Origin of the sequence: Levilactobacillus huananensis, assembly GCF_003946145.1 — a bacterium.
GTDB classification, from domain to species: Bacteria; Bacillota; Bacilli; order Lactobacillales; family Lactobacillaceae; genus Levilactobacillus; species Levilactobacillus huananensis.
The window spans coordinates 57,672-115,342 of sequence record NZ_RHOC01000006.1 but is presented as its reverse complement, the minus strand read 5'-3'; the positions used below and the strand labels follow the sequence as shown (position 1 = coordinate 115,342).

The window sequence follows — 57,671 nt, the reverse complement described above, 5'->3', positions numbered from 1 at the left end:
TAAGATGTTGGAAGATCATCCCGACACCAAGGTGAAGTACGTGACCAGTGAAGCCTTCACCAATGACTTCATTAACTCGATTCGGACACGAACTCAGGAACAATTTCGTCAGGAGTACCGTGATGTTGACCTCTTAATGGTTGATGATATCCAGTTCTTCGCCAATAAGGATTCGACCCAGGAAGAATTCTTCCATACTTTCAATTCCTTATATGACGACGGCCATCAGATCGTGTTGACTTCCGATCGCTTACCAAATGAGATCCCGAAGCTCCAAGATCGGCTGGTTTCTCGCTTCGCCTGGGGGTTGTCCGTGGACATCACGCCACCGGACCTGGAAACGCGGATCGCCATTCTCCGTAATAAGGTTGATGCCGACCAAATCGATGCTCCGGACGATACGCTCAGCTACATCGCCGGTCAAATCGACTCTAATGTGCGAGAACTAGAAGGCGCTTTGTCTCGCGTTCAGGCCTACCACAACCTAACGCATAAGCCAATCACAACTGATCTGGCAGCCGAGGCGTTGAAGAGTCTCAACCTGGCAAATGCCAACGATGCCATTACCATTCCGGTCATCCAAGACCGTGTGGCCAGTTACTTCCACATTTCAATGAAAGATTTAAAGGGGAAGAAACGTAAGAAGTCCATCGTGACGCCGCGCCAAATTGCCATGTACCTCTCGCGTGAGCTAACGGATGCCTCGTTACCTCGCATTGGGAACGAATTTGGTGGTAAGGACCATACCACGGTCATTCATGCCTACGACAAGATCGGCGACGCCCTAAAAACGGATCCCGAACTTCAAAAGGATATTGATGATCTAAAAGAAGAATTACGGCGCTAGTCATCGGCCGTCTCCAAGGACCTCTGAGTGGGGGTGTTCGAGGCGGTTTTTTGGCCCCAACTGCGGTATTATGGAAATGAACGCCACAGCGTGTGTGGATAAGAAAATAAAAGTCGACGAGTTTTCCACAAGTTATCCACAGGTGGAAAAGCACAGTCACACCATAGTTTCTCAAAGTTATCCACATTACCCACTGCGCTACTACTTCTTCTATCTTTTTTCTTTTAATTAAGTAAATTACGCACCAAGTAAAGGAGTGTCATCACTAATGAAATTTACGATTAACCGGGCAGCCTTCATTAAGGAACTGAACAACGTCTCCCGTGCCATCTCTTCTAAAACCACGATTCCCATTTTGACGGGACTCAAGATCGTCGCCAGTGACGCCGGCTTGCTTTTAACGGGGTCCAATGCCGATATCTCAATTGAAACGTTGATCAGAGCCGATGATCCGGATATTGGGTTAACGATTGACGAACCTGGTGCCATTGTGTTGACGGCACGGTTCTTCAGTGAAATCGTCAAGCGATTGCCAGAACAAACGATGACCCTTACCGTTAAGGATGGTTTCCAAACTGAAATCACCTCTGGATCTGCAGCCTTCAATATTAATGGACAGGATGCGAATAACTATCCGCATTTGCCAGAAATTGACGCCGCCGATTCTGTCGTGCTCTCAGGGGCCGTTTTTAAGGAACTCATTGGTCAAACGGTTATCGCCGTTTCTAATCAAGAAAGTCGACCAATCCTAACTGGGGTACATTTTGTCTTGGCTAATAACCAATTCCTAGCGGTCGCCACGGATAGTCACCGGTTGTCTCAACGGCAGATCGAATTACCAGATCCCACCGAAGCTGCCTTTGATGTCATCATCCCTGGGAAGAGTCTGACCGAATTGTCCCGGATGATTGGTGACGATGACAGTACCGTCAAGATGCAGTTCTCCGAAAACCAGGTTCTCTTCTTATTAGGTGACACCTCGTTCTACTCACGGTTGCTGGAAGGGAATTACCCTGATACATCGCGGTTAATCCCTAAGGAAGCTTCGACGACCGTTGAATTCGAAGCGCCAGAATTATTGGCCGCCGTCGAACGGGCCTCTCTGTTGTCCCATGAATCACGCAACAACGTGGTTAAGTTGACCTTGACTCCCGCCGAGAATCACGTGACAATCTTCAGTAATTCTCCCGATGTCGGAAATGTTGAAGAAGCCTTGGATCCTAAGGAATTGACGGGTGAAGACCTCGAGATTTCCTTTAACCCTGATTACATGAAGGATGCCCTCAGATCATTTGGTCAAACGACGATCAGAGTGGCCTTTACCTCCGCATTGCGGCCGTTTACCTTGGTGCCAACCGAGGATACTAGCAACTTCATTCAATTGATTACGCCGGTACGGACGTTCTAAAGTTAATCACCACAAAGTGTTGTCCCTGGGGGGCAACACTTTTTTATGTCTGATCGTGGATTTCGGCAATGGTCCAGTTATGAAAACGGGGGAAAGTAGGCGTCGATTTGGGGCGTTTAGAAGAGAATGCGCGCGCAAATAAGGGGACTCGGAAAAGAGAATCCGATTTAAGGTCGTCGAAACCACTAAAAAACAAATAATTCGCTAAAAGACCGTTATTTTTGAATCTGAGCAAATTTACCGTCTTTTTACCAAAAACATCAAAAACGTCCCAAATAGCCTCAGAACGCAAAAATAAAGGGGATCACCTGTACTTTTCCCTAAAAAGCGGTATAATAGAAGAGAAGAATATTAAGGGGTGAAATTGTGAAAAAAGACGTTTTCATTGAGACGCCCTACATTACTTTGGGCCAGTTACTCAAAGAAGAATCCGTCATCAGCACTGGTGGCCAAGCCAAGTGGTATTTACGAGAAAACACGGTAAATATCAACGATGAACCGGACAATCGGCGGGGTCGTAAGCTGTATCCTGGCGATACAGTGGCAGTACCTGAGGCAGGATTATTTTTTATACGCTCAAAGCAGGGTGAATAATGTATTTGCAAGAGTTGCAGCTGCAGCATTTTCGGAATTATCCCGAGGCCGATATTCGGCTGGGGCGGGGGATTAACGTCCTCCTCGGCGAAAATGCCCAGGGCAAGACCAATCTATTAGAGGCCATCTACGTGCTTGCGTTAACCCGCAGTCACCGGACAGCCAACGATCATGACTTGGTCAACTGGCAGGCCAAAACGGCCAAGGTCAGTGGTCGGGTTGTGAAGTCGGCGGGAACGGTGCCACTGGAGTTGACGTTCTCACGCCAGGGCAAACGTGCTAAAGTCAATCACCTTGAGCAGGCTCGGCTATCGCAATATGTGGGCCAGCTCAATGTGATTTTGTTTGCCCCGGAAGATCTCGCGATTGTCAAAGGCGCCCCGAGTATTCGGCGGCGGTTTATGGACATGGAGTTTGGCCAGATGAATCCGCGCTATTTGTATAATTTAAGCCAATATCGGACGCTGTTGAAGCAGCGAAATCGCTATCTGAAGGACCTGCAACACAAACAGAAGCGGGATCTGCTGTTCTTATCGGTGCTTTCCGATCAATTGGCGGCATATGGTGCGGAAATCATCGCCCAGCGGCTGCGGATGTTACATAAGCTGGAGCACTGGGCGCAGGTCATTCACGCCGAGATCTCCCAGCAACGCGAGACGCTGACGTTTCACTATGCCACCCAGGTACCCGATGAGGCATTAACTGATGTTAAGAGCATCCAGGTGGCCTTGAGTGCGTTATATGAGAAACAACGGGACAAGGAGCTTTACCAGGGGACAACGCTGGTGGGGCCCCATCGTGACGACTTGCATTTTCAGGTCAACGATAAGAATGTCCAGACGTTCGGGTCTCAGGGGCAACAACGGACAACGGCACTGAGTGTGAAGTTGGCCGAGATTGACCTTATGAAGGAGGAGACCGGGGAGTATCCGGTTTTGCTCTTAGATGATGTCCTTTCAGAATTGGATGACGCGCGGCAGACCCATCTGCTGACGGCCATTCAGGATAAGGTACAGACGTTTATCACCACCACCAGCCTAAGTGGGATTACCCGCCAGCTGATTAAGGACCCGACCATTTTTCACGTGGCCGATGGGACCGTGGTGGCCGATGGATCGCCCACTAGTGACGATTCGGCAACAAAGGAGGATTAAGCAGTGGCTGAAAAAGAACACGAAACCAAGGCGGAACGGGCAAGAGAATATGATGCCAGCCAAATCCAAGTTCTTGAGGGCTTGGAAGCGGTACGTAAACGCCCCGGAATGTATATTGGATCAACAAGTGCCCAAGGTCTTCATCACCTCGTGTGGGAAATCGTGGACAACGGGATTGACGAAGCCTTGGCTGGCTTTGCCGACGAAATTCACGTCACGGTGAACAAGGACAATAGTGTGACCGTGACCGATAACGGTCGTGGGATTCCTGTCGATATCCAAAAGAAGACGGGCAAGCCGGCTTTAGAAACGGTCTTTACGATCCTGCACGCCGGGGGTAAATTCGGCGGTGGCGGGTACAAGGTTTCCGGTGGTCTTCATGGGGTGGGGGCTTCCGTTGTAAACGCGTTGTCCACCGAATTGGATGCCCAGGTTATCCGTGACGGCAAGCGCTACTCGATCACCTTTGATCGAGGTCACGTGGTGAAGCCAATGACGGTTGTTGAAGAAGGATTGCCCAAGGAAAAACACGGCACCATTGTGCACTTCCTGCCGGATCCAGATATCTTCAGAGAAACGACTACCTTTGACATCAAGACGCTGACCACGCGGATTCGCGAGCTGGCCTTCTTGAACAAGGGTCTCCGGATTACAATCCGTGATGACCGGCCAGAAACACCAACTGAGGATGATTTCCACTATGAAGGTGGGATCCGTCACTATGTTGACTATTTGAATGAAAATAAAACGACGCTTTTTGAACCGCCAATCTACGTTGAAGGCGCCGAAAACGGAATTACGGTGGAAGTTGCCCTGCAGTACACGGATGACTACCATAACAACCTGTTGACGTTTACCAACAACATTCACACCTACGAAGGTGGGACTCATGAAGAAGGATTCAAACGGGCCTTAACGCGGGTTGTAAACGACTATGCGCGGACCAACAAGCTGATGAAGGACAATGAACCGAACTTAACCGGGGATGACGTCCGTGAAGGCTTGACAGCCGTGGTTTCTGTGAAGCATCCGGACCCACAATTTGAAGGTCAAACGAAGACCAAATTGGGGAACTCCGATGCCCGGACGGCCGTGGATCACACGTTTGCCGACCACTTTATGCGGTTCTTAATGGAACATCCTGATATCGCCCGTAAAGTGGTGGATAAGGGGACATTAGCCTCCAAGGCGCGGGTTGCCGCTAAGCGGGCCCGTGAAGTGACCCGGAAGAAGAGTGGGCTGGAAATCAGCAACCTTCCTGGGAAACTGGCCGATAACACGTCCAAGGATCCTTCGATTTCCGAATTGTTTATTGTCGAAGGGGATTCCGCCGGTGGGTCTGCTAAGCAGGGCCGTTCGCGGTTGACACAGGCAATCTTACCCATTCGAGGGAAGATTCTGAACGTGGAAAAGGCCTCGATGGACCGGATTCTGGCGAACGAAGAAATTCGTTCTCTGTTTACAGCCATGGGGACTGGATTTGGTGACGACTTTGACGTTGCTAAGGCCAATTATCACAAATTAATTATTATGACCGATGCCGATGTCGATGGGGCCCACATTCGGACTTTGTTATTGACACTGGTTTACCGTTACATGCGACCACTATTGGATGCCGGTTACGTTTACATTGCTTGCCCACCGCTCTATCGGGTGCGTCAAGGGAAGATGCAACGTTACTTGGATTCCGATGACGAATTAAAGGAATTATTAGGCCAATTACCACCCGCACCAAAGCCACAGATTCAACGGTACAAAGGGCTGGGTGAAATGGATGCCGAACAACTCTGGGAAACGACCATGAACCCCGAAAACCGGCGGCTCTTGCGGGTCGATGCCCAAGATGCCATCAATGCTGACCAAGTGTTTAGCATGTTGATGGGTGACAAGGTGGCACCTCGACGTGAATTTATCGAGGATAACGCGACCTTCGCCGAGTTGGATGTTTAGTGAAGAACGGAGGGTAAAGATTTGGCTGATCAAGACTATATAGGTCGGGTTACCGACGTTGACCTTTCACAAACCATGCGAACATCCTTCTTGGATTACGCAATGAGTGTGATTGTCCAACGGGCCTTACCTGACGTGCGGGACGGGTTAAAGCCCGTTCACCGTCGGATTCTGTACGATATGCATGAATTGGGCATTACGCCCGACAAGCCATTCCGGAAATCTGCCCGGATGGTTGGGGACGTCTTGGGGAAGTACCATCCCCATGGTGACTCCGCCGTGTACGAATCCATGGTACGAATGGCGCAGGACTTCTCATACCGCTACATGTTAGTAGATGGTCATGGGAACTTTGGGTCTGTCGATGGTGACGGAGCCGCCGCCATGCGGTATACCGAAGCGCGATTGAGTAAGATCGCGATGGAAATGCTGCGCGACATTAATAAAGATACGATTGATTTTCAAGATAATTACGATGGTTCCGAAAGAGAGCCCGTGGTGCTCCCATCACGTTTCCCTAACCTATTGGTTAACGGGGCGTCTGGGATTGCCGTGGGGATGGCCACGAACATTCCGCCGCATAACCTGACGGAAGTGATCAGTGCCCTGCACATCTTGATGAAGAACCCTGATGCCAGCTTGGCTGAGTTGATGGAGGCCTTACCAGGTCCCGACTTCCCAACCGGTGGGATCGTGATGGGGAAGGCTGCCATTCGCCGGGCTTATGAGACCGGGAAGGGCACCATTACCCTGCGTGCCAAGGTGGACATCGAAGAAGAAAAGAACGGTAAGCAACGGATTGTGGCCACGGAAATTCCATACATGGTCAACAAGGCTAAGCTGATCGAACGCATCGCCGAATTGGCCCGCGATAAGCGGATTGAAGGAATCACCGACGTTAACGATGAGACCGACCGAACCGGGATGCGGATCGTCATTGATGTTCGGCGTGACGCCAGTGCCGAGGTTATTTTAAATAATCTCTATAAGATGACGTTGATGCAGACCTCATTTGGGATCAACATGCTGGCCATCGTGAAGGGTGCCCCTAAGGTCCTAGGCTTAAAGGCCATTCTACAGTACTACCTGGACTTCCAGCTCGAAGTTATTCAACGGCGGACAGCCTTTGAATTGCGGAAGGCCGAAGCCAGAGCCCACATCCTGGAAGGGTTGCGGATCGCTCTGGACCACATCGATGCTATCATTACCATTATTCGGCAGTCTCAGACCGCCGAAGTGGCGAAGAATGAGTTGATGACCCGTTACAGTCTTTCCAACAAGCAATCGCAAGCCATTTTGGACATGCGGTTGGTTCGGTTGACCGGACTGGAACGTGAAAAGGTCGAAAAGGAATACAATGACGTCATGGCCAACATTAAGGACTACAAGGAAATCTTGGCGTCCCGTGAACGCCAACAGAGCATCATTTATGATGAACTGTTGGAGATTCAAAACAAGTTTGGGGACGATCGTCGAACTGAATTAATGGTCGGTGAAGTTCTGAGCTTGGAAGATGAAGACCTGATTGCTGAAGAAGATGTCATCATTTCACTCACACATAATGGGTATATCAAACGTTTACCAACGTCTGAATTCAAGGCTCAAAATCGTGGGGGTAAAGGGGTTCAAGGTATGGGTGTGCACGATGATGATTTCATCGAGCACCTCGTGGCGACCTCGACGCATGACATGCTGTTGTTCTTCACCAATGCCGGGAAAGTTTACCGGATGAAGGGGTATGAGATTCCTGAGTATGGTCGAACGGCCAAGGGAATTCCTGTTATTAACCTGTTGGGGATTAACAACAACGAGCACGTTCAGGCCGTGATTAACGTTTCGAATGCCGGGAAGAATGAAGAACGCGATCTGTTTTTCACTACCGTACAAGGGACGGTTAAGCGCACGCCAGTCGACGAGTTTGCCAATATTCGGAGTAACGGTCTGAAGGCCATTAACCTGAAGGAAAATGACGAATTAATCGACGTGTCGATCATTGATGACACGGCCAACATGATTATCGGGACCCATTTGGGCTACGCCGTTAGTTTTGCGGCCAAGGACGTCCGGTCGATGGGCCGTTCGGCTACCGGGGTTCGGGGAATTCGTCTCCGAGACCAGGATTATGTCATCGGTGCCAGTGTCTTGAAGCCAGATAGTCGCGTGTTTGTCATTTCCGAAAAGGGTTATGGGAAGCAAACGGCCGCCGAAGAATACCCAATTAAGGGTCGAGGCGGTAAGGGAATCAAGACCGTTAACGTCACCGCCAAGAACGGACCGTTAGCGGGATTGACCACCGTTGATGGTGATGAGGATATCATGCTGATCACTGACAAAGGGGTTATGATTCGCTTTAGCGCCGCGGATGTCTCCGAGACCGGTCGAGCAACCTTAGGGGTTCACCTGATTCGCTTAGGCGATGATGCCGAAGTTGCGACGATGGCCAAGGTGGCTAAGGAAGATGATGAAGCTGAGGATGCCTCTGCCGGAGATTCCGACAAGCCAGCCGATGAATCAACGACACCAGATTCCACAGAACCAACGACGCATTCTAAAGATTAACGAAGACAAGAGGCTCACTGCCAGATTGACAGTGAGCCTCTTTTTTGACCTTATTTTTTGAGTCGTTCTCGTAGCTGACGCTGTTTCTCAGCATCGATGCCGGCAAAGTTGAATCGAAAGGATCGCTTGTTGGTTCCGTAGATGGGACCGGGTTTGACCAGAATCTTTTGGGCTAGGAGTTGGTTAAAAATATCGGGATCGTCTTGCGTAACCCACAGATAGAAACCGCCCTTAGGTACGGTGAATCGCCAGTCGGGGCGGTATTTTCGGAAGATGGCGGTGACCTGATCGCGGCGCTGGGATAGCTGATCGGTCAATTTGGCAATCTCAGGCTCGAATGAGGGATTGTTGAGGGCCAAATTGGCCATAACCTGGGCCAACATGCTTGGTATGATGTCGAGTTTCTTTTGGACCTGCAGGAGGCGTTGACCGATGGCTTGTGGCGCCACGATCCAGCCGATCCGAGTACTTGAACCTAGAAGTTTAGAGAGTGAGCTCAGATAGATGACGTTTTCGGGAGCCAGAGACTTAAAAGTTGGGACCTCGTCTTGCTTGGCGACGAGCCAGCCAAAGACGTCGTCCTCGACAATGGGGATTTGGTAGCTCTGGCATAGTTTTAAGATGCGCTGTCGTTGTTCCAAGGTCAGAATGCTACCAGTCGGGTTCTGAAAGGTCGGATTAAGAATCAGCAACTTGATCCGGTGCTTTAAGATGGCGTCTTCGAGGGCCTGGAGATCCAGGCAATTTGAGGTTAAGGGGACGGGATAGGTATGAATTCCCGTGGCCTGAAAGATAGCACTCGAGTTGAAGTAGGATGGGCGGGCGAAGGCCACGGCATCCCCGACCTGCAGGAGACTTCTGAGCACCAATAGGAGTGATTGTTGGGCTCCACCAGCGATGATCAGGGTCTGATTGGCCAGGTGAAATTGTTTCTTATCGGTGTGAATTTGGCCAATGGTATGGATTAGTGGCTGATAACCCGCGTCCTGTTCCTGCTTTTGGGCTAGGAGAAAGCCATGCCAGTCCAATTGTAGCGCCCCCAGTTCGGGGATGAGACCTATGGGCAGTTCATTGGCAGCCCCGTCGATCAGGGTCCCGTGGTCCAACGCTCTGGCCTGCAAGAGGCGTTGTTGGTAAGCCTGATCACCGCGAGATTCCGTGTTCTCCAAGAAGAAATTCCAATTCACCTTGTCGGCCTGACTGGCAATTTGGGGGAGTGTGGAAACATAGGTCCCACTCCCGGTCTTTTTGATAAGGAGACCATTGGCCGTTAACTCCAGAAAAGCTCGGGTGACCGTGGACCGGTCGACCTTTAAGAGTTGAGCCAGCTCTCGTTCGGCTGGGAGCCGTTGTCCTGGCAGGAGCTTATCGTCTTCAATGAGGCGCTTGATGAGCTGCGTAATGGCGCGGTACTTGGGTTTAATGGGCGGTAGATCCGCATACCAGTTAATCATGGCAAATCCCTCCAGTTAGTTTCCTTCAGTATAATAATTGGCTGGATTAAAAACAAGCCAATTGGCTGTTGCGATCCCATCGTGAAGGGGCAATACTAGAGAGTGTTGGAGGGAGCGCTCATGGAAAATGTTTTAACCATTGCTGGTTCGGATAGCTTGGCAGGCGGCGGTATCGAAGCCGATCTCAAGACATTCGAAGAGCTAAATGTGTTTGGGCTTAGCGCGCTGACGAGCGTGGCCAGCATCACCCCCGCGGGAGTGAATCTAAGCCAAATTCCACCGACCGTCATTGGGCAGCAGTTGACGTCCATTTTGAGTCAACTGCCAGTCCGCTTTGCCAAAACGGGACTCTTGGGTAGTCAGGCGGCATTAATGATGGTCTGCGACAAGTTACAAGCCACTAAGATCAAGTTGGTGGTCGATCCCGTCCTGGTCTTCAAGGAGGGCGAGACACAGCTACAGACGACTTACATAGACGCAATGACCCATAACTTATTGCCTCTTGGTTACGTGACAACGCCAAACTTGGATGAAGCGCGCCAGCTGAGTGGCCTCGCTACTATCACGACTAAAGATCAGATGCGTGAAGCCGCGTTGTGGATTCAGGCCTTTGGTTGTCCTAATGTCGTGATTAAGGGCGGTAGCCGCCTCGCTGGTGACGTGGCTCTGGATTATCTTCGCGCCGGGGATAAGGATTACTGGTTCACGGGACCGAAGATTGACCGCCAGACTACGGACGGTGCCGGTTGTACCTTCTCGGCGGCCATTACCGCTGAGTTGGCAAACGGGCAGTCATTACCCGCTGCGGTCGCCGCGGCCAAGACATTCGTTCGGTTAGGCATTACCCACGGCGTAGCGATCAGTGAAACGCTCGGGAGCGTGTGGCAAGGGGCAAGCCGACAGGAGGAAACAAAATGAAAAAGGCAAAGGATCCAATTAAACAGATGACGTTAACTGCGGTGCTGACGGCGATGACGGTAGCCATGTCGCTACTGGTTATCATCCCCGTTCCAGCAACGAAGGGATTTGTGACGCTTTGTGAAGTGGGTATTTATGCGACGGCAATTCTCTTTGGGAATCCTATGGGGGCTGTCGTTGGGGGGACAAGTGGTTTTCTGATTGACCTGTTGTCCGGTCATCCTGAATGGTGCCTGTTCTCACTCGTCATTCACGGGGCACAAGGGGCCGCTGTTGGCTTCCTCACCCCTAAACACAAAACGCTCAAAACAACTATTTTTCCTTTATTAGTTGGAAGCGTTATTATGATAGTTGGGTACTACTTTGCGACCGCCTTACTTTTTGGTTGGGCAGCCGGATTGGCCTCGATCTTTGGTAACATCGTTCAAGTCGGGTTTGGGATGGTCGTAACACTTTCCATCGTGGAAAGTCTTGTGAAATTCAAGCCTAATTTAGTTTAAGGAGTGACATTTGATGGCAGTAGATACAAGTAAAATTGAAGCTGACCTGAACGTCATTGTTTCTGACGTTTTGGATGCAGCTCACTTACGTAAAGGTGATTTGTTTGTTCTGGGATGCTCAACCAGTGAAGTTGTTGGTGGGCACATTGGTAAGGACTCCAATCCCGCAGTAGGAATGGCGATTATCAAGACCTTAGTCGACAAGTTACGCCCACTGGGCATTCACTTGGCGGTACAAGGGTGTGAACACATCAACCGGAGCTTGGTGGTCGAACGCGAAGTTGCGGAAAAGAATCACTTTGAGATTGTCACGGTTGTGCCAGCTTTACATGCTGGTGGGGCTGCCTCAATCGCTGCCTTCAAGCAGTTTAAGGATCCCGTTGAAGTTGAACATGTTGTGGCCCAAGCCGGCCTCGACATTGGAGACACGGCCATTGGCCAACATGTCAAGTTCGTTCAGGTTCCGGTACGGCCTTCATTGAAGGAATTGGGTGGTGCTCACGTGACGGCCTTACGTTCTCGTCCTAAGTACGTTGGTGGCCCTCGGGCAAATTACGATCCAATCAAATAATTAAGTTAGAAGAACGGCGCAAGTCGTTCTTTTTTTGTGAGCTTGGCAGAAAGAACCGTTTAGAGGGCCATAACGGCCGTAGGTTAACGGTTAACGGCGCTTTCGATTAAACCGGGAGGTCGATGGGCTCACGGCGCTGAGAGTGGTCGTGAGCCCAGATTCTGACGTAACGACCTTTCTTTTAAAAAAGTTTTGGGGATTTAAAAATAACGGGCAGTAAAATCCGGAATTAACCCTGTAACGTAACCAACACCCATCGGTCGGCCCCGATTTGCTTAACATTTCTGTTTATGCTATACTACTAGCTTGTGAGTATCTGGCTTACGCTAGTGTCTCTCCTTGCTTCCGCATTGTAGCGGGGGCCTGAAGTCCATAAGGAGGTGTAATGATTCATGGAAACTACTAAATACGAAATTACCTACATCATTCGTCCAGATCTTGACGATGGCGCAAAGACCGCTTTGGTTGAACGCTTTGACAAGGTTATCACGGACAACGGTGCAGAAGTGATCGGTTCAAAAGACTGGTCCAAGCGTCGTTTTGCTTACGAAATCGGTGGCTTTAACGAAGGTATTTACCACATTATCACGGTAAACGCTTCTGATGACGAAGCTTTAAACGAATTCGACCGTTTAGCTAAGATCAATGACGGTATCTTACGTCACATGATCGTTAAGCGCGAAGATTAATTTAACTACAGACTTATAAATTTGAGAGGAGTTATTCAGCAATGATCAACCGAGTAGTACTTACTGGCCGACTGACACGGGATGTTGAGTTACGTTATACCCAAGGCGGTGCTGCTGTTGCCACATTTACTTTGGCCGTTGATCGGCGGTTCACCAACCAGCAAGGTGAGCGGGAAGCTGATTTCGTTAGTTGTGTCATTTGGCGCAAATCCGCGGAAAATTTTGCGAACTATATGCACAAGGGGTCTCTTTGTGGCATTGAAGGCCGCATCCAAACCCGGAACTACGAAAACCAGCAGGGTCAACGAGTTTACGTGACTGAAGTTGTCGTCGAGAACTTTTCGTTCTTGGAACCACGTTCGAGCAATCGTAACGCGAACGCCAACGGTGGAAATGAAAACTACGGTGCACCCGTGAATAATGCTCCTCAGAATCAGAATCAAAATGCCAATCCATTTACGAGTGGGAACCCAACGTCGAGTGCCCCAACTCAAAATCAGAATCCAAGACCGACAACGCCAAATCAGAACGCCGGCAGCAATGCTAGCGACCCATTTGCGAATACCGGGGATTCAATTGACATTTCCGATGATGATTTACCGTTCTAAACACTAAAAAACGAGGAGGGAATTTCTCATGGCAGGACAACGTCGTGGCGGCCGTCGCCGTCGTAAGGTTGACTTTATTGCAGCCAACCACATCGAATACATTGATTACAAAGATACTGACTTATTACGTCGGTTTATCTCCGAACGGGGTAAGATCTTACCTCGCCGGGTTACTGGCACTAGTGCCAAGAACCAACGGAAGTTAACTATCGCTATCAAGCGTTCACGGATCATGGGCTTAATGCCATTTATCGGTGAAGAATAGTTTTTAAAAGCCATCCCTGCGGGGATGGCTTTTTTTAGCTTAAAAATGGGCTAGCGTATTCACTGGAAGATTGCGACAGGAAAGGGTGGGTGGTTATGCAATCGCGTTTGATCCCTAGTCTTTCGTTTACCAGTGCCAAGGAAGCCCCTCGCATATTATCAAGAGGTCTTCGGTGCACAAGATGTCTATCGCTTCAGTCCCAGTGCCGAACAGGCCAGCCAGGGTTACCGGACGACGCTGACTTGGAAGCGATGGCGATTCATGTCGGGTTCAGTGTTCTGGAAACCAGTTTGCAATGCGCTGATGCCTTTCGTGGGACACCAATACCTAGCAACCAGGTTGATCTCATCTTGGATGTCAATGCGGCTGATGCTACTAGCGCGGCAGCTGCCAATGCCTTCTATCAATGCGTGGTGGCTTCCCAAACAGTTATCATGGAGATACCCTTTGAACGGCAGTTTTGGGGTGGCAAAATGGGACATTTCACCGATCGCTATGGGATTTCCTGGATACTTCACGTGATGTCTTGGCGTCAGATTAAGGACCCCACAGCACAATAAATTAGATTGAAAAAGGCGCTGAACACGGGGGATCAGCACCCTTTGTAGACTCACTGTGCGTAGTGTTGAATGAGAGTAACCAGAGTTGCTGTGGCATTGGACAAGCCCACTCGGTCATTGTAGTAGCTGGTAAAACGGTCATCGCTCAGGTAGAGTTCGGCCAGGCCACGATGGGTAGCCGGTGAGTAATTGTTCCACGTGAAACATAACCAAGTTTTGTGGTCATCGAAGACTTGGCGAGCCAAGTCACTGGTCATGTCACCAGACTGGGCCACGGTCTTGAGATTGGTGAGCAGCCGTTGCTCACAGGTTTGCATCGCCTGGTAGTCAATCTCGCTGAGTGCGGCAAATCGACGTTGACTGGCAGCCACCGATGCTGTGCCGTAGCGCTCACGAGCTTCCTGACCAAACTCACGATCATTTGTGGTGAGCTGTTGTTGCTTAAAGGCACTGAATTTTTCTGAATCCGTCATTTGCGGACCTCCATTTCTGGCCGCTAGGGTGCGGTCCAGGGTAGTCAGCAGCGTTGTGAGGTGGTCCCGTTCATCCAGCAAGCGTTGGCGTTGTTGGGCAAGGGCCGCCGTTTGCCGGGCTGACGACTGGTCCAGAAGTTCCTGAATGGCGGTGAGACTGAAGCCAAACAATTGAAAATAACGGATCATTTGTAACCGGTCGACGGCCCTGGCGTCGTATTCGCGGTAACCATTTTGAGGATTGCGTTTCGCTGGTAACAGACCAATCTGATCGTAATACCGTAGGGTGCGTGGACTGACCTTAGCCAGGCGCGCCAGTTCTTGAATGCTGGTCGTCATGGGCTCCCCCTCCTTTCGTGCTTACAACCTACTATAAGGGTTACCGTCGCGTCAAGGTCAAGTCAAAATAGAAAATAGAATAAATCGGATTCATCCCCGCCACGTTAAGGTTTCATCCGGTTAGCCGGGTCTTTGTGATTGTCACCGAATGTGATAAAATAAGGGTATTATTTGTAACTTTTAAGCCCGCTAATTTTCAGAAGCTGTTTTAGTGGGTGAACACAAATTTTTCCAGATGAATCAGATGAGGAGCAAAATGAATAAATTATTTTCGCGATCCAACATCCCCGAATTCTTACAGAATCGGCGCTTGCGCGGTATCGCTATTATGACCGCTGCTCTGGCCATCCTCGGTATTGTCTTATCCTTCCTTTTGAATTGGATCTTTGGGATTGTCATTCTAGTTCTAGTAGGGATTGCCACGCTGGTTGTGTTCAATACCATGGCGGAGATTGGTGACGACACCACGCAATATATTTCCGACCTGGCATTTCGCATTCAGCAAGGAGAGCAAGAGGCCTTACTACGCATGCCACCGGGTGTGATGATTCTGGGGGACAATGACCAAGTGGAATGGGTCAATCCCTACCTGCAGAATTACTTTGGGGACACCGATGTTTTGAGTCGGCCCATTAAAGAGGTCGACCCTGAGCTGGCAAATCTGATTAGCACGGCCGAACCGCAGACGATGACCACGATTAAGTGGCAGGACCAGCGGTTTACGATGTATGTGCAACCGGATTTTCATGCCGTCTACCTGTATGACATCACGCATTATCAGTTGATTCAAGAACAGTACGACAACGAAAAGATCGCTATCGGCCAAATCTTCTTGGACAACTACGATGAGATTACCCAGTCGATGACTGACCAGGATATTTCCAATCTACGAAACTACGTGACCAATGAGCTGTCGGCCTGGGTTCAGCAGTTTGATATGTATCTCAAGCAACTGGATGATGACCATTACTTCATTCTGGCCTACGCTAAGTCGCTGGCCGCGATTGAAGCCGATAAATTCAAGATTCTTGATACGATCCGCGAGACGACGTCTAAGCAAAACTTCCCCTTGACCTTGAGTATGGGGATTGCTTACGGCGATCCGAACCTGAACAAACTGGCCGACCAGGCTCAAAGTAATCTGGACCTGGCACTGGGTCGGGGTGGAGACCAAGTCGTGGTCAAAGCTGCTGACCAGGCTGCCCGCTACTATGGGGGAAAGACCAACCCGATGGAGAAACGAACGCGGGTCCGCGCACGGATGATCTCACAAGCCCTGCAAGAGCTGATGAACGAGTCCGACCAGATCTTTGTTCAGGGACATTCGCAACCTGACATGGACTCCTTGGGAGCTTGTCTAGGGATTCGACGGATTGCCAAGATGAACAACAAGACCTGTTGGATTGTCTTGGATAAGGAAACGGTCCACTCCGATGTTCAGCGGTTGCTGGACAACCTGAAGGCTTATCCGGCCATCGATGCCGCCATCATTTCGCCGGAAGAGGCCTTGGAGAAGGCCACCGACCAGAGTATGTTACTGATGGTGGATCATTCGAAGCCATCGATTTCCATTTCATCAGCGCTCTATGACCGGTTGGAAAACCGTGTGATGATCATTGACCATCACCGGCGAGGCGAAGAGTTCCCTGAAAACCCATTGTTGGTCTACATCGAACCATACGCGAGCTCCACTTGCGAACTGATTACCGAAATGTTTGAATATCAGTCGCAAGAGGGTGAGCCGATTAACAAGCTGGAAGCTACGGCTATGCTGGCGGGGATCTTCGTGGATACCAAGCACTTCTCGTTACGGACCGGGACGCGAACCTTTGACGCCGCCAGTTACCTCCGTTCTGCGGGGGCCGATGCCGTCGAGATGCAGCGTTACATGAAGGAAAATGTTGATAGTTATCTGAAACGCAACCACCTAATTGAGATGGTGGAGTTTGTGAATGAAGACATGGCCCTGATTGCTGGTGAAGAGGATCAGACCTACGATCCCGTCACCGCTGCTCAGGCCGCCGATGACCTCCTGAATATGTCCGGCGTGGATGCCTCGTATGTCATCACACGCAGAGATGATGGCCGTGTCGGAATTTCCGCCCGGTCGTTGGGCGAGATTAACGTCCAGCTCACCATGGAAGCCATGGGCGGAGGGGGTCACCTGTCTAACGCGGCGACCCAGATTAGCGACAAGTCTGTCACTGAGGTTAAACAACAGCTGATTGAATTGCTCAACCACAGTGGCGAACCGGAACCGGCCACCACATAGTTAATTGATTCTGGTGGCGTTTCGGCGTAGGATTAAAGTTAGCATATTAAATGAGGAGTGAGCGACGTGAGAGTTATTTTTACCAAAGATGTCCGGGGTAAGGGTAAGCGCGGAGAGATTAAGAACGTTCCCGATGGCTACGCCCAAAACTTCCTGATTAAGCGGGGATTGGCCAAAGAGGCTAATCAAGCTGCCATGAGTCAACTCAAAGCCGAAAAAAATGCGGAAGACCGACGCGAAGCAGAGAATTTAGCTGAAGCCAAGGAACTTCAAAAGCATTTGGAAGACGACAAGACAGTGGTTGAAATCGTCGCTAAGGCTGGGGAAGATGGCCGGCTATTTGGCTCGATTCCTAGCAAGCAAATTACGCAAGCTCTTCAAAAGCAATTTGGTTTGAAGCTTGACAAGCGTAAGGTGGAACTGCCAGAACCCATTCGGGTTTTGGGTTACACGAACGTTCCCGTGAAGTTACACAGCCAAGTGACCGCAAAAATTCGGGTTCACGTGGCGCAAAAGTAGGACAATAACAATGAGAGGTCGCCGAGTACGGTGGCCTTTTTATTTACCTGTCAGTGACGTGGGAAACTCGGGTTACTTTTCCCCTTGGCTTGTCATACTATGGTAAAATAGAAACCTGATGTTGAACCGTCGTCCAATAAAGAGGTAAATAACCAAGCATGGATAATAACGTATTAACAGACCATACACCACCACAGAACCTCGATGCCGAAAAGGCGGTCCTCGGGGCCATCTTTTTGAGTACCGACGCGTTGGTGGATGCGTTAGAATTTTTAGAGCCGGAAGACTTTTATCGTCGCGAACACCAGCTTATTTTTCAGGCGATGATCGATCTTAACGACCGGGATGAAGCCATTGATGTGGTGACGATCACGGATCGACTGACAGCTAAGAATCAGTTGGATGACGTGGGTGGCATTACCTATATCGCCGAGTTAGCGGGAGCCGTACCGACCGCTGCTAACGCCACGTACTATGCCAAAATTGTCCAGGAGAAGTCCCTGTTACGTAAGCTGATTCAGACGGCAACGAACATCGCCACGCAGGGGTATCAACAAGACGGTGATGTCACCGACCTCCTCGATAATGCCGAACGCGATATCATGAACGTGGCGGAGACGCGGAATCAATCGGGATTCAAGCCAATCCGCGACGTGTTGAACAACTCCTTTGAAGAAATTAACAAACTCTCCGAACAAGGAGACGTGATTACCGGGCTGTCGACGGGTTATGCCGAGTTAGACAAGATGACCACGGGGCTTCACGACGATGAATTGATGATTCTCGCCGCTCGGCCTGCCGTGGGGAAGACCGCCTTTGCTCTGAATATCGCCCAGAACGTGGGGACCAAGACCGACAAGACCGTGGCTATTTTCAGTTTGGAAATGAGTGCGGAGTCTTTGGTTAACCGGATGTTGTGTGCGGAAGGGTCGATTGACGCCAATCACTTGCGGACGGGGCAACTCTCCGAGGATGAATGGCAAAACCTGATCGTTGCCATGGGAAGTCTGGCGAAGGCCAGCATCTATATCGATGATACTGCCGGGAATAAGATTACCGAAATCCGGGCCAAATGTCGTCGGCTCGCTAAGGAAAAGGGCAATCTTGGGCTCATCGTGATTGATTACCTGCAACTGATTGAAGGGACCAACCACGAAAGTCGGCAACAAGAAGTTTCCGATATTTCACGACAATTAAAGAAGCTTGCCAAGGAACTCCACGTCCCAGTCATTGCGTTGTCTCAACTCTCTCGGGGAGTGGAACAGCGGCAAGATAAGCGGCCAGTGTTGTCCGATATTCGTGAGTCCGGGTCAATTGAACAAGATGCCGATATCGTGTCGTTCCTATACCGTGACGATTATTACGAACGTGACGGGGATGAAGATGATAATAATGACAGCGACCCCCGTGACGAGGGTGACCAGGACGTGGGAGAAGTCGAAGTCATTATTGAAAAGAACCGTTCGGGTCCACGAGGAACAGTCAAATTGCTCTTCGTAAAGTCATATAATAAGTTTTCATCGGTGGCTTATGTGCCGGATGGCCACTAAATCAAGTTGAATTGAACTCATTTAGCCCCGTAATCATGAAGATTACGGGGCTAATTAGCAATTAAATAGTGTTTATGCGCAAAATTCATAGTGGCGTGCCAAAAAGTTCACATTTTCATCATATTTTCCGATTAGTATGGTCAGTATAGAAGTTAACCGAGTGGTTGCTTCTACCAAAGATTAACAATCTTTTTTCATGTACTCCTCCTCCCCTGGAATAATGAAAAAATAGTTAACGTCATTCTTATAAATGACGTTACCCCTACTCCGATGATCATCGCTTTCCCCGAGCGGTGGTCTTTTTTTATGATTATTTTGGTTCACGGGGTCGTTCAATCGGTCTGCCGAATAATGTTTCATGTGAAACATTATTCGGCATCGATGAAAATGGTGAAGGACGAGCAGAGACAGGATTTCCGGTCAGCTTGACTGATGTGAGAAAAGTCATGCTCATAGTGAGGGATCACGGTTGCTTCTAATTTGGAAGTTGTGAGGAGAACCCCACTTTTTAGAGCATTAGCCAACTCATAGAAGTTACCAGGGCATAAAAATAAGGTCGATGGATGAATCGGGACGCCCCCCTCATGGGATTGGAGCGGTGTTAACGAAATTTGGTGGGGTGTCTTATTAGTTTAAAGGGGGGACTGGTGGAGGCCCCCCCTCTAGTGCTAGAATAAGGCTTAACATGTTTCTGGAAAGGAGAGGCTGTATAGTATATGCAAAAAGAAATTCGGTTGCGTTGGTTAGTCGTGGGCGCTTTGTTCAGCAGTATTGGCATGAGTTTTATTTGGCCGCTGACGACCATTTACCTGCATAACCGACTGGGCGCATCATTGACAAAGGTTGGGGTGATCCTATTATTTTATTCCCTAGCAAACGTTGTTGGGAGTGTCCTTGGGGGCCGACTGTTCGACCGTCGAAACCCTTATTATTTAACAATTGGTGGGATTTTGCTCTCACTGGTTACGCTGGGGGGACTTATCATTAATCATGGTTGGCCGGCCTTCCCGATTGCACTGCTCTTCTTAGGATTAGCATCGGGTTGGACGTTAACCATGGTGAACTCCCTCGGAACGACGATTCATAGCCGCGATGGACGCTACATCTTCAACATGTTGTATTTCGCACAGAACTTAGGGGTGGTCTTGGGGACAGCCCTGGTGGGGTACGTGTACAGCACCAGTGTCACGCTATTATTTGCAATTGCCTTTGCACTTTTCGTTCTATTTCTCATCGTGGTGGTTCGACACTACAAAGCGCCTGCCGTGACGCAACCCAAGGTGGTCTCAGCCAAAGAAAAGGTTCAGATCAAGATTCCGCGGCCTAACCAGCGAATTATGCTGACATTCTTTTTCTCGTTAATGGTTATTTGGATTATGTATACGCAATGGGAGTCTAACCTGTCCGTTTATATGACGGGAATGGGGATTCCAATGAAGAGTTATAGTCTGTTATGGACCTTAAATGGGGGACTGATTGTGGTCCTACAGGTCTTTATTAATTGGCTTGGGAACTACTTCAGTAACCTGTATCTGCAGGTCTACGCCGGCATCTTCTTCCTGGCAATCTCGTTTGTGACGTTGATCTTTGCCAAGGACTATATGCACTTCACGATTGCCATGATTATTCTGACGATGGGTGAAGCGACGGCATTTCCAGCAATTCCAGCGATCGTTAATAATCTCACCCCCGCTGCGGTTAAAGGGAAGTACCAAGGGATGTCCAATGCCTGGACGTCTGTTGGGAAAGCCATTGGGCCGCTGATGGGTGGGATCATCATTGATCAGACGTCTTATACGTTACTGTTCATTATTGCGGCGGTAACGATTATGGTGATTCTGGGATTGAATATTTTCGTGGTGACGGTCAACCGTCGGCGCGTGAAAACTTTTAAATGAGTTTTCACCTGAATGGTGTATAATACCTGATAGTAGGAGTATTAGACACTAGGGAAATCAGGGGAAGGCTTATGAACAGAAGAATACGGGGAATTAGCGGCCTGCTGATTGGTTTAATTGTGGGGCTCATTATTTTTGGGCACCCATCGGAAAATCGGTCAACCATTACGGATTCTGTCGTTCAGCCCACTTCGGGGCAAACGGTGGTGCAGGTTACCAATAAGACAACGGGTCATGGTCACGTTGAGATTAAGACGCAGACCACGACTAGCCAGGCGGGGAAGACGGTTAGTCGTCAGACAACCACGTCACCGCAGGGACAGCAACAGACTCGGGGAAAGTAACGTCTGTGTATAAAAAAATAATTTAGCGACGACGCTATGCAAATAGGGCCGACGATGAGAAGAGCTAGCCATACTGCCGTATGGGCTAGCTCTTTTTTGGTTGTCATGGTCAAAAATATACATAAAAATGAATGTTTATAAAGCTATTGACAAAGAAAATGAATGATGATAAATTTAATCACAATACTTGAGACCAGGCAAAGAAGAGTAACGTCGAGGGCGGGTCTAGCGAATTCGGGAAGATGGAAGCCGAATCGACCCCTCGACGTGAAGCGCATCGGAGCGTCGTTATCATGAAATGAGTAGTGATGACTGGGTCGTGCCCATTATCGCACGTCGCGTTGGCTGAAGGCCGCGCATTGAGAGATAAAACAAGGTGGTACCGCGAGTCGTTCGCCCTTGTTGGTTGTGATTAACCAGCAGGGACGGGCGACTTTTTTGATCGGGCCGGATAAGTGAGGGACTTTAAAATGAAAAAAATATTGGGATTGAGTTTTGGTTTGTTAGCAGTGGCTGCTTTGGCCGGGTGTGGGACGACGCAGGCAGAGAGCAGTACCAACCGGACGTTAAAGGTCACTATGGTGGGGAACCCGGCGACGGCGAACCCTGCTATTTCCGGAGACAGTAATAGTTCAAGTCTGATTGCACAGACGGAAGAAGGGCTGTATACCTTGGATAAGAACGGCAAGGTAGCTCCGGGTGTGGCAGAAGAGGTGGTTAAGCCAACCCATAACGGGACGGTATATACCTTCAAGATTAAGCAGAATGCTAAGTGGCAGAACGGTGATCCCGTGACGGCCCAAGACTTTGTTACCTCCTTTCAATGGCAGGTGAATCCCCAATCCAAGTCCCAGGTCGCCAACAAGCTGAAGTTCCTGAAGAACTATGAGGCTGTTCAATCTGGTAAAGCCAAACCGACGACACTAGGTGTGAAGGCTCTCAATCAGAAGACCTTGCAGCTGACCCTGTCAAAGCCACAGCCTTGGCTGGGAGACATCCTAGCGACGTCAGAATATCCCATGAAAACGAGCCTTTTTAAGCAATACGGTAGTCAGTACGGGACTTCCGCCGATAAGACCTTGTCCGATGGGGCCTATAAGCTGGTTAATTGGAGTGGAACCACGGACAGTTGGTCCTACGAAAAGAACGATCAGTATTGGAATGCCAAAAACGTCAAGATTAGCCAGGTAGATGTTCAGGTCGTCAAGGATCCCGGGACGTCATCGAGTCTTTTCAAATCGGGCGCGGTTCAGGAAACCACGCTTTCGGGACAGTACATTAAGCAAAATGCGAATGACCCAGAAATGAAGACCACGTTGAATAGCTCGATGCGGTTCTTGGAATTTAACGATAAGAAGAAAATCACTCATAATACGAAGCTACGTCAGGCTTTCTCCCATGTTGTGAACAGACAAGCTCTCACGAAGAACGTGCTTCAAGACGGGTCCTCGGCCGCTAAGAACCTGATTCCTTATGGGGACGGGAATGACCCCAAAACCGGCAAGGACTTCTCAGAAGATGTTGGGAACCTGTTGCAGTACAACCCGTCTAAAGCCACGAGCCTGTGGAAACAGGCTAAGCAGGAACTAGGGATTAAGACAGCCAATCTGGAGCTGCTGACGGCCGATACGGACGAGCAGAAGCACACGGCCCAGTACTTACAACAACAGGCCCAGAAATACATGCCAGGGCTTCATATCACGATTAAATCGATGCCACTGGCCCAACAGATTGCCAAAGGGTCAGCTGGAAACTTTGATATCGACCTAGATGGTTGGAATACAGATTGGCGGGACCCTTCCGACTTTCTCCAAATGGCGGATGGCAAGAGTTCGGTCAACTTCACCAAGTGGGATAACACCCATTACAGCCAGCTGATGGCTGAGATTGATAGCACGGCGACGTACAGCATCCAACAGCGATGGAACTTGATGAAACAGGCCGATACGTACGTCACCCAGCAGGCTGGCTTGGTGCCTTTGTATCAGCAAGCTAAGGCGCACTTGGTTTCTAACAAGGTTGGCGGGTTGAAGTATACGATGATGAGTGATGCGCAGTATAAGTATGCTTACTGGAAGTAGCGTGTTAAGCAAGACTCTGACAATGGTCATAACCATTAAGCATCGGTTTCCCGCAAATTAAGCCCCGTATGGCCCCCGATAACGGGCTACGATGACTAAGTCGTCCAGCGGGGCCAGATTCATGCCGAGCGGTCAATTTGAAGCACCACAAAGCCGCGGGAATTTTCCCGCGGCTTTGTTTGATCAAAATTAAATAAGGAGTAAAAGGTTAAACTCAAAACTAATTTTTGAAAATACCTGAATTTGCCTGAAAACTTTGTTACGATAAGATTAGACTAATCAGGGGAAACTAGAACGGCCTGCGATCATGGGGAGTGATTGGTGTTTTGATCACGCAAGTGGGCAGCTTTAGACAGGTTAGGTCTGAGGAGGAGATGGCGTGAGTTTTAGAAGGATCTTACGGGATCAGATTAAACAATCGCTAGATTTGGTGGAAATCTTCATTTTTTTATTAATCCCTGTGTTCTTTATTAAGGCACTTGTGGATTTTTTGATGCAAGGACAAGTCTTTTGGCTCAATGATGCCTTGGTTTTCCTGAGAAGTGCAAGCGGCTTTGTCTTACTCCTCTTTGCGATCGAAGTGGGAGTTGCGATTCGCCGTTATTGGTCACGCTAAACAAAAAAGCTCACGACAATCGTCGTGAGCTTTTTTGTTTCTGATGCCTATTTACCCGTTAGAACTGAGAAACGTGACTCCGCAAGAAAGCCGGCCACGAGTTGCTCAGCAATACTGGTAGCCGCATGCGTAGTGAGGCTGGGCCGAACGGTTCGGACCAACGTTGCCACATCGGCGTTAGATGTGGGTTGCCGCTTTAAGGAACGTTGAATGAGCGCTGTTTCAATCTTTTTGATTTCGCCAGGCTTGAACTCATAGTCGAGAAAAACCAGGGCACTTGATTGAAGTTCAAGCTTTTCGCAGATGGCATCCAGCACCTCAAGCGTGAGGGCTTCCTTGGAAAAAACTGAGGACATAGGCGATCCTTCTTTCATATGTAAGAGTGGTTGCGAGTCAAGGGTAACAGACACCCAGCAAAAACGCCAGTGATGGCGGCTCCCCCTGGAACTAAAAGATGAGGCGTGGGGGATGCGCCAATGCAAGCCAAGCAAGAATGAATAAACATAAGGTAATCGGATAAATATTCTTTTAGGGCACAAAAAAATCAGCAACCACGAAGCCATTCCTTCGTGAAAGCTGATTAGTAATTATGGGCAGCCAGGGGATCGAACCCTGGACCCACGGATTAAGAGTCCGTTGCTCTGCCAGCTGAGCTAGCTGCCCATGTGATAAGTTGTTGCTGTTGTATGTCTTCCATATCAACGAGAACTATCATATCATGAGGATTGGGGGTGCGCAACCCCTTTTTCAAAAAAAGTTGATTTTTATTCAAAAAATTGGTTATTTAAGAAAGCAAATCCCCGGTATTTCAAGGATTAGACGAACTTGAAAAAATAAAAGTTTTTTTACGAACTTTTGATTAAAAGGGGGATTTGGCCTTGGTGAATGTGCAACTACGCCAAAAAATAAATGAAAAAAGTTGAATAATAGACATAATTAGCTCAATTGTTCATGACTACAATGTATTTCCCAGGAAATGGTAAGTTAAAAGCACCTTAAATCCTTTACGGCCAAGGCCTGAAAGATAGGTCATGATGTGTTATAATTTAGGCAACGTTGCTTTACCGGTCCTGGATCTTTCTCAGGCCGCGCAACGGCTTTTAATTTTTTACCGAGCTTACCCACTAGGGGGGCTCACTTCTAACTTGACTTTAAACGAGAAAAAAATGTAACCCTAACTGTAGTGGCCCCGTTGACGATGGTTTTTTGACATCCAATGGCTGGCCTGCCGATAATCCTGTAATTATCGGATCGGACTGTATTTCCCTTAAGGAGGAAATTTTTAATTATGCCTAAAAAAATTCTAGTTGTCGATGATGAAAAGCCTATCACGGATATTATGAAGTTTAATTTGGAAAAGGAAGGGTACGAAGTCGAAGTTGCTTACGACGGCGAAGCCGCTATCCAGCAAGTTGAAGACGCTGCGCCAGACCTGATTATCCTTGACTTAATGTTGCCCAAGGTTGATGGCTTAGACGTTGCCCGTGAGATTCGGAAAAAGCATGACATGCCTATCATCATGGTAACGGCCAAGGATTCAGAATTAGACAAGGTTCTCGGTCTGGAACTAGGGGCTGATGACTACGTGACAAAGCCCTTCTCTAATCGAGAATTGGTCGCACGGGTCAAGGCCAACTTACGGCGCCAGAATACGGCCGCCCATGCCCAACCAGAAGAACCAGAAAACCAAGATATTGAAATTGGTGATTTAACGATTCATCCCGAAGCCTACTCAGTTTCCAAGCGGGGCGCCAACATTGAGTTGACCCACCGTGAGTTTGAATTACTTCACTACCTGGCCCAACACATTGGTCAAGTGATGACGCGGGAACACTTGCTCCAAACGGTTTGGGGCTACGATTACTTTGGAGACGTGCGGACTGTCGATGTGACTGTGCGTCGTTTACGAGAAAAGATTGAAGATAGTCCAAGTCACCCAACCTGGCTGGTTACGCGGCGTGGTGTGGGTTACTATTTGCGCAACCCTGAAGATCAGGCCTAAGCGAGCGGTTTACCGCTAAATCTCGCATTGGAGGAGTATGTCACTTCGTGAATAGCAAAATTAAATTTTTCCAGTCGATTCACTTTAAAATCGCGCTGGTTTTCGCGCTCCTCCTGTTGTTAACGCTGGAGATCGTGGGGGCCGTGTTCGTCCGACAATTGGAACGTCAGAACTTGAATACCTTTAAGTCACAACAAGTGGTTCAGACTTACATCGTGAATCGCTTGTCTGACGAGCTGTCGACGACGAATACCACGTCCGCAGATAAGAAAATTAAATCGACTCTCTCAGAGATTAACAACACCAACAATGCTCAGATTAGAGTCATTGACAACAAGGGAACCATCCGCGGGACCAACGAAGTCGACAACCAAGGGGTTGTTGGCCAGAAAACCACTGACAATAACATTAAGAATGCTATCTACAATAACCGCGATGTGGTTCGGACAACCTATAATTCTCAGAATAATAGCCGGTACTACACCACCATTACGCGAATAATTCGAACGCAGGGTAATAACAGCGAATTAGTCGGGGTTATTTCGATGCGGTCGAGTTTGGATTCCGTTTATCAGAATATTAATCAAATCACGCTAATTTACGTGTCCGCAGCCTTCGTGGCCATTATTTTGGGGCTGGTGATGGCCATTATTATTTCCCGGGCTATCACGAGACCAATTGATGAGATGAAGAAACAGACCTTACGGATCGCCCGGGGAGACTATTCTGGGCACGTTCGAGTCTATGGGAGTGATGAACTGGGGCAGTTGGCCAGTGCTGTTAATAACCTCTCTGTCCGGGTTGAAGAAGCCCAAGAGTCCACGGAATCTGAACGTCGGCGACTAGACTCCGTCATGGCCCACATGACGGATGGGGTTATCGCCACCGACCGCCGTGGGAATGTCACGATTATTAATGAAACGGCCACGAGCTTCTTGGATACCGACTCTGACGGTGCCGTTGGCAAATCAATTCTGGACTTACTGGATATCCGCGACAACTATACGTTGCGCGAATTGCTAGAGAACCCAGATGATTTAGTTTTGGACTTTTCTACTAAGGAACATGACCTAATTCTACAAGCTTACTTCTCCTTGATTCAGCGAGAATCCGGCTTCATCTCCGGTTTGGTCTGTGTGCTTCACGATGTCACGGAACAGCAGAAGATTGATCAGGATCGTAAGGAATTCGTTTCGAACGTCTCTCATGAGCTGCGGACACCGTTAACCAGTGTGCGGGCCTACATTGAGTCGCTTTCCGAAGGGGCCTGGAAAGATCCTGAGGTGGCGCCACACTTCTTAAAGGTGACGCAGGAAGAAACGGACCGAATGATCCGCATGATTAACGACCTGTTAACCTTGTCACGGATGGATTCCGGGACGCAGAAGGTTGATATGGAAATGGTTAACTTGAACGAGCTTTTCAACTACGTGTTGGATCGCTTCGATATGATGTTGAAACAAGATGATCGACCAGAAAAGACTTACACCATCAAACGGGACTTCACTAAGCGAGATCTGTGGGTTGAAATTGATACCGACCGCTTCACGCAAGTGTTGGATAATTTGATGAATAATGCGATTAAGTACTCGCCAGACGGTGGGGTCATCACTTGCCGGCTGTTAGAGACCCATAACAACGTGATTTTGAGCGTTGCTGACCAAGGTTTGGGGATTCCGCGTGCGGATATTCCACGAATCTTTGATCGGTTCTACCGGGTTGATAAGGCCCGTTCACGGGCACAGGGTGGGACTGGGCTAGGCCTGGCCATCTCCCGTGAAGTTGTCCAGTTATTGGGCGGCCGAATCTGGGTTGATAGTCGCGAGGGCAGAGGGTCAACGTTCTACATTTCCCTGCCTTACAAGCCATACGAGGAGGATGATCTCTGGGATGAAGATAACTAAAGCTCTCCTACCATTGGGATTGACCGTCGCGGTGGCTGTCAGTGTGGTCCTGTCCGCGATGATTTGGACCAATCCGGCGCAGTATGAGCACAGTCGCCAGCGTGGCTCCAATACGCCGGCGACGGACCTGAACACGCGACCACAGAAGGATGTTTACCTCCCCACGCAGGTCATTTATAGCGATGGTACGGGAAAACAAGAACTATTAAACAACCGAAAAGTTAATTTGACGACTGAGATTCGTGAATCCTTGGAAAAATGGAACTTCAGTCGACTGAGTCGGGTTCACGTGGCGTCCAAGGCGGATTACATGACTTACCTGACGCGTAAGAACAGTTTGCTATTGTCGTACGCGAGCCCGATCAATGGTCGCCTCTTCAATACGGTCTTTAACGGTAAACTGACACGGACCACGACGCAATTTTCACGGATCATGGTGCCACTAGGCAATAGCGACCACATCTATCTGCTAGACGACCGGAAACAGAACGTCTATCAGGTCAAGGTGAAGTCGTCACAGGTCACGGCCATCAAGAAGATTCTGAAGGAAAATCTCTTTCGGATTGACGTTAAGATGCAGTGGCTCGGAGATTCCGCCTCGGCCTATGTTACCGACAGTGTTACGGTGCCGTCTTACAGCTACCTGGTCAACCAGCAGTCCACGGACTACTTCACGACTCGCCTGTTAAATAAGGGAGAGTCGACCAACGTTTCGGCCAAGAAGAATAAGGAAAGCACCATTTATAGCGATGGCGCCTCGCGGCAACTTACCGTGTACAATAAGAGTGGAACCGCGTTGTTTGAGGACTACAGTGCCTTACAGGCTTCGCTGAGCTTCAACCAGGCGTTAAAGTCTGGTTATGATGCGGTGAAGACCATTGGGATTCCAATGGAAAACCTGCGTTATTACGGCTACAATGCCAGCAAGTCTACGGTGACCTATCGGAGTTTCGTCGAAGGTTTCCCAATCTTCAATCAAAGTAACTACGGTGCGGCACGGATTCAAATGCTGTCACAAGGTGTGCGGCGGTATAACTTCGCGATCTATAGTCTTCAGGTGCCAGTGCCAACCGATAAGAAGTCGGTGACCTTGCCTGGGACACAGAATATCATTGATCAGTTGGTTGCGGCCGGCTATCATAAATCTAAAATTAGCAGTTTACAGATTGGTTATCAGTGGCTCGCGTCCTCCTCGTCAGACAAGGTCGTGAACCTGACACCAACCTGGTATGTGCACTACGACGGGAGTTGGAAGACTGCCACGCAGATGCTGAAACCATAAACAAGAGGTAAGGGGGCCAGTCCGGTATGGATTTTCGACGCATTGAGTGGCTATTTCTAGTCGCGTTCATCGCCCTTGATATTTTCCTATTTGCCGCGTTTCAGCGCGACACCACGGGCCAGACCGAGACGGCCTCCAGCCGTTCGGTAGATAGCGACACCACGATCGTAAAGGAAATGCGGGCCGACGATATTAAGTTCTCGACACCCTCTAAGAAGAGTGGCGAGGGCTATTACATCTCCACCAGTAACAATGATAGTGTGAAGAGTGGGTTGACCAGCCTGACCGACCAAACGGTGCGTTATCAGTCGGATGGGACCTTTGTTTCGACCTTCAAGGCGGCCATTAACGGCGTGGATACCAAGCATCCAAACCGAGTACTGGATGAGGTGGTTAATAACGCCTCACTGATTCTAAATGGGGATCAGTACAAGTACAACGTGCAGTTATCCAGTCATAACACGGTCGTTTATACGCAGCGGGTCACGGATGGGCAGATCTATTCCAAGTTTGGGGAGATTCGCTTCAGTCTGACCAACACTGGCTCGGTTACCGGCTACTCACAAGGGTATCTGCCGGGAGTCAAGACCTTACGGGAAAAGACGGATACGATTTCCGAACGAAAGGCCCTCATTTGGTTGTATCAATATAATCAGATCGCCAATAATAGTAAGGTTGTGTGGACGAAGCTGGCCTACACGCGGTACTTCAATTTGAAGAACAGCAGTGTGTACATTCCAACCTGGATCATCGCGTACAAGGCTGACAGTGGTAATAACGCCGGAGTCCTCCAGCTTAAACGGGTGAATGCCTTTACCGGTGCTATCCTGAATTCGGATAGTAGTGTGAAGTCCGTCAGTGGAACCGGGAGCGCCACAACCAGTGAATAAAGATTTCTAAGGGCGACTGCGGTCGTCCTTTTTTAATGAGGACGACTGTGGGCGAGAATTGGCCGCTGGCGGGCTGCTTACCGTGGAACTGGTAAATACGCATAAATGGCTGAAGCGGGGCTACCTGGCGCTGTAACAGCGTCGTAAGCCTACTTTAGCCGAGAAGTGCGGGATCCCTCATGAATGAAGCTTGAATATAAGATGATTGATACGCGGTTAGTTACAACGATACGGAAATGCGGTATTATTACGGTATTGAATTTAAGGAGAGGGCAGATGGAATTGCGGACAGATGCAACAGATGAGTTGCGAATTAGTGTTTTATCCAGTGGTAGTACAGGAAATGTGTGCTACGTGGAAAGCCCTAACCAGCGGATCTTAATCGACGCGGGCCTTAGCGGCAAGAAAATTGAAAAATTGATGGGCAATATTGGCCGGGACTTAAATGACGTCAATTCGTTATTGGTTACCCATGAGCATTCGGATCACCGGCAAGCGGTCGGCATTTTAGCACGACGGTACCAACAGCTCAATGTCTATGCCAACGAGGGAACTTGGGACGCGATGAGTTCGAAGATTGGCAAGGTTGATTTGGCTCAGAAGCACCTCTTTGCGCCAGACACCGTTCAGACCTTTGGTGACATCGACGTGGAGAGCTTTTCGGTCTCCCATGATGCCGCGGAACCCCAATTCTACGCCATTCATTACCACGGCAAGACCTTTGTTATCTTGACAGATACCGGCTATGTCTCCGAACATGTAGAAGGCGTGATCAAAGACGCCGATGCTTATTTGTTGGAATGTAACCATGATGTCGAAATGTTGCGGATGGGCGAGTATTCTTGGCCATTAAAGCAGCGGATCCTCGGTGATAAGGGGCACTTGTCCAATGAGGAAGGGGCCGATACCTTGATGGATGTGCTTGGCAATCGGACCAAGAAGATTTATCTGGGGCACCGAAGCCTTCACAACAACATGCAGTCACTGTGCCATCTGACCGTGGCCTCGATGATGGAGAACCGTGACTTCGGTGTTGGCCATGATTTTCAGTTAATTGATACCAATCCAGAAGAGGCAACTCCCTTGGTTGCGCTGTAGAAAACTTTAGGATTTCACCATCTATTTATCAAAAAAAATTCACAGGATCCGGGTAATATAGAACTTACTAAACTAGCGGCCGGTGACCCGGCCGACGAATGAGGAGGGTTCGCGCTTTTTGCGCAATATGATGGATAATAATAATCAAAATAATCAATCTAATGATAATAATCAAACAACACCAACACCTCAGACTCGTAAACGAGGCGGCTTAACCCTGACAAAGGTGGCCGTAACGGCACTGGTTGCTGGACTATTAGGTGGGGGTGCTGCCTACGGCGGTATTACTTATTTTAATAATAGTGGCATTAATGATACGGCTGTACCAAGTGGAAGTAATTCAACTGGCAATACGAAGACGTCTAATGTGACGGTCAATGTTAACAGTCAATCCACTAAGGCCTTCAATAAGGTAAAGGGCGCCATGGTTTCCGTGGTCAACTTGCAGAAACAAAGCAGTAGTAACAGCACGTTGGGCCAATTATTCGGTCAGGATTCTTCATCATCTTCGAATTCGAGTTCCTCCAAAGCGGCCTTAGAGGAGGCCTCTGAGGGATCAGGCGTTGTCTATAAGAAGGACGGCAACACGGCTTACATCGTCACCAACAACCACGTCGTGTCCGGTTCATCCGCACTGCGCGTGGTCACAAGCTCTGGTAAACAATTACAAGCAAAACTAGTTGGTAAGGATTCTGTTACCGACCTGGCTGTCCTGAAGGTTAACGGTGCTTCACTTAAGACGGTGGCTTCCTTCGGGAATTCCGATGATATCAAGGTCGGTGAGACCGCGTTAGCCATCGGATCGCCACTGGGTAGCCAGTACGCAACGTCCTTAACCGAAGGGATCATTTCCGCTAAGAAACGGACGATTGAGACCACGAACTCTGCCGGGACTCAGACTGGGAATGCGACGGTTATCCAAACCGATGCCGCCATTAACCCTGGGAACTCTGGTGGGGCGCTGATTAACGTCGGTGGTCAGGTTGTTGGGATCACCTCGTCGAAGATTGCCAGCGATGCCGAAGGGACCAGTGTTGAGGGGATGGGCTTTGCCATTCCGTCCAATGAAGTGGTCAACATCATCAATCAACTGGTTAAGAAGGGGAAGGTTGTGCGTCCAGCGTTAGGGATTACCTACGTGGACCTCGCCAATGTTTCCAGTTCGCAGCAAAAGTCAGTTCTGAAGTTGCCATCTAGCGTGGATGCTGGGGTTGTCGTCATGAGTGCCTCCGCTGACTCACCTGCTAAGAAGGCGGGCTTGGCCAAGTACGATGTGATCACCGAGTTGGGTGGCCATCAGATCTCTGATCAGTCAACGTTGCGGGATCTTCTCTATAAGTATAAGTTGAATGATACCGTGTCGATGACGTACTACCACAACGGAAAGAAGCAGACCACAAAGGTCAAATTGACCGAGACGTCTTCACAGTTGAGTAAGTCGACGACTGCGACGTCAGAAAGCTAAAATCAAGGGTTGAAAGTGAAAACGCCAGTGGGAATTTTCTCCACTGGCGTTTTTTGCTGTGATAAACTATTAATTGAAAAGCCGAAGTTTCGAGGGGACTGACAGGGACTGAAAGCGGTTATCCTTGGGAAAGGAACCGAACGAAGACTTAACCCAGGCCGTGGGTAATTCAGGCTAGAAAATTTCTAAAAAGGCGATTGTGGATAACTTTGAGGACAACTGGATTCCTGTTACGGTGGATAACTTATAAACAGGAGACTGGCGCGGTTGATGCCGGTGCAAAAGTTATCCACAGGTTCAGTGGATAACTGTGGATAGAAAATATTTTATTGAAAATATAATAATAGAAAACGCGTCATATCAGGGATTGTAAGCGGTAGCCCCGAACGCCCGTTTTGGGGGATAGTAGTGGATAACTAAAAAGGCATTGACTTTTTTCCAAAAAATAGATGTCGTAGGGTAGTCGGCGTTTACCCCCAATATCTAGGAACACGGCTTGTCCACCTGTGGATAACTTTGTGGATAACCTGTGCATAGGAGGATAATTATGAACATCAAGTTTGTCGTCGTCGGTAAGTTAAAGGAAAAGTACTTTAAACAAGGGATCGCAGAGTATGCTAAGCGACTTTCGCGTTTCTGTAAATTTAGTATTGTTGAGGTGCCGGATGAAAAGGCCCCAGAAAACCTGTCACAGGCAGAAATGGACCAGGTGATGGCTGCGGAAGGGGAACGGATCCTGAGCAAGATTAAGGACCGTGAATACGTTTATGCACTGGCTATTCTCGGTAAGGAACGCTCATCAGAGGAGTTTGCCAAGGAGATCAAGGACTTAACGACCTACGGCCACTCAGATATCACGTTCGTCATTGGGGGGTCCTTGGGACTGACCCCAGCCGTTCTGAAGCGTGCAGATACCCAGATTTCGTTTGGCCGGTTCACCTTACCCCACCAACTGATGCGGCTGGTGCTGACGGAGCAGGTTTATCGGGCATTTATGATTAATGAAGGATCTCCGTATCATAAGTGATGCGGTTTTTCTTGGGATTAATCGCTGAGTGGGGAGTTACGGTAGTCCGTATCATAAGTAGTGCGGTTTTAAGAAATTGTGAGGGTCCGCGCCCTCCAAGGTATACTGGTGATTTCTTGCCAACCCTGACATGAGCTGTATAGAGTAAAAGCCACCCGATTATCTCAGGTGGCTCTAGGTGCTTATTTATAGTGTTTAAGTACGGTAAATGATCCTTTTTTGAAATGGGCACTGTACGCGTGCTTGCTGGTCCATTTGTATTTATGTGGACTTTTAAGCAGCCAATCGAAGCCATCTCGACCTAGATAGCTAATTTTTACGACAGCTCCTTTATGTAAGGTGTAACTTCCCGAGACTTTATTTTGATAAGAGGCTTTACCATATTTGATACGGTTAACCTTAGTGTTTTTCTTGACCTTAACTTTGTACCAGCCGTTAGTATACTTCATTTGCCACGGAGCAGCCTGTGCAGTTTGGGCTGGTTCGATTAGTGGTGTGACAGCTGAAATGCCCAAGATAGTCGTTGCGATTAGTGCGATTGATTTTACTTTTTTCATGGGTTGACCTCCTCATTGATAGCCTAAGTATACAAAATGTGGAAGCTTGTTCAAGTGAATAACAGCACGTACTTTTCCTTATAAATGACCTAATGAAAATGAATTATCCGTGTTTTCAAATATATATTATTACCATGAAGGCTTAGTGTATCTGACACTAGGCCTATTTTTGTATACAGGAGGATGTTGAAGTATGAGTGAAAATGTCGTTTATGATGCGCTATTTCCAATTTACCAAGAATTAAATGATTTAGTTGGTGAGGAGAATATGCTGAAAATTTATGGCTATTGGCGAGGGTCACAGGTTAGCCTGCCAATGCGGTTGTATAACTCCAAGCAGTTGCGACCGATTTTAAAGGCGTCTAGGGCCAGCAACAAGGATTTGGCTAGACTATATGGGTATTCCGAGCGCTGGGTTCGAGATAACCGTCGGTAAGAAGTTAGTGCGGACTTCAAGGAAAGTGTAAGTACTTTTGTAAGGTCATTTAGCAGTTACGAAAAGAACCAGTATCGACTAAAATTTCAATTGAGAGGTGGCGAGTTAATGGTCGAAGATGTTGATATTAAAGCCTTACACCAGTTTTACCGAAGCTTAAGTGAAGTAGTTGGCACAGAGGCCATGTTGCGTATTCATGCTCAGTACAAAGGGACTCAATTGAGTATTCCAATTCATCTGTACGACCGTAAACTGGCCGCTCAGCGAGTGAGAGAAGAGTTTGATGGACACAATCAAATGGCGTTGGCTCATAAGTATGGCTACTCGCAGAAGTGGGTGTACAAAGTTTTGAGACGAGAGGATTAATTTTTAGTTGAAAGGATGTTAGTTTATGTCATTTTTAATGCTAGTTATTATTGTGGGTGGTGGTGCTTGGTTCGTACACTGGAAATTTGGATTTAGTTGGGGCAAAATTTGGGGTAGTATTGGTGTCGGTGCGTTTATGTTAGTACGCTGGGCATTTAGTCAAGACCACGAACATAGACAAAAGATAGATGCGCGTTTTAAACGGTTGAGTCAGCTGACAAATGAAGAGTTGAAGAATTACGCCAACGACTACACGAACTCGCCAGAAGAACGGAGCTCGGCACTTAGAATGCTGAATACGCGTCGTGAGAATGGGACAGGTCCATTCTAGTAGTTATTTTAAATGCGTTGATATTAATTATTAGTAATTAATGATTTGGAGGGAAATATAATGAGTAAATTTAGTAAGATAGCTGTAACAGCAATGACCGTACTTTTTGTGGGTGGAGCGGTGTCAACAACGGCTGATGCTGCAACTTGGCACAAGGGTACACCAAAGGCAGTAAGAGGTTCATGGAAACGGAGTTACAACCAAAATGGTACAAAGAATACAATACGATTTAAGGTCAAAGCCAAGTCAATCACTCAGTCTCGAACGGGTTGGGCAAATACGAGTTTAACGAATGTCAAATATAAGAAGGTTAGCGCTGGCACGTACAAGTTAAAGGGTACTTATCATAATGGCAACTTGACTAAGAAGAATTCGCATATGAAGGTCAAGAAGAGTCATGGTAAAGTTACGTACAAGTTTTCTTGGTCTGGTAGCTATTCTTATTTGGGCTGGTATCACAAGTAACAATTAAAATAATAATTATAACTTTAGGGCCAACTGACGTTTCTATACAACGTCAGTTGGCCCTATTTTTGTGTACTGGATCATAGGAACATAGAAAAAGGAGAACGAAATTATGACAGAAGCAGCAATGACGAGTCCCTTAAGTTTCAAGCTTGAAGGCACGGTAAAGTTCAACAAGGCCAAAACCCACCGGTATGAATTGAGAATTACGTGGAATCAACCGGCCAAGAAATTAGCGATGGTCATTACCAATTTTCCGGGTAGTAGTGATGGTGTAGTCATGGATTTGACAACAATGCTGATTGTTAATCATGTGAGTCAACTAGGATTTGACGGTGTAGTAATGGTCAACTTATTTTCAGCACTAGGTATTAATGAAAATCCTAAGCTGATGTCGAGTGGCGTAGATTCGGTCACTGATCAGGTCATTTTACTGTCTGCTAATGAAGTTAAGCAGGTTATCTTGGCTACGGGTTCGTTTACCAATCAAAATGTGTTAGCCCAGAAGCGGCAAGATAGTGTAGTAAATGGTCTTAAGAAAGCGGGGCTTGATAAAAAATTAGCAACGCTTTGTGATGGCAGCGGAAAACCAGCACATCCATTGGCTGCCAAGGTTCGTAAAGACTGGCATATCCAAGTTCTTTCAAACTCAAAGGGGGAAAAACAGCGATGATTATCGATGAACAGATGTGGAAGCAAGCATTAGCTTACGAGGCATGCAATTACTTGAATAGGAAGGTATCTCCGCAAGAATTAGTTGGTGAGGCGGGGGTATTTGAGCGAGATGAACTGGATCCAGACTTACTTCCAACGGACAGTAACTCGATTCTGCCAGTGAGGGTCATAGCGTATGTGTATGATATTGCTGGTACTGACTTGATGGCGTATGCACTTGTCGGTCTGGAGTCGGAGACGTTCTACTTGATGGGACTGTTTAAAGACGGACGTCTGGTCTGGTTTGAGGAGGGGTAATGCATGAAGATAAACAAGTTTGTTCTACAACGGATTGGCCTAAAGGTTGTCGCCGCTATCATTACAGAGCTAGTGAGACTTGTAGATTTAGCCAATAAAGAAGCACAAAGGCAATCACATTAGTTGTTGATAATATTTTCCCAATCGCTAGTATGGTTGGTTGCCTGATTGAGTTGATTAATGATGGGCCGTATTTTAGCAACGGTTTCTTTGATTTTATCCAGATCTGAATTCGGTAAATCTGCAAAGTTCTCGTTCCATTGTTTAAAATAGTCGATGATTTTATTGGAATCATCAGTCAGGGCTTGGGATAACTCTGTCGAAAACGTGGATGCATCAAGTGTGCCTGCATCAATTTGATTGTCGAATTTTTTAAGAGCATTAGTGACCCTTTGCAGAGGATACGTTGTTGTTTTTACTTGAGTGCTTTTTAAAAGGGCACAGGTAAGAAAGGTATCTAGCGCAACGAATAATTGAGTGATAGATGCAGTGTCAATCTGTTTTATGTTGTCGACACGTTTAACTAAACTAACGTTATTTATATCGTAATTTAGAAAATCTTCAATAGTTATATGCGTTGACTTAGCAGACAAACCCTTATAAGAATTTATCTGTGATTTTAGTTGTGCTGATTTTATAGACCTAGAGTTTATTGTATTAAAGTTGTCGATAGTCTTGGTGATTATCTTAGTGCCTAATTGCTCATTCTTAACTCCAGCAAATAGTTCGATTCCTTGATGTATATTGAGCGCAGAATGTTCCTTTTGCGTTGAGGAGACTGCTGATTTAGTAGAAGGGTTGCTAGTAGGTGGTGTGCTTGAAAGCCCTCTTTGAACTAGGAGAGGCTTTAAATACAGTGCAATACCTTCCTTGGTGAATGGGTGGTCAGCGTATAGTTGTTGAATCAGATTCTTAACTTCAGTTTCAAGGTTAGAAGGAAATCGGTTTTCAAACTTTAGAGATTGAACATTGGAGAATGAGTTGTCAGTTTCAACTCTGTCTAAGACAGATGAAACGTTGTTTGCGGTATTAAATGAATTTGTAACAGCAAATTGCTCAAGTAATACATTCAATAAATCAATGCTCTTAGTAGTCTGTTCCATGTAATTTGGAATTTCCGCTGTACCATTCAACGTAGTAACAATTTCTCCAAGCACACTTTCTCCGATGTGTTTGTTTCCATGAATCAGATTTTGACTATAGTGATATGCCTGCGAGTGATGAATGGTTTCATACCCGAACTTATCATTTTGAATATCGACGATTTTTGTTAAACTCTCATTTTTGTTCTTGAGGACAGTATACCGATTTTTGAGGGCTGGTTCTTCTCGACCACCTACTAGGGTATTGGAAGCGGAAATTGCGGCTAGCCATGGAATGGCTTCGAATAGATATACTGAGTCGTCGCTGTCTTGTTGGGGTAGAGTGTCTTTTACTATTTTCTTGACCTTCTTATCTAAAGGTGAATTTGATTTAGCTGAATGAACGTTGTTTAGTGATGATGTGTTTCCTAGATTTTCGTGATTCAAGATTTTTTCTGCTTCAATGGCAATAGTTGTGAGGTCATGTGAATCCAGTTCGAAATTATTTGTTGACATAATGTCTCCTAGTTATATGGCTACCCGTGTTTTCAAAAAAAATAGGCGGGTATAGATTTAAGGGCCTGCATCAGATGTAATCTGAATTCATCAAGAAGGAGCAATCCCTCTTGAAATTATTATAGCTTAGTTGCGTCTTCAAATGAGGGTGTGACTAGGCTGGAAAAGAGGATATTTTAATGTCTGATGGAAAAGAAAGTAACTTAGGGTCATATCGTGAGGATCGTGTCAGTCATCCTTTTGGATTACCCGGGATTCAGATTGAATTGAATGACTATGCTGTTGGCGAATGCGTAAAAACGGCTGAATTAGTCTCACAGGCGGAGGATGAAGGTTATTCGAAGCGCCAGGTTTATGGTGCGATTGCTGCCGCGGTCGACAGGGGTTGGATTCGGAAAGTTGGAACCAATACCTATGAAGTCTGCGGCGAATCAAAGACCAAGTATAAAGCCAAGCGCAAACCCAATATGCCAGAACACACGGATGAAGGAGGCGAAGTTCTTGACTCCTTGGAATGAAATTAAGATCCCGGCTAGCTATCAGCTGGGAGAAAACGGTTTGTTCTGCTATAACGTGAAGGAGAAAGGATACGTCTATCTTTGTCCACCCATGGCTTTTACTACGGGCTTTTCGTCCCTAGAGGATGGAGAAGAACGCTATATTCTTCAATATACAAATAGCCGACATGACGTAGTAGAAACGGAAGTCGCCGCAACTCAGCTTACTTCCCGTGAAGTTGAGTCCTTGGTTGGTATTGGGGTAGGGGTTACCCCTACCAACAAGCTTCAACTCCTTAAATATCTGGTAGCCCAACGACGGTGCATATCTATTGAGTTGTCGTATCACTCAATTGGTTGGCTAAACGAGTCTGAGTTTGGTGCGGACAAATTAATTAGTTTGAATGGAAAGCGTGACGGCTTTTTAAAATCGGATGCGTTCGATTTAACGCCAGAAGGAACTAGGGAAGGATGGTTTAACATGTACGATAAAATTTCGGACAATGTAGCATTAGTCTTTGCCGTTGTTGCTGGGTTGTCTAGCGTTTTACTGGCGCCACTTTCCGACGCGTACAGCGATCTACGTAGTATTATTTTTTCGTTGATTGGTAATTCGTCTACGGGAAAGACAACGGCTTCATTACTTGCTGTCTCAACGTCGGGACAAACACGTTTAGCTGCTTCCGGAACGTTGATGAGAAGCTTTAGCGCGACGCCCACAGCCATTCCAATCATGTTTTCTGGAGATAGAGGGATTCCAATCGTCTTAGACGAGGTGAGTCGCTACAGTGGACGCTCGCTAACCGACGTCGTGTACAACCTTGCCGAAGGAACTAGCAAGGCCCGGGCCACGAAAGAAGCTTCCCTAAAAAGTGGAACTTCATGGCAAACGACTATTTTTGTGACCGGAGAGCATGGATTACTCGACGGGACGATTACGGCAGAAAACGACGGGCTGCGAACGCGGGTGATTGAATTTGATTCTGTGACATGGACACGTTCTGCAGAAGAGGCAGAATTGGTTCGAGCAGTGTGCAATCAAGACTATGGTCATTTGCTAACGCCGTTTGCGACGTGGGTGCTAACCAACCGTGAAGCAGTGATTGCTAAATTTCCAAAGTTAGTTGACCGAGCAAAGGCTATGATGGATGACTCGGTTTACCGTGACCGACTAGCGGTGAAATTTGCAGTGCTGGGGATGACTGCGCTTGCCATGAATAAATGTTTTCCGGCAGAATTTGATATCGATGCCGAGAGAATTATGACTTTTGCTATTGAAAATTCTAAAGCCAATTGGTCGACGAACATCGCCTCTCGTGTATATTCAAAGTTGATTGATTATCTCAAGGCTCACCAGTCTCAGTTGATTATTAAAGGTGTGACGGTTCCTCATGCCGAAGTAATTGGCCAGATTTCGATGGTAGGTAAAGAGCTTTACGTTGACCTTTACCCCAATAGTTTCAAGACGATAGTAATTAAAGAGCTACGCGCCCAGAGCGATAAAATCGTTTTATCATCGTTTAAGCAGGCCGGATACCTGAGAAATGAGTCGGATCGTAACACTGCTCGAGTGAAGATACAGGGGAAGCGTCGCGCGGTTGTCTCAATTGTAATTCCAGATGTAGACCAAGAAGATTTCTCGCAACGACAGGCCTTCAATGAGAACGGCAACTTAAAAAATGCCAGCACGTCTGAAACTCCAAGCACGAATCCTCAGATTTTGAATCAGATGTTCAATACGACTGAACCAGATGATGATATTGACCAGATTCTAGGCAATGAAGGGGGCGCTAATCATGGTGAAAAATGAAATATCACTCGATGAATTTGCTGACGAGGTAGCTACAGCCCTTCTAGAGCATGTCCTCTGGCATCATGAAAAGCAGGTGAACGATGATGAATAAAGCTGTGGGGTATGTAAGAGTATCAACTCAACGACAAGTTGGTACAGACCATTACTCACTATCAGTACAACGTTCTATTATCAAAGAGATGGCGACTAGCAATCATGAGATGGCGCTAGCCGCCATCTTTGCTGATGAGGGCCTATCAGGTTCTACGACAAGACGAGAGGGGTTTAAACGGCTATGTCAGGCCGTCAAGCAGCCAGATGTTAGTGTTGTGTTAGTTTACCGACTAAATAGGCTAGCGCGTAACTTACACGATTTAATAGACTTCTTTGATCTCTGTCAGAAAAATAATGTCGTGATTCGTAGCTTCATGGAAGCTGATGTCACGGATTCTGCTAGCGGACGGCTGCAGCTAACGATGTTCGGTGCCGTAGCGGAATTTGAAAGGTCGGTAACGCGGGAAAATCAAGCCAGTGCTTTAGCCGAGCGTATTCGGCAAGGGAAGGTCTCTAGCAGTAAAGTGCCTTATGGATACGATTACGAGCGCCAAACTATGCGAGCCGTAGTAAATCAGGAGTCGGCACCTGTAGTACGCTGGCTATTCCAACGCTATGTGTCAACGGCACTTGGTTACCGACGTCTAACATCTGAATGCAATCATCATTTTGGCCTCAGCCTAAAACAGCCCCATGTAGCGAGAATACTAAGAAATTCACATTATACGGGAGTAGAGAATTTCCCGCCACTGATATCTCAGTCGCTATTCGATAAGGTCCAAGAGAAACGAACTGGAAACCATGTGGTGAAAAAGTATGATGACTTTTGGCTTCATGGGATAGTGGTGTGTCCCTATTGTCGGCGAAAGCTAAAGCCGGAAGCTGTTAGTAAACCCGCTACTGGTAAACGATATCGATACTATAGTTGTCGGCAATCAGGTCATAGCATATCGCTACCGGCGGATGTCATCGAGCAGGTGATTTTTACTCGATTGGGTTACTTACTGAGGGAGTCAAATTGGCAAACATTATTAGCGTCTAAGGCTAATCGCCAGATGAATTTCCACCCTGTGTGTGATAAGAAACAGTTGCTAAGTGAACTGGAGGATGGCCAAATTTCACCAAAGGAATATGCGTCAATATTGCTCTCAGACAGGCGGACAGAAGAAGAGAGACAGGCTAAATTAAGCCAATATCAAACGTCCATAGCTGACCTTGCCCAGGCTTTTACAGGGCCAAGCAAGGTGGCAAGTGAACTTTGGCAAGGATTACTAGATAGGGTCGAAATCAACAAGCAAGGGTTGGTTTTGGGTGTTTATATGAATAGATGGATTAGTGTCAATCTTATTGACTTAGAGGAGGAGCTTAAAAATGGATAGTGTAGCAGTGAAACAGCGGCGCGCAGTGGCTTACGTTCGGGTGTCAACAACTGAACAGGCAGAGCAAGGTTACTCGATCGATGCACAAATCCAGACAATCAAGAACTACTGTCGACGGCAAAACCTTGATTTGGTAGAAGTCTATGCTGATCGTGGTATCTCTGGTAAATCGCTCAAGAAGCGTAAGAAGCTTCAAAAGCTACTGGGCGATGCTGAACATACCGCCTTCGATACGGTGATTGTTTGGAAGAGTTCGCGGCTTGCGCGTAATGTAAAATTACTACTTGAAATCGTTGATATTCTGCAGTCCCATAACATCGAACTTTACTCAATCAGCGAGAACTTTAGAGTGGATACAGCTTCCGGTAAGCTGATGCTACAAGTCATGGCCAGTGTCAGTGAGTTTGAGCGTAATGAAATCGGCGAGAATGTCGTTCTAGGTATGAAACGGCGTGCTCGTGAGGGTTATATGAATGGCAATCGGGTGCTCGGCTATGACAACGTCAAGACGGAAGATGGGACTAAAATTCTTGCAGTCAACGAGGATGAGGCGAGCATCGTTCGTTTCATCTTTGACAGCTACCTGCAGCAACGAGGACTACGAGCTATTGCTAATGAATTGAATCATCGTGGGTATCGTACTAAGCGCGATAATGCATTTTCGACAACGGCTGTACATGATATCTTGAATAATCCTTTATATGTGGGGAAAATTCAATATGCAAAGTACGAGCAATGGGAGCTAAAGCGCCGTAAGGGCCGTAGTGAGCATCCTATCGTGGTTGAAGGTAAGCATGAGACTATCATTAGTCAAGATGTCTGGGAACGCACACAACGACGTTTGAAGGTCCAGAGGCACACGCCCAAGTGGAATCACCTGGGGACCAATGTTCTGACAGGGTTACTACGTTGTCCAGAGTGTGGGGGTGCTATGAGGGCTAGCAATACGACTAATACTTTAAAGGATGGGACGAAAAAGCGTATTCGCTACTATAGTTGTGCTAACTTTCGTAGTAAGGGTTCAGCTGTTTGCCACGCCAATAGCATTCGAGCCGATGAGGCAGAGAAGTTGGTTGCTCTGAAACTAAGGATGGTACTGAGTGATCCAGAGGTTGGACAGGCCGTTGTTAAACGGATGAAGGCTAGTGAAGCTAATCAACGAAAGGCATTAGACGAAATCATCGCAAACAAGCAGCGTGATATCAATGCATTGACCCAAAAGTTGCGGCGATTACAGTCGACAGTTGATGAGGAGCCAACGCTGAAATCGGACTTGGAGCCAAGAATTCATCAGTTGCTGGGTGATCAGGTAGGGCTTGAGTCAGAGCTAAGAGCGCTACGGGAACGCGATGTACAGTCGGATTCTAGCTTGTCGGTGGAAAATGTGACGCAATTACTCAAGTTGATTGCTGAGGTGGTTCAGGGACGTGATACGGATACATTGAAATATATCTACCAATGTTTCATCGAGAAAATCACTTTTGACCGCAAGGAGAAGCTAGTATGGGTACACATGAGATTCGATAGCGACGTAACGGAGGAGTTGGCAGAATACACAGAGGCAATGTCTGATGAAGGCATTGCCTTTTTGCATGGTCGGAGTATTCACCTGGTCATTTGAGAACGGGAGAACGGGGATACTGCGGGAGAGCACAAGTATCTATGAGACATGAATGTAGCTAAGTTTTTCCCGATATCCCGTTAGATTATACGTATGTATATATTAGAACATCTTGCATATATTATGTCACTCGAATTTTACGGGTTTACGGGCAGATATTTGTAGGCCAATGAACTAGACAGATATACGGCGGGGCCTTATAGGGGCACCGCCGTATTTTTTTTAATCCTAGTGAGTAATTGCTGATGTATCAGGGATAGTAGCCAATTCATTTTAGATGATTTGTCGGGTATATTTTGGCTTGATTATTCTCGTAGATTATGAGGACCATCTTAGCTATCGCGTCAAAGTGCAGACGCTTCTACTCCTTACGAAATGAACGTGACCCGTTCATTCCTTAGGTCGTTGCAATTGAGGTTTACGTATTTTGAGATTATTCTTGCATGAGTTTAGTCTGAGTATTTACTATAGGGGTAGGCAGGTCAGCCCTAAGCTGCCTGATACCCCGGTGGTTGAATTCATCATATAAAAAATGGGCTAGCCGTTAAACTAGCCCAGATCCATTAGTTGTGAGTGATTTGCAAATTACCCCTGCACCGGATTAAGCACCCCGCTGGTAAGAAAACCAGAGACACAGCTAAGATGGCGAGTAAAATATACATATCCATTACCCCCTTCAAGGTATCGTAGAGACAACTTGAGAATAGAGATATGAGCACGGTGCTTAGAACCGGTAATGGCAGATAGCGGGAGTGGGAATCGAACCCACGAGCTCTAAGGCTGTATGTACAGTTTACTTATGAGAATCAGTATATCATACTTGAGTCAACTGACTTGGAGTAATCGCAAAGTAGTCCGTTACGGATCACCGTATCATAAGTGATGCGGTTTTTCTTGGGATTAACCGCTAAGTGGATGGTTATGGAAGTCCGTACCATAAGTAACACCACGACAATAAGCAGACCCCGAAACCATCGAGGCCTGCTTATTTATCTTGCTCACATCACCGCGCTGTCGCCCGCCAAATACCGTTCCAGCTTATGATCGATCACTTTCAGCTGTGCCTGCTTATCCGCAATTGAAGCGATGACGTGCTTACGCTGTTCTCGCATTAGTTCAATTCGTTGCGGTAAGCTGCTAGCACCTTCACGGACTAAGGTGGTATAGTGCTGCAGTTCAATAATCGACATGCCAGCTGCTCGCAAATAATGCAAGTTGGTTATCCAGTGGAGGTCTTCATCATCAAAGACCCGTTGATTGTTTTTATTGCGCTTTTCTGGTGGTAGTAAGCCACACTCTAAGTAATATCTGACTGTTCGAATCGTGACGTTAGCGGCTTTTGCGAACGCCCCGATCCGCATCAATTTATTTTTGTTCATTTTGACTTGACCTCCCGTTACGTTAGGCTGATATAGTAAGTCCATCATAACAGAAAAGGAAGCTGTGGATATGACTATCAAGACTTTAATTACGGGTGCTGACCGCGGGATGGGTTACGAATTAGCCTTAGAACTTGGTTTGAAAGGCCAGTATATCTACGTTGGTTCTCGAAATTTAGCGCGAGGACAGGCCGCTGTTGCTCAGCTCGGGGCTACTGGTGTTCAAGCTCAGGCAGTACAGTTAGACGTGACTGATCATGAGTCGATCGTTGCCGCGAAAGAGAGTTTTACCACAAATCTAGATATTCTAATCAATAACGCTGGTATTGCGGTTGATCATGAGACCAAGCCGTCAGAACTGTCACTAGACGAAATTCGACAGGATTTTAACGTGAATTATTTCGGCTTGATCGATGTCACGCAGGTTTTCTTACCACTTTTGAAGGCAGCGCCGGCTGGCCGGATTATTAATATCTCTAGTGCGGTGGGGTCATTGACGCTGGCCAGCGATACCAGTACCAGCATTCACAGGCTACAGGCATCTGGCTATCAGGCTTCTAAGTCAGCGGTCAATATGTTCACCATCAAACTCGCCGCTGAACTTGAGGGAACGTCGGTCACGGTAAACGCCGTCAATCCTGGTTGGGTGGACACCAGCTTCGGTGGCGGTGGCGGTAATCGGACCGTACAAGTGGGTGTGGCGCGGACTGTGGAATTGGCTACCGCTGATACGTTAACTGATTCTGGCACGTTTTCAGATATTGATGGTGTCGTTCCTTGGTAGCCTGCCAGTGGAGGATGTGATGCAATTGCTGAGGTGGTTTAGGGACAGATACATTTGCCGAAGCTTGCGCTTGTTTTGCTGATTTACCGTTATTTTGGAAAGATATCACTTTGATTTTATTCGCTAATATTGATATTTACTGATAAGCTTAAAAACAGATGTTAGTGACAGAAAACTAGGGTGGTTTGTGTGATGGATCTCTATAAAATTAGATTAGATAAAATAAGCGGGAGTACAAATTTAGTTAAAGTTGATCAAACTTTGTTTAAAAAAGAGAAAAGACTGCAGACGTGCATTGAAGAGAATCTTGAGTTAACTGTCGGACCGAGTTTTGTTGCTACTGAGTTCACCGTAGGCAAGTATCGTTTAGATACAGTTGGGTATGATGACGAAGTGAATTCATTCGTTATTATCGAGTATAAGAAGACCACTAAATATAGTGTAATCGATCAGGGCTACGCTTATCTTAATACATTGTTGAATCATAAAGCAGACTTTGTTTTGGCTTATAATGAAAGATATGATGAATCACAGAGCATCAATGATTTTGATTGGTCACAGGTAAGGCTTGTTTTTATTGCTCAGAGTTTTGATGACTACCAAAGAGATGCGGCTGACAATCAGGATATTCCGATTGAATTGTATGAAGCAAAATTATTTGGTAGCAATGAGCTGATGTTAAACAAAATTTCTAAGGAAAATAACGTACAGAGGACAGCCAACAATGTGACCAAGCTCGACAGTCCAGTTTCAAATCGTGAGACGACTAAGATTAAGGATGTTAAGGATCTGCGACCGGTAACCGAGGCAGATTTTTTAACCAACTGTTCTGAGAATGTCCGGGAGTTATACGCAACGATAAAAGAAACTCTACTAGCGTGGGACGCTAGATTTGAAGTGAAAGTGACGAAGGTTTATGTGGGATTTCGAATTGAACGTCACAATATTGTTGACCTATTACCCCAGAAAAAAAGGCTAAAAATTTGGATTAATTTAAGTAAAGGGGAGTTAGAGGATCCGGCTTATCTATTTAGAGATGTTAGTCATACGGGACATTGGGGAAATGGGGATTATGAGCTATCGATAGCTAATGATGAACAGTTGGAATATATTCTCAGTCTCATGAAACAGACCTGGCGAAAACATATTAAGTAGAGAATATGACGATTTATTTGTTATTTTGTATTTTCAAACATAGATGATTTAAAGATTAGGTGGATTCGATTTAAAGGAACACCACCGAAATTTCAAATGAACTGAGGACAAGATGAAAATCATTGAGGTGAAAACTCGCCCTACAGCACTAATTGAACAGCTTTTGGCGGTATGGGAAGGCGCTGTGAAGGCCACACATCGCTTTTTATCTGCGGAAGAAATTGCCGCCATTAAGCAGTATGTTCCCCAGGCGTTACTGGAAGTGCCACATCTAATCGTTGTCGAGAATGATGAACAAGTACCGGTTGGATTTATGGGGATTACCAATCAGCACCTTGAAATGCTTTTTATTGCACGTGAAGAAGAGGGCAAGGGACTAGGGAAGGCCCTGATCAACTATGGTCTTGAAAAATATGCCGTGAATGACCTTGCCGTGAATGAACAGAATCCGCAGGCTAAGGGCTTTTATGAGCACATGGAATTTGCAACGTACAAACGAACAGAACAGGATGAGCAGGGTAATCCTTACCCCCTTTTGTATATGAGAAAAGTCTGATGTGGTTAATGCTAACAGAACGGGTTTGCCAGTATGCCAGCGTTAAATAGGTTGTCCTAATTTATTGTCTCCAATCTAAAAAAGGTCGTCTCAAGTTTGGGGGCGGCCTTGAGACTGACCCCAGCCGTTCTGAAGTGTGCAGATACCCAGATTTCGTTCGGTTCACCTCACCCCACCAGCTGATGCGGCTGGTGTTGACAGAACAGGTTTACCGGGCGTTTATGATTAATGAGGGGTCTCCTCCCATAAGTGATGCGGTTTTCCTTGAGATTGACCTGACAGGGCACTGTACGTGGAATGAGCAAAATTATAAAGGGATTTGCCGTACTTCAGGCGAGACCCATTCCTTTTCAAATAGAGAATATGATACACTATGATTGTTTAGTAAACGATTCCATAAAACGTTGAGTTGAGTAACCAGGGTAAGATAATTTTAAAAGTTGGCTTAACACATACTCGGGAGGAATGGCGTTCATGAAACGAAGTCTAGTTGGAATTGCAATAGCTACTGGAGTGGCTTTTTGTGGTGTTCAGGTATTAGAGACATTGCCGGAACTGCCTGCGATTGGGACAGAGGTTGTTGCACATGCGTCTGATGAAGATAAGATTGTTGATTCAGGAACATTGGGAAGTTGTCCATGGACATTAACTGCCGATGGAACTTTACATGTTCAAAGTGGAGAATTGCCAGTGGCTGCAAAATTATATGATAATTATGTGACCCCTTTTTGTGATATTCAGATACGAGAGGGTGGCGATCACAATAATCTTAAATTTAATACGATCTCGTTTGAAGGAAAAATCACAACACCGCCAAATGCATCATTTCTATTTGCTGGATTCTTGTCCGCGACGACGCAGATAAAACACTGGGAAAAATTGGATACTAGTGCTTCAACGAACTTTTCATATATGTTTTTTAATAGCAATCAGGATAAGATCGATGTATCCGGGCTTGATACAAAGCGGGCAACGAATATGCATGGCATGTTTAGTAGCACCAACCTTATTGAAGGCTATAAAAACATGGATACGAGTAATGTTACGGATATGGGAGAAATGTTTGAAAATTATGGTTATGATGACAATCCCGCTTCACTAGATTTATCGACATTTAATGTTGACAAGGTCAATGATGATAAGTCGTCTAACAATTTTGGGTACACGGTACCAGGAGGATTTTACCGAATGTTTGGGATGTCCAATATTAAAAGTCTCAATATTGGTAATTGGACCCCCAAAATACCTTTAGATGCAATGTTTGAAGGTTCTGATGTGTCCAGGATAAGTAAACTGACCGTAAGCTCACAAGAGAATTTGACCAAGTCTGAACTACTTGGACCAGATACGACGGCTGATAAGGATCCGGACACTTATACTGGAAAATGGGAAAATATCAATGATCAATACTTAAGGCCTAATAACCCAGATAAGACGACCTATACTACCGATGAATTAACGACTAAGTACGATGGAAGCACGGTAGCAGCAGGTGATGAAACATATCAATGGGAGCCCACAGTAACGCCAGGTAATCCCGTAACGATTCATTACGTTGATCAGGATGGCAAAATGATTCAGGCCGATACTCAGCTTCCGGGTGCCTTAGAAGCAAAATATACGATTAAGCCGGCTGCTATTAAGGGTTATCAATACGTAGGTATTACAGAAGGATCGTTGACGGGGACATATACGTCTGATCCACAAAGTGTGACGCTTACCTATAAAGTAGCACCAGTTACGCCAGTTACACCAGGTGGTAATGACAACAATGATTCAACTGGTGATCAGGGTCATACCCCGGTCATTGCTAAAAAGGACAGAGCAATCACAGCGGTTAAAAAGCTTGGTTTTTACCGCACCCCAGACTTTAGTAAGAAGACACGACAGTATTATTATGACAAACAGAAGCGAACGTTGCGGCCACAGTTTGTCATTACAGGGGTGGCGCGTTCCAAGAGTGGTCTTAAACGGTACTTAGTGCGAGATGTGACGCCGGGGTCCAAGCGCTATGGCATGACCGGTTATATTACGGCCAAGCGCTCGTTTACGGTGCACACGTATTACCAGCATAATCCTAAACGAGTCAAAGTTATTTTGGGAACGAATATCTATCGGGATAAGGCGCTCAAACATCGTGTAAGACATTTGAAACGGGGAACAGTCTTGCACGTTAAAAAGATTGTGCGGTATCATTTAACGACGCGGTTGGTACTTAATAACGATAGTTTCGTAACCAGTAATAAAACAAAAGTGATTGAAAAGTAGGATTCATGAGCGATTTGAAGCATATCGGTCGTGAGTAATAGTATCAGAGAATAGGCAGGTCTGAATCGACAACGACGATTCAGGCCTGCCTATTTTTCTTGAGTACGGTTATTCACAGTCTAGTAAGAGACAACTAAGCGAATAAGGGCACATTGTACTCGGCATTAACGATCATAAAGTTCGGAAAAAGTCACCACAATATTCGGATATAGTTGTCGATACCTCATTAGATTATAGGCGTGTATAGATAGAACCTGCACTCGTGTTTTACGGGATGCCAATGGCAGTTGAATCACTGTCAGGGAGACGTACTACAGGTGAAGTTTAATTCGAGAAAGGGTACGCTTGATTTGGCAATTCGTCATACGACAGAGCATATTTCAAATAAACCGTGCAAAATAAAAAGCGACTTATTATGGGGATTGGAAACCTATCATGAGAGACCCTCTTTCATGACTTATTTGCGCCTAAATCATTGAGAAGCTTTATTATCAATTTTTTTATGGGCCTATGTGGCTATGAGGTGTGATTAAACTAATCTTGTGTTCCGAAATCATTCTCGGTAGGATAGACTCTAAAAGTAGCAAATGTTTCATGTGGAACATTTAAACCCATCACAAAGAAGGCAGATACCATGAAACTAGAAATTTACCAAGACACACCGCATGACCGCGATCTCATCGCACGATATCCCCTGAAGGACCCCACCTTTACCGCCACCCCACAGCAAGCCTTAGCGATTGCCATGGGGGATCCAGAACGGCTGCCAATCTTGGTTATCGCCGGTTCTGAGATGGTCGGCTTCTTTGTGCTGACTAAGCATGACGATGTGCGCGAAGTGGGGGCTAATCCCGCAACTGCCCTTCTGATTCGGTCACTATCGGTGTCGGAAACACAGCGGGGAAAAGGGATTGCCACCCAGATGCTGGAACAGTTACCGGCGTTCGTTCGTGAGCATTTTCCGTTCGCAACGACCATCACGTTAGCGGTAGAAGCGGCGAACGTTCCCGCCCAAAAACTATACGATAAGGTCGGTTTTGTGGATACGAGTCGCCGCCGCTTTGGCCAATACGGTGAGCAGTATATTTTAGAAAAGACGCTCTAGCGTTGCTGGAGGATAGTTCTCATGACTGATAGGTTTAAAGGAGGAAGCATCATGCCCGTGATTTCCACGCAACGCCTTATTTTGCGACCGTTTACCGTAGCTGACCTGCCCGAGTTTACAGCGTTACAGCAAGATCCAGACGTCAATCACTTTTTACCGTGGTTTGCGCCGCAAACGACTGCGGAGGCCCTGAAGTTGCTACGTACCCAGTATTTGGATTCCCCGGAGGACTATCAGCTGGCCGTGTGTCTGCGCACAACGAACAAAGCTATCGGTTACATCAATGTTGAGGCCACTGGTGGCCACGATTTGGGGTACGGCTTGGCCCGCGCTTTTTGGGGGCAGGGATATATGACGGAAGCTGTGCAGGCACTGATCACACACTTACCGGTGGCCGCGTATCCCTTTCTAACCGCGACCCATGACGTACTAAATTCCAAAAGTGGTGCCGTCATGCAGCGGCTGGGGATGGCCTATCAGTATACGTATCTCGAACAATGGCAACCCAAGAATATACCGGTATACTTCCGGCTATATTTGTTAAACCGCGACGGGAACAATGCACGCCGCTTCGACAAGTATTGGAGAATGCATCCGACCCATGTTGTCGAAAAAACACCGCTGCGAGTTGACGGCGAAATCAGTCAGCAAGGCGACTGATGATAACCAAAAAGGGCACCGCCGAATTTCGCCAGCAGCCCCCATCAGGTCTTCGTTCAATTAAGCTTGTCCGTGTAAATACAACTCCGGTAGGTCAGTCAGAAATTGTTTCCGCACGGCGTCGGTCGTCGTATTGGCTTCTCCTAGATGAATCCAATGAGCGGTCTGCGGCGCGATGCCAATCCCTGGAAATGTTTGGGCAATCAGATTACTTTGAATGGGATCGCCCGCATCGTTGATTAGTTCCGCCTTGGTCATCGTGGCCGTCGTGATGACCGTTGCGTGCCGAATATTGTGGAGCAGGCCCCGTAAGTCAGGGTCCTCCGCGTAGGCAAAGCCCTTGAGCATCACTTTATCGAAGAATCCCTTAAGCTCGGCGGGCAGATGGTACCACCAGATGGGGCTAATGAAGATGAGTTCATCCGACTGGGCAATCACCTGTTGGTAGTCCTTGACCAACTGATACGGCGTCTCACCGCGGCTAAATAGACGCAGTTCCTCTTTAGAATAACGGGGATCGAAGCCGTCCCGATAGAGATCGATAACGTGGTAAGGTTGGTCAGTGCTGTCAAAGTAAGCTGTTAACCGGGTTAAAATTGCGTGGTTGAGACTGCCTTCGTAGGGGTGTGCGTAGACGATTGTTTTCATAATAAGTAGGTCCTCCTCGAATTGAATGAATAAAGTTTATGTTATACTCAGTCGGTAAACAAGTACGCAATTTAAAGTGCGGTACATACCCAAAGGAGAGTGTCATGGCCGAAATTGATTATATCAAGGAGACCCGCTTGGAGAACACGGGTTTTGCCTATACCCTGAAACTAATTGGGGGCAAATACAAAATGCAGACGCTTTACGCGCTATCCATGAACCACGGGCCGTTACGCTACAATGCCCTCAAGCGCGTGTTAGCACCGATTGCATTTAAGACGCTCACCAATACCCTACGTGAATTAGAAGCGGACGACCTCGTTCATCGAGAAGAATACCCACAGATTCCGCCGAAGGTTGAGTACAGCCTGACGAAGCGGGGGCAGTCGTTGATTCCCGTGATGGACAGCATCTGCCTCTGGGGTGAAGCGCAGGCACAGGCTGACCAGATCGTGCCAAGCCATCTACATGACTAAGTCAGGACAATGATGTAAGGGCAACAGGCTAGGGGATAAAATAGCGGGAATGTTATTTTTTCAAGTGACCAAGACGAGCGGTTTTACAATCAAATTGAAGGGATGATAACCGATAAATTTGTGTTGGACATTCCGGTTTTGATTATCTCAAAAGAGAAATTGAGTGATGTCTTGCAGCACGCGCCAGTGTGGTGGGGGAATCAAGACAAGGCAATCTATGACAATCTAATTTTCACTCTGCCACCGGCAACCTTTGATGACGTCTTTAACGAAATAGGTGCCCCTAGAGAATCCCTCGAAACGATAGCTAACTACAAGAATGTTGTCTTTTGGTCTTTTAACCGAAAGTCATACCAAAAAACCAATTGGTGGTCGAAGACCGCGAATTCAAGCATTAGTCACAAGTTGACAATTAGAACCGCGAACACCGTTAGACGGGTGGTCCAGAAGTAATGGGTAACTAGTCTTGAGATAAAGCCGAAATAAAGCGTGTCATCCAGAAAAATGGGTGGCACGCTTTATTTCTAGTCGAGACAAAGGCCAACGGTGCGCGGAGGGTCATTAGTATGAATAATTTATAACCAAGTGAAAATAAGAGTTGCCATGGCCAGCCTTCTGCCCAGATGAGCGTATTTGGGGATGGCGGTTGTTTGCGGGTGAGAGATATGAGTTGGGGATGGCGTGCAAGACCAATCACGGCGTAAATGATTTTAGAATAAAAAAGTTGTGATTTTTAAACATTACTGTAATTGTTTTAAAGGGTATTGGTTATAATAGAGAGTGTAGAACCGGTTAAAAAGCAGTTCATCCACACTTGACGGGTTGTGGTGAATGAAATTTAGCGCTAACTAGGATTAACGTGAGAACAAATGGGGAGGCTGGGTTTTATGAAACATAGTATAGTTGGGATGGCTTTGGTAGCTGCTCTGTCATTTAGTGGCGCAGTGGTCAGCGGGGACTTGCGCGGACCGGTAGCGAGTGGGTCACCAATTGTAGTGGCTCATGCCGATGCCAGTAATGCCACTCGAGGAATCGTGCAAGACGAAAATGGTGAAGGCACCTGTCCGTGGAATTATACGTCGGACGGCGTCATGCACATTGGCGCGGGGACGTTACCGCCTGCAACCAGAACGGTTCATCATGCGCCGTTTGGGGATTATTACAGTTGGACAGGAACGTTGGCAGCTATTCTGGGGGCTCTTAGTAATGATGGCCACGTTGTAAAAACAATATCTTTTGATGGTCCTGTTAAAGCACCGGAAAATGCGTCCCATCTTTTTTATCAACTTAATATGGTTAACAATATGGATGTCGCGCCGCAAATTAAAAATTTAAACCGCTTAGACGTGAGTGAGACGACCAACATGACAGACATGTTCGCCAGTTCAGGTCAGCTGGCTATCGACGTTTCTAGCTTCGATACCAGTAAAGTCACCTCAATGCAGGAGATGTTTGATGGTAATAATAACTTGACGAGTAACATCGTGGGACTCGACCACTTTGACACGAGCCAAGTTACGGATATGGGAAAAATGTTTAACGAGATTGGCGATGGCTATCATGATGTGAAGCTTGATTTATCGCACTTTGATGTTAGCAAAGTCCATCACATGGACTACGTAGACGATTATGGCGATAATGTTTCGCGAAGCGGATTTGACAAAATGTTTTATTTGAATGGTAAAACCGTCACGATTGATCTTTCGGGCTGGAAGCCGCAAGTACCGCTAGATAATTTGATGGGGGACGGGACTCACTTGTCGAAGATAACATTGAGTCCGGATATCAACCTGACGGATACGAGTTTTCCACAAAAAAACTCGGACGGTACTAGTGCTTTAGATCAAAAATGGGAAAATATACGTGACTTGTACTCAGCAGACCCCAATAAAAAGACTTATAACTTGACTGACATTGCGACCCTTTATCAACAGGGAAGTCTCGATAAGCCCACGACTGATGAAACGTACGTTATGGAACCAGATGTGACACCGGGAAATCCCGTGACGATCCATTACGTTGATCAAGATGGTAAAACGATTCAGGCGGATACGCAGCTCCCCGGTGATCTAGGTGCGACGTATACTGTGAAACCGGCAACAATTGCTGGCTATCACTACGTCAAGGCTACTGATGGCTCACTGACGGGAACCTATACTTCGGATCCGCAGAGTGTGACGCTGACTTATAAGGCGGTGCCTAAACCGTCGCCCAGTGAGTCATCTAGTTCGAGTGATAGCGCCAACACTAAGGACCCAGATCAAGTGAAAATGGTTGCCAAAAAAGATCGTGCGATTACGGCTGTTAAAAAGCTAGGCTTTTACCACACGACGGAATTTAGTCGCAAGACACGGCAGTATTACTACGCCAAGCAAAAGCGAACGTTGCGGCCACAGTTCGTGATTACAGGGGTGGCACGTTCCAAGAGCGGATTCAAACGTTACTTGGTTCGCGACGTGACGCCGGGGTCCAAGCGATACGGCATGACCGGGTATATGACGGCCAAGCGAGCCTTTACGGTGCACACGTATTACCAGCATGCACCTAAGCAAGTCAAAGTCATCCAGGGGACCAATGCTTACCGTGATAAGGCATTAAAAAAGCATGTCAGACATCTGAAACGCGGAACGGTCTTACGGGTTAAGAAACTGGTACGCTACCACTTAACGACGCGCTTGGTACTTAACGACGGTAGTTATGTTACAAGTAATAAAGAAAAAGTTATTGAAAAGTAAGTCTTTGTGAGTACGCTGGGAATGATTAGCGATAGGCATAGGGAATGAAATAGACAGATTTGAATCGTAACTTTCGATTCAAATCTGTCTATTTTTTTGTTTTTCGGTCAATTCCAAGCAAGAAACAGATTAGAACGTCGCTGATGACCTTCAATCAACTGGCTAGCGAATAAGGGTTACCGGAAGAAAGTTCGCTGATTACATGATGTGGGGCAACACAGGGGAGTGATTATTTGATATACTAGGCTTAATCAATATTGTGAATTTATTCACTAACGCTTATTTCATAGTAACACGTACAAAGCCTTAAGGAGGATTACTTTTATGAAATCCAGAGTGATGGGCCTAGCCATAACGGTAGCATTGGTCTTTAGTGGCGCGGTACTCGTAGATAACTCGCCGAAAGTGAAGAGTTGGTCGCCAACGGTGGTGGCACATGCGGATACGACGCCGGTTACCGGAAAATTTGGAACTTGTGATTATAAATTTGTTGGAGATGTTCTACATATTGGACCAGGAATGCTGCCCGAAGCGCCGCTTGATACCTCACCGTGGCCGATGCAACCCAGAGTATCACCTTTTAGTGCGCTCATCAGGGGGTATAGCACAATCATTAATACGATCTCTTTTGATGGTCAGGTTCAGACACCGCCGAATGCCGCGTACTTATTTAGTGGTTTTTCGACGTTAAATATAGACAAGGGTGATTATCCTTTTCCCATACCACAAATTAGAAATTGGCAGAATTTGGAAACGAGTCAGACGACCGATATGACTGGGATGTTCTTGGATTCTAGTCAACAGCGGCTGGATGTTTCAAGTTTTGATACCTCAAAAGTCACGAGTATGGCGAGCATGTTCAGACAAAACACGAACCTTACCAGTAATATTGTCGGATTGACTAGTAAGGGATTTAATACGAGTCAGGTGACAAACATGGCATTTATGTTTCGGGAGGTTGGTAATGGGTCATTTCGTCTTGTTCTTGATTTGTCGGGTTTTGATGTTAGTCAGGTGAAGGCCAGTGGTGATGAATCGGGGTTCAGTGCGATGTTTAGTTCATTACCACGAGCAGCTAAATTGGCTGTGAATCTTTCTAATTGGCGACCACAGGTGGCACTAGTAGACCTTTTTACGGATGATTTAAGTATCTATCCCGTCTATCAAGTAACCTTGAATGACAATCTCGACTTATCTCAGGCTGGACTAGCAGAGATTCCAACAGATCCCGATGAAAGTGATCCCATGTATACGGGGCGGTGGGAGAATAAAGACGATCGGTATCAGAGTGACAATCCGAACACGTATCGTTCAGCACAACTGATGACCATGTATGGGGAGAATGCAGCTACTCGGCCCAAGGGCGATGTGACTTATATGTGGCAACCAACCAAGTTACCGATTCAAGGGAAGCCTGTCACGGTTCATTTTAGTGACGAATCAGGGCGTTCGTTGCAAGAGGACCTGGTCTTAACGGGGGATGCTGGGGAACCTTATACAATCACGCCACCGGAAATTAAGGGCTATCAGCAAGTTGAGGACCCCGATCTTCAGTTGACAGGAACCTACAGCAAAGACGATGCGAGTGAAGTCACGTTGCACTATCAGGCGTTACCAACGCCACCGGGAACAGTGACGGATGGCTCCGGTGACGGTGAAACGAGTATCCCTGATAAGGTAACTGACGATCCGGTCGCACGAAAGGATCGCGCGATTACGGCTGTTAAAAAGGTTGGTTTTTACCGCACACCAGACTTTAGTCGCAAGACACGGCAGTATTACTACGCCAAGCAAAAGCGAACGTTGCGGCCACAGTTCGTGATTACAGGGGTCGCACGTTCCAAGAGTGGCTTTAAACGTTACCTGGTTCGCGACGTGACACCAGGATCCAAGCGATACGGCATGACCGGTTATATGACGGCCAAGCGAGCCTTTACGGTGCACACGTATTACCAGCATGCGCCTAAGCAAGTCAAAGTTATCCAAGGGACCAATGCTTA

The 57,671-nt window shown here is 47.0% G+C and carries 53 protein-coding genes, 1 tRNA gene and 2 pseudogenes (2 of these 56 cut by a window edge); 48 read left to right on the top strand and 8 right to left on the bottom strand.

All coding sequences use genetic code 11. The annotated features are described in order from the left end of the window. From dnaA to gyrA, 6 genes are all read left to right on the top strand, one after another. Nucleotides 1-847, top strand: the 3' portion of a protein-coding gene (dnaA, locus tag EKM71_RS06670) for a chromosomal replication initiator protein DnaA (RefSeq protein ID WP_125573841.1). It extends 527 nt beyond the left edge of the window; 847 of the gene's 1,374 nt are visible here — the last part of the coding sequence; its start codon lies off the left edge, out of view; the stop codon is at nucleotides 845-847. Between the two features lie 268 nt (nucleotides 848-1,115). Beyond that, entirely contained in the window at nucleotides 1,116-2,255 is a 1,140-nt protein-coding gene (gene dnaN / locus EKM71_RS06665) for a DNA polymerase III subunit beta (protein WP_125573840.1), read from the top strand. Nucleotides 2,256-2,621: 366 nt separating this feature from the next. Then, nucleotides 2,622-2,849 carry a S4 domain-containing protein YaaA gene (gene yaaA / locus EKM71_RS06660; protein WP_125573839.1) on the top strand — a complete coding sequence of 76 codons (228 nt, stop codon included), beginning with the start codon at nucleotides 2,622-2,624 and terminating at the stop codon, nucleotides 2,847-2,849. Continuing rightward, complete coding sequence (gene recF, locus EKM71_RS06655) at nucleotides 2,849-4,003, top strand: DNA replication/repair protein RecF (RefSeq protein ID WP_125573838.1); 1,155 nt, start codon at nucleotides 2,849-2,851, stop codon at nucleotides 4,001-4,003. The genes yaaA and recF overlap by 1 nt, the downstream gene beginning before the upstream one ends. Before the next feature lie 3 nt (nucleotides 4,004-4,006). Beyond that, nucleotides 4,007-5,953 carry a DNA topoisomerase (ATP-hydrolyzing) subunit B gene (gyrB, locus tag EKM71_RS06650; protein ID WP_125573837.1) on the top strand — a complete coding sequence of 649 codons (1,947 nt, stop codon included), beginning with the start codon at nucleotides 4,007-4,009 and terminating at the stop codon, nucleotides 5,951-5,953. A gap of 75 nt (nucleotides 5,954-6,028) precedes the next feature. Further along, nucleotides 6,029-8,512, top strand: a complete 2,484-nt coding sequence (gene gyrA / locus EKM71_RS06645; RefSeq protein ID WP_404819416.1) for a DNA gyrase subunit A — start codon at nucleotides 6,029-6,031, stop codon at nucleotides 8,510-8,512. A 50-nt stretch (nucleotides 8,513-8,562) separates the two neighbouring features. On the opposite strand, the gene EKM71_RS06640 is transcribed toward gyrA, so the two are convergent. Further along, nucleotides 8,563-9,966: an aminotransferase-like domain-containing protein gene (locus tag EKM71_RS06640; protein WP_125573835.1), complete on the bottom strand. Its 1,404-nt coding sequence runs from the start codon at nucleotides 9,964-9,966 to the stop codon at nucleotides 8,563-8,565. 120 nt (nucleotides 9,967-10,086) lie between these two features. Here EKM71_RS06640 and thiD point away from each other — a divergent pair, with 120 nt between their 5' ends. The 7 genes from thiD (at nucleotide 10,087) to EKM71_RS06605 (ending at nucleotide 14,077) form a co-directional block, all read left to right on the top strand. Continuing rightward, nucleotides 10,087-10,884 carry a bifunctional hydroxymethylpyrimidine kinase/phosphomethylpyrimidine kinase gene (gene thiD / locus EKM71_RS06635; protein ID WP_125573834.1) on the top strand — a complete coding sequence of 266 codons (798 nt, stop codon included), beginning with the start codon at nucleotides 10,087-10,089 and terminating at the stop codon, nucleotides 10,882-10,884. Beyond that, nucleotides 10,881-11,384 carry an ECF transporter S component gene (locus tag EKM71_RS06630; protein WP_125573833.1) on the top strand — a complete coding sequence of 168 codons (504 nt, stop codon included), beginning with the start codon at nucleotides 10,881-10,883 and terminating at the stop codon, nucleotides 11,382-11,384. Before thiD ends, EKM71_RS06630 begins: the two co-directional genes overlap by 4 nt. Nucleotides 11,385-11,397: 13 nt before the next feature. Continuing rightward, nucleotides 11,398-11,955, top strand: a complete 558-nt coding sequence (locus EKM71_RS06625) for a TIGR01440 family protein (protein WP_125573832.1) — start codon at nucleotides 11,398-11,400, stop codon at nucleotides 11,953-11,955. A 392-nt stretch (nucleotides 11,956-12,347) separates the two neighbouring features. Continuing rightward, nucleotides 12,348-12,644 (top strand): 30S ribosomal protein S6, encoded by a 297-nt coding sequence (rpsF, locus tag EKM71_RS06620; RefSeq protein WP_125573831.1) that lies wholly within the window; start codon nucleotides 12,348-12,350, stop codon nucleotides 12,642-12,644. Between the two features lie 41 nt (nucleotides 12,645-12,685). After that, the gene (gene ssb / locus EKM71_RS06615) at nucleotides 12,686-13,252 is read left to right on the top strand and encodes a single-stranded DNA-binding protein (protein ID WP_057878212.1); all 567 of its coding nucleotides are present in this window, start codon (nucleotides 12,686-12,688) and stop codon (nucleotides 13,250-13,252) included. Between the two features lie 28 nt (nucleotides 13,253-13,280). Further along, nucleotides 13,281-13,517, top strand: a complete 237-nt coding sequence (gene rpsR / locus EKM71_RS06610) for a 30S ribosomal protein S18 (RefSeq protein ID WP_057878211.1) — start codon at nucleotides 13,281-13,283, stop codon at nucleotides 13,515-13,517. Nucleotides 13,518-13,759: 242 nt separating this feature from the next. Further along, complete coding sequence (locus EKM71_RS06605; RefSeq protein WP_225418003.1) at nucleotides 13,760-14,077, top strand: VOC family protein; 318 nt, start codon at nucleotides 13,760-13,762, stop codon at nucleotides 14,075-14,077. Nucleotides 14,078-14,127: 50 nt separating this feature from the next. On the opposite strand, the gene EKM71_RS06600 is transcribed toward EKM71_RS06605, so the two are convergent. Beyond that, a complete protein-coding gene (locus EKM71_RS06600; protein ID WP_125573830.1) occupies nucleotides 14,128-14,889 on the bottom strand; it encodes a MerR family transcriptional regulator in 762 nt (253 codons plus the stop codon). 256 nt (nucleotides 14,890-15,145) lie between these two features. Here EKM71_RS06600 and EKM71_RS06595 point away from each other — a divergent pair, with 256 nt between their 5' ends. From EKM71_RS06595 to EKM71_RS06565, 7 genes are all read left to right on the top strand, one after another. Further along, nucleotides 15,146-17,161 carry a DHH family phosphoesterase gene (locus EKM71_RS06595; RefSeq protein ID WP_125573829.1) on the top strand — a complete coding sequence of 672 codons (2,016 nt, stop codon included), beginning with the start codon at nucleotides 15,146-15,148 and terminating at the stop codon, nucleotides 17,159-17,161. 66 nt (nucleotides 17,162-17,227) lie between these two features. Continuing rightward, nucleotides 17,228-17,680 carry a 50S ribosomal protein L9 gene (rplI, locus tag EKM71_RS06590; protein WP_125573828.1) on the top strand — a complete coding sequence of 151 codons (453 nt, stop codon included), beginning with the start codon at nucleotides 17,228-17,230 and terminating at the stop codon, nucleotides 17,678-17,680. Between the two features lie 158 nt (nucleotides 17,681-17,838). After that, nucleotides 17,839-19,230: a replicative DNA helicase gene (gene dnaB, locus EKM71_RS06585; RefSeq protein ID WP_125573827.1), complete on the top strand. Its 1,392-nt coding sequence runs from the start codon at nucleotides 17,839-17,841 to the stop codon at nucleotides 19,228-19,230. Between the two features lie 716 nt (nucleotides 19,231-19,946). Then, nucleotides 19,947-21,128 carry an MDR family MFS transporter gene (locus EKM71_RS06580; RefSeq protein WP_125573826.1) on the top strand — a complete coding sequence of 394 codons (1,182 nt, stop codon included), beginning with the start codon at nucleotides 19,947-19,949 and terminating at the stop codon, nucleotides 21,126-21,128. A 71-nt stretch (nucleotides 21,129-21,199) separates the two neighbouring features. Continuing rightward, a complete protein-coding gene (locus tag EKM71_RS06575) occupies nucleotides 21,200-21,472 on the top strand; it encodes a hypothetical protein (protein ID WP_125573825.1) in 273 nt (90 codons plus the stop codon). Nucleotides 21,473-21,942: 470 nt separating this feature from the next. Beyond that, the gene (locus EKM71_RS06570; RefSeq protein ID WP_125573824.1) at nucleotides 21,943-23,553 is read left to right on the top strand and encodes a peptide ABC transporter substrate-binding protein; all 1,611 of its coding nucleotides are present in this window, start codon (nucleotides 21,943-21,945) and stop codon (nucleotides 23,551-23,553) included. Nucleotides 23,554-23,932: 379 nt separating this feature from the next. Beyond that, nucleotides 23,933-24,169: a hypothetical protein gene (locus tag EKM71_RS06565; protein ID WP_125573823.1), complete on the top strand. Its 237-nt coding sequence runs from the start codon at nucleotides 23,933-23,935 to the stop codon at nucleotides 24,167-24,169. Between the two features lie 47 nt (nucleotides 24,170-24,216). On the opposite strand, the gene EKM71_RS06560 is transcribed toward EKM71_RS06565, so the two are convergent. Continuing rightward, complete coding sequence (locus tag EKM71_RS06560; RefSeq protein ID WP_125573822.1) at nucleotides 24,217-24,525, bottom strand: hypothetical protein; 309 nt, start codon at nucleotides 24,523-24,525, stop codon at nucleotides 24,217-24,219. Between the two features lie 234 nt (nucleotides 24,526-24,759). Further along, a tRNA-Lys gene (locus tag EKM71_RS06555) sits at nucleotides 24,760-24,832 on the bottom strand. Between the two features lie 625 nt (nucleotides 24,833-25,457). On the opposite strand from EKM71_RS06555, the gene yycF reads away from it, so the two are divergent. The 7 genes from yycF to rlmH all read left to right on the top strand — a co-directional run bounded on the left by yycF (nucleotide 25,458) and on the right by rlmH (nucleotide 33,837). Beyond that, nucleotides 25,458-26,171, top strand: coding sequence for a response regulator YycF (yycF, locus tag EKM71_RS06550; protein WP_057878201.1), 714 nt, complete (start codon nucleotides 25,458-25,460; stop codon nucleotides 26,169-26,171). Nucleotides 26,172-26,218: 47 nt separating this feature from the next. Then, nucleotides 26,219-28,075, top strand: a complete 1,857-nt coding sequence (walK, locus tag EKM71_RS06545; protein ID WP_125573821.1) for a cell wall metabolism sensor histidine kinase WalK — start codon at nucleotides 26,219-26,221, stop codon at nucleotides 28,073-28,075. Beyond that, complete coding sequence (locus tag EKM71_RS06540; protein WP_125573820.1) at nucleotides 28,062-29,357, top strand: YycH family regulatory protein; 1,296 nt, start codon at nucleotides 28,062-28,064, stop codon at nucleotides 29,355-29,357. Before walK ends, EKM71_RS06540 begins: the two co-directional genes overlap by 14 nt. A 26-nt stretch (nucleotides 29,358-29,383) precedes the next feature. Beyond that, nucleotides 29,384-30,247: a two-component system regulatory protein YycI gene (locus tag EKM71_RS06535; RefSeq protein ID WP_125573819.1), complete on the top strand. Its 864-nt coding sequence runs from the start codon at nucleotides 29,384-29,386 to the stop codon at nucleotides 30,245-30,247. Nucleotides 30,248-30,523: 276 nt separating this feature from the next. Next, nucleotides 30,524-31,345 (top strand): MBL fold metallo-hydrolase, encoded by an 822-nt coding sequence (locus EKM71_RS06530; RefSeq protein ID WP_125573818.1) that lies wholly within the window; start codon nucleotides 30,524-30,526, stop codon nucleotides 31,343-31,345. A gap of 127 nt (nucleotides 31,346-31,472) precedes the next feature. Then, a complete protein-coding gene (locus tag EKM71_RS06525; RefSeq protein ID WP_125573857.1) occupies nucleotides 31,473-32,810 on the top strand; it encodes a S1C family serine protease in 1,338 nt (445 codons plus the stop codon). A 547-nt stretch (nucleotides 32,811-33,357) separates the two neighbouring features. Then, nucleotides 33,358-33,837 carry a 23S rRNA (pseudouridine(1915)-N(3))-methyltransferase RlmH gene (rlmH, locus tag EKM71_RS06520; RefSeq protein ID WP_125573817.1) on the top strand — a complete coding sequence of 160 codons (480 nt, stop codon included), beginning with the start codon at nucleotides 33,358-33,360 and terminating at the stop codon, nucleotides 33,835-33,837. A 182-nt stretch (nucleotides 33,838-34,019) separates the two neighbouring features. Here rlmH and EKM71_RS06515 read toward each other — a convergent pair whose 3' ends face one another. Further along, nucleotides 34,020-34,394 carry a hypothetical protein gene (locus EKM71_RS06515; RefSeq protein ID WP_125573816.1) on the bottom strand — a complete coding sequence of 125 codons (375 nt, stop codon included), beginning with the start codon at nucleotides 34,392-34,394 and terminating at the stop codon, nucleotides 34,020-34,022. 193 nt (nucleotides 34,395-34,587) lie between these two features. On the opposite strand from EKM71_RS06515, the gene EKM71_RS06510 reads away from it, so the two are divergent. The 6 genes from EKM71_RS06510 (at nucleotide 34,588) to EKM71_RS06485 (ending at nucleotide 36,964) form a co-directional block, all read left to right on the top strand. Beyond that, nucleotides 34,588-34,830: a hypothetical protein gene (locus tag EKM71_RS06510; protein ID WP_125573815.1), complete on the top strand. Its 243-nt coding sequence runs from the start codon at nucleotides 34,588-34,590 to the stop codon at nucleotides 34,828-34,830. A gap of 108 nt (nucleotides 34,831-34,938) precedes the next feature. Next, complete coding sequence (locus EKM71_RS06505; RefSeq protein ID WP_125573814.1) at nucleotides 34,939-35,196, top strand: Mor transcription activator family protein; 258 nt, start codon at nucleotides 34,939-34,941, stop codon at nucleotides 35,194-35,196. A gap of 25 nt (nucleotides 35,197-35,221) precedes the next feature. Beyond that, on the top strand, nucleotides 35,222-35,527 hold the full coding sequence (locus EKM71_RS06500; protein WP_125573813.1) for a hypothetical protein: 306 nt from the start codon (nucleotides 35,222-35,224) through the stop codon (nucleotides 35,525-35,527). A gap of 60 nt (nucleotides 35,528-35,587) precedes the next feature. Next, nucleotides 35,588-35,992, top strand: coding sequence for a hypothetical protein (locus EKM71_RS06495; protein WP_125573812.1), 405 nt, complete (start codon nucleotides 35,588-35,590; stop codon nucleotides 35,990-35,992). Between the two features lie 112 nt (nucleotides 35,993-36,104). After that, the gene (locus tag EKM71_RS06490) at nucleotides 36,105-36,665 is read left to right on the top strand and encodes a DUF1643 domain-containing protein (RefSeq protein ID WP_125573811.1); all 561 of its coding nucleotides are present in this window, start codon (nucleotides 36,105-36,107) and stop codon (nucleotides 36,663-36,665) included. Further along, nucleotides 36,662-36,964, top strand: coding sequence for a hypothetical protein (locus tag EKM71_RS06485; RefSeq protein ID WP_125573810.1), 303 nt, complete (start codon nucleotides 36,662-36,664; stop codon nucleotides 36,962-36,964). The genes EKM71_RS06490 and EKM71_RS06485 overlap by 4 nt, the downstream gene beginning before the upstream one ends. A 119-nt stretch (nucleotides 36,965-37,083) precedes the next feature. On the opposite strand, the gene EKM71_RS06480 is transcribed toward EKM71_RS06485, so the two are convergent. Next, the gene (locus EKM71_RS06480) at nucleotides 37,084-38,562 is read right to left on the bottom strand and encodes a hypothetical protein (RefSeq protein ID WP_125573809.1); all 1,479 of its coding nucleotides are present in this window, start codon (nucleotides 38,560-38,562) and stop codon (nucleotides 37,084-37,086) included. Between the two features lie 179 nt (nucleotides 38,563-38,741). Between EKM71_RS06480 and EKM71_RS11065 the strand changes: the two genes are divergently transcribed. The 4 genes from EKM71_RS11065 (at nucleotide 38,742) to EKM71_RS06465 (ending at nucleotide 43,905) form a co-directional block, all read left to right on the top strand. Continuing rightward, complete coding sequence (locus EKM71_RS11065) at nucleotides 38,742-39,080, top strand: hypothetical protein (protein ID WP_164504745.1); 339 nt, start codon at nucleotides 38,742-38,744, stop codon at nucleotides 39,078-39,080. Beyond that, the gene (locus EKM71_RS06475) at nucleotides 39,064-40,869 is read left to right on the top strand and encodes a DUF927 domain-containing protein (protein WP_164504744.1); all 1,806 of its coding nucleotides are present in this window, start codon (nucleotides 39,064-39,066) and stop codon (nucleotides 40,867-40,869) included. Before EKM71_RS11065 ends, EKM71_RS06475 begins: the two co-directional genes overlap by 17 nt. An 83-nt stretch (nucleotides 40,870-40,952) precedes the next feature. After that, nucleotides 40,953-42,284 carry a recombinase family protein gene (locus EKM71_RS06470; protein WP_125573807.1) on the top strand — a complete coding sequence of 444 codons (1,332 nt, stop codon included), beginning with the start codon at nucleotides 40,953-40,955 and terminating at the stop codon, nucleotides 42,282-42,284. Next, a complete protein-coding gene (locus tag EKM71_RS06465) occupies nucleotides 42,277-43,905 on the top strand; it encodes a recombinase family protein (RefSeq protein ID WP_125573806.1) in 1,629 nt (542 codons plus the stop codon). Before EKM71_RS06470 ends, EKM71_RS06465 begins: the two co-directional genes overlap by 8 nt. A gap of 998 nt (nucleotides 43,906-44,903) precedes the next feature. Here EKM71_RS06465 and EKM71_RS06460 read toward each other — a convergent pair. After that, the gene (locus EKM71_RS06460) at nucleotides 44,904-45,284 is read right to left on the bottom strand and encodes a MerR family transcriptional regulator (RefSeq protein ID WP_164504743.1); all 381 of its coding nucleotides are present in this window, start codon (nucleotides 45,282-45,284) and stop codon (nucleotides 44,904-44,906) included. Nucleotides 45,285-45,354: 70 nt separating this feature from the next. Between EKM71_RS06460 and EKM71_RS06455 the strand changes: the two genes are divergently transcribed. From EKM71_RS06455 to EKM71_RS06425, 7 genes and pseudogenes are all read left to right on the top strand, one after another. Then, a complete protein-coding gene (locus EKM71_RS06455; protein WP_125573804.1) occupies nucleotides 45,355-46,068 on the top strand; it encodes an SDR family NAD(P)-dependent oxidoreductase in 714 nt (237 codons plus the stop codon). A gap of 192 nt (nucleotides 46,069-46,260) precedes the next feature. Next, nucleotides 46,261-47,223, top strand: a complete 963-nt coding sequence (locus EKM71_RS06450) for a DUF5655 domain-containing protein (protein WP_125573803.1) — start codon at nucleotides 46,261-46,263, stop codon at nucleotides 47,221-47,223. 112 nt (nucleotides 47,224-47,335) lie between these two features. Then, nucleotides 47,336-47,779: a GNAT family N-acetyltransferase gene (locus EKM71_RS06445; RefSeq protein WP_125573802.1), complete on the top strand. Its 444-nt coding sequence runs from the start codon at nucleotides 47,336-47,338 to the stop codon at nucleotides 47,777-47,779. A 96-nt stretch (nucleotides 47,780-47,875) separates the two neighbouring features. After that, a pseudogene (locus tag EKM71_RS11170) lies at nucleotides 47,876-48,021 on the top strand (23S rRNA (pseudouridine(1915)-N(3))-methyltransferase RlmH); the annotation flags it as partial. A gap of 232 nt (nucleotides 48,022-48,253) precedes the next feature. Then, on the top strand, nucleotides 48,254-50,047 hold the full coding sequence (locus tag EKM71_RS06435) for a DUF5776 domain-containing protein (protein ID WP_164504742.1): 1,794 nt from the start codon (nucleotides 48,254-48,256) through the stop codon (nucleotides 50,045-50,047). A 634-nt stretch (nucleotides 50,048-50,681) separates the two neighbouring features. Continuing rightward, on the top strand, nucleotides 50,682-51,152 hold the full coding sequence (locus EKM71_RS06430) for a GNAT family N-acetyltransferase (RefSeq protein ID WP_125573800.1): 471 nt from the start codon (nucleotides 50,682-50,684) through the stop codon (nucleotides 51,150-51,152). A gap of 21 nt (nucleotides 51,153-51,173) precedes the next feature. Further along, on the top strand, nucleotides 51,174-51,812 hold the full coding sequence (locus EKM71_RS06425; protein ID WP_225418002.1) for a GNAT family N-acetyltransferase: 639 nt from the start codon (nucleotides 51,174-51,176) through the stop codon (nucleotides 51,810-51,812). A gap of 60 nt (nucleotides 51,813-51,872) precedes the next feature. Here the strand turns inward: EKM71_RS06425 and EKM71_RS06420 are convergent, their stop codons facing one another. After that, nucleotides 51,873-52,460, bottom strand: coding sequence for an NAD(P)H-dependent oxidoreductase (locus EKM71_RS06420; protein ID WP_125573799.1), 588 nt, complete (start codon nucleotides 52,458-52,460; stop codon nucleotides 51,873-51,875). A gap of 104 nt (nucleotides 52,461-52,564) precedes the next feature. Between EKM71_RS06420 and EKM71_RS06415 the strand changes: the two genes are divergently transcribed. The 4 genes and pseudogenes from EKM71_RS06415 to EKM71_RS06400 form a co-directional block, all read left to right on the top strand. Beyond that, nucleotides 52,565-52,936, top strand: a complete 372-nt coding sequence (locus tag EKM71_RS06415) for a winged helix-turn-helix transcriptional regulator (protein ID WP_125573798.1) — start codon at nucleotides 52,565-52,567, stop codon at nucleotides 52,934-52,936. 51 nt (nucleotides 52,937-52,987) lie between these two features. After that, nucleotides 52,988-53,389, top strand: a pseudogene (locus EKM71_RS06410) (DUF1697 domain-containing protein); the annotation flags it as partial. A gap of 434 nt (nucleotides 53,390-53,823) precedes the next feature. Further along, the gene (locus EKM71_RS06405; protein ID WP_164504741.1) at nucleotides 53,824-55,671 is read left to right on the top strand and encodes a MucBP domain-containing protein; all 1,848 of its coding nucleotides are present in this window, start codon (nucleotides 53,824-53,826) and stop codon (nucleotides 55,669-55,671) included. Nucleotides 55,672-55,995: 324 nt separating this feature from the next. Then, a protein-coding gene (locus tag EKM71_RS06400; RefSeq protein WP_125573795.1) for a DUF5776 domain-containing protein crosses the window boundary here: on the top strand, nucleotides 55,996-57,671 show its 5' portion. The gene runs 154 nt beyond the window's last position; 1,676 of the gene's 1,830 nt are visible here — the first part of the coding sequence; its start codon is at nucleotides 55,996-55,998; its stop codon lies beyond the right edge, outside the window.

Bases quoted from the DNA above. Each gene is read 5' to 3' on its own strand.
- dnaN (WP_125573840.1), top strand. From the start codon at position 1,116: ATGAAATTTACGATTAACCGGGCAGCCTTCATTAAGGAACTGAACAAC.
- recF (WP_125573838.1), top strand. From the start codon at position 2,849: ATGTATTTGCAAGAGTTGCAGCTGCAGCATTTTCGGAATTATCCCGAG.
- gyrA (WP_404819416.1), top strand. From the start codon at position 6,029: ATGCGAACATCCTTCTTGGATTACGCAATGAGTGTGATTGTCCAACGG.
- EKM71_RS06640 (WP_125573835.1), bottom strand. From the start codon at position 9,966: ATGATTAACTGGTATGCGGATCTACCGCCCATTAAACCCAAGTACCGC.
- thiD (WP_125573834.1), top strand. From the start codon at position 10,087: ATGGAAAATGTTTTAACCATTGCTGGTTCGGATAGCTTGGCAGGCGGC.
- EKM71_RS06630 (WP_125573833.1), top strand. From the start codon at position 10,881: ATGAAAAAGGCAAAGGATCCAATTAAACAGATGACGTTAACTGCGGTG.
- EKM71_RS06625 (WP_125573832.1), top strand. From the start codon at position 11,398: ATGGCAGTAGATACAAGTAAAATTGAAGCTGACCTGAACGTCATTGTT.
- rpsF (WP_125573831.1), top strand. From the start codon at position 12,348: ATGGAAACTACTAAATACGAAATTACCTACATCATTCGTCCAGATCTT.
- ssb (WP_057878212.1), top strand. From the start codon at position 12,686: ATGATCAACCGAGTAGTACTTACTGGCCGACTGACACGGGATGTTGAG.
- rpsR (WP_057878211.1), top strand. From the start codon at position 13,281: ATGGCAGGACAACGTCGTGGCGGCCGTCGCCGTCGTAAGGTTGACTTT.
- EKM71_RS06600 (WP_125573830.1), bottom strand. From the start codon at position 14,889: ATGACGACCAGCATTCAAGAACTGGCGCGCCTGGCTAAGGTCAGTCCA.
- EKM71_RS06595 (WP_125573829.1), top strand. From the start codon at position 15,146: ATGAATAAATTATTTTCGCGATCCAACATCCCCGAATTCTTACAGAAT.
- dnaB (WP_125573827.1), top strand. From the start codon at position 17,839: ATGGATAATAACGTATTAACAGACCATACACCACCACAGAACCTCGAT.
- EKM71_RS06580 (WP_125573826.1), top strand. From the start codon at position 19,947: ATGCAAAAAGAAATTCGGTTGCGTTGGTTAGTCGTGGGCGCTTTGTTC.
- EKM71_RS06575 (WP_125573825.1), top strand. From the start codon at position 21,200: ATGAACAGAAGAATACGGGGAATTAGCGGCCTGCTGATTGGTTTAATT.
- EKM71_RS06570 (WP_125573824.1), top strand. From the start codon at position 21,943: ATGAAAAAAATATTGGGATTGAGTTTTGGTTTGTTAGCAGTGGCTGCT.
- EKM71_RS06560 (WP_125573822.1), bottom strand. From the start codon at position 24,525: ATGTCCTCAGTTTTTTCCAAGGAAGCCCTCACGCTTGAGGTGCTGGAT.
- yycF (WP_057878201.1), top strand. From the start codon at position 25,458: ATGCCTAAAAAAATTCTAGTTGTCGATGATGAAAAGCCTATCACGGAT.
- EKM71_RS06540 (WP_125573820.1), top strand. From the start codon at position 28,062: ATGAAGATAACTAAAGCTCTCCTACCATTGGGATTGACCGTCGCGGTG.
- EKM71_RS06535 (WP_125573819.1), top strand. From the start codon at position 29,384: ATGGATTTTCGACGCATTGAGTGGCTATTTCTAGTCGCGTTCATCGCC.
- EKM71_RS06530 (WP_125573818.1), top strand. From the start codon at position 30,524: ATGGAATTGCGGACAGATGCAACAGATGAGTTGCGAATTAGTGTTTTA.
- EKM71_RS06525 (WP_125573857.1), top strand. From the start codon at position 31,473: ATGATGGATAATAATAATCAAAATAATCAATCTAATGATAATAATCAA.
- rlmH (WP_125573817.1), top strand. From the start codon at position 33,358: ATGAACATCAAGTTTGTCGTCGTCGGTAAGTTAAAGGAAAAGTACTTT.
- EKM71_RS06515 (WP_125573816.1), bottom strand. From the start codon at position 34,394: ATGAAAAAAGTAAAATCAATCGCACTAATCGCAACGACTATCTTGGGC.
- EKM71_RS06510 (WP_125573815.1), top strand. From the start codon at position 34,588: ATGAGTGAAAATGTCGTTTATGATGCGCTATTTCCAATTTACCAAGAA.
- EKM71_RS06505 (WP_125573814.1), top strand. From the start codon at position 34,939: ATGGTCGAAGATGTTGATATTAAAGCCTTACACCAGTTTTACCGAAGC.
- EKM71_RS06500 (WP_125573813.1), top strand. From the start codon at position 35,222: ATGTCATTTTTAATGCTAGTTATTATTGTGGGTGGTGGTGCTTGGTTC.
- EKM71_RS06495 (WP_125573812.1), top strand. From the start codon at position 35,588: ATGAGTAAATTTAGTAAGATAGCTGTAACAGCAATGACCGTACTTTTT.
- EKM71_RS06490 (WP_125573811.1), top strand. From the start codon at position 36,105: ATGACAGAAGCAGCAATGACGAGTCCCTTAAGTTTCAAGCTTGAAGGC.
- EKM71_RS06485 (WP_125573810.1), top strand. From the start codon at position 36,662: ATGATTATCGATGAACAGATGTGGAAGCAAGCATTAGCTTACGAGGCA.
- EKM71_RS06480 (WP_125573809.1), bottom strand. From the start codon at position 38,562: ATGTCAACAAATAATTTCGAACTGGATTCACATGACCTCACAACTATT.
- EKM71_RS11065 (WP_164504745.1), top strand. From the start codon at position 38,742: ATGTCTGATGGAAAAGAAAGTAACTTAGGGTCATATCGTGAGGATCGT.
- EKM71_RS06470 (WP_125573807.1), top strand. From the start codon at position 40,953: ATGATGAATAAAGCTGTGGGGTATGTAAGAGTATCAACTCAACGACAA.
- EKM71_RS06465 (WP_125573806.1), top strand. From the start codon at position 42,277: ATGGATAGTGTAGCAGTGAAACAGCGGCGCGCAGTGGCTTACGTTCGG.
- EKM71_RS06460 (WP_164504743.1), bottom strand. From the start codon at position 45,284: ATGAACAAAAATAAATTGATGCGGATCGGGGCGTTCGCAAAAGCCGCT.
- EKM71_RS06455 (WP_125573804.1), top strand. From the start codon at position 45,355: ATGACTATCAAGACTTTAATTACGGGTGCTGACCGCGGGATGGGTTAC.
- EKM71_RS06450 (WP_125573803.1), top strand. From the start codon at position 46,261: ATGGATCTCTATAAAATTAGATTAGATAAAATAAGCGGGAGTACAAAT.
- EKM71_RS06445 (WP_125573802.1), top strand. From the start codon at position 47,336: ATGAAAATCATTGAGGTGAAAACTCGCCCTACAGCACTAATTGAACAG.
- EKM71_RS06435 (WP_164504742.1), top strand. From the start codon at position 48,254: ATGAAACGAAGTCTAGTTGGAATTGCAATAGCTACTGGAGTGGCTTTT.
- EKM71_RS06430 (WP_125573800.1), top strand. From the start codon at position 50,682: ATGAAACTAGAAATTTACCAAGACACACCGCATGACCGCGATCTCATC.
- EKM71_RS06425 (WP_225418002.1), top strand. From the start codon at position 51,174: ATGACTGATAGGTTTAAAGGAGGAAGCATCATGCCCGTGATTTCCACG.
- EKM71_RS06420 (WP_125573799.1), bottom strand. From the start codon at position 52,460: ATGAAAACAATCGTCTACGCACACCCCTACGAAGGCAGTCTCAACCAC.
- EKM71_RS06415 (WP_125573798.1), top strand. From the start codon at position 52,565: ATGGCCGAAATTGATTATATCAAGGAGACCCGCTTGGAGAACACGGGT.
- EKM71_RS06405 (WP_164504741.1), top strand. From the start codon at position 53,824: ATGAAACATAGTATAGTTGGGATGGCTTTGGTAGCTGCTCTGTCATTT.